This is a genomic window from Marinobacter sp. G5_S1_61_S3 (genome assembly GCF_054968585.1).
On record NZ_JBQKUK010000005.1, the window covers coordinates 1 to 56,931 of the forward strand.

A 56,931-nucleotide genomic window follows, 5' to 3' on the forward strand; every position below is an offset into this window, starting at 1 on the left:
CAGGACACGCTTTTCCCGTATCGGCCACGAAAGCTTGCATTGCCACCATCCCCTGAGGTTATCATTAGCCGTCGCCTTTGCATTAGTTAGGCAACTACTAACACGGTGAAATGATGCCCCGTCGCTCCGAACACACATTCAGCCTGTCTGGCAACCTCGTTGCGTTGCTGGCACTGATATTTGTTGTCTGGACATCGGTTACCGTTGCGCTCCCCACCCTGGATGATCCTGTTGCCACCACTGTCGCGCTGAGCGATTGGCAAGGCAGTTCCGAATCCTCAGAAGGGGCCTCGTCACCCGGCGATGTGTCGTCGCTGTCGCCCACATTCGTTTATCCACCGTCGGCGTTGACGTCCCGCGCCCTTCACCAATTGGCCTTTGACGGCCCCCCCAGAAGAATTCTCAGTTACCCAGGCCAGTCACAGGCACCTCCCTCCCAGCTATAGACATTCGAACTGATTCAGGCGCTGCTGCCCCTGCGTGGGTGCCTCGCGCCTGGAGAAATGGTCTTTAGCCAGGAGAATTGCCATGGGCAATCAATCAAGCGTTCAAGCGTCCCTGTCTGCCGGAGCCAGATACCGGCTTGTTTCACCGGAAGACGAGGACACCCTCACCAATGACGCCGCCGCGTCGGAACTGTTGAAGGACTTCACCAGGCAAGCCCCGGTGATCGTCCGGTCATCGCGAGAGATCCAGGAGGTCAAGAAGACACTGGATGTTTCCGGAGAAACCTTTTGTGTGGTTATCAATCGAAATGATGAGGTGGTCGGAATATTGACCCTGAAGGATCTGATCGGTTCCTGGCCCATGAGTCTCGCCAACCAGCGTGGAAGTACCATCGCCGACATTGTTGCGCGGGACATCATGCGGCCGGTATGGCGCTTGCCAACGATAGAGCTCGGTAAGCTTCAGGACCTGAAAATTGATGAATTAATCACCATTTTCAAGGGGCTTCATTCGGACTATCTTTTGGTAATGGACACTGTCGCCGTTGGGGCAGAGGAGCAGGTCATTTGCGGGCTGCTGTCCGCTGACGAGCTTAGCCGGCGCCTTGGTATTCGAGTGACCCCTGATCCCGGCCCGGGATCTTTTTCCGATATCGTTCATGCGGTGCGGAAAAACCCCGGGTAGAAGAACGCAACGCTGCAGCCTGCCGTTGCGGGTTGCAGCTTTCTTCCGTTAATGACTATTACTTGAAGGAAGCTTCCATGGCCATTAAAAAAGTGCTCATCGCCAATCGCGGCGAAATTGCCGTTCGCATTGCGCGGGCCTGCAAGGAGTTGGGCATTCGCTCTGTCGCTGTTTATTCAGAGGCGGACCAGTACTCCTTGCATGTCAAGAAAGCGGATGAGTCCTATCAGATCAGTAAGGACCCGCTCAGCGGTTACCTGAATCCCCATCATCTCGTGAACCTGGCGGTCGAAACTGGCTGTGATGCTCTGCATCCGGGTTACGGCTTTCTTTCCGAGAATGCCGAGTTAGCAGCCATCTGCCAGCAGCGGGGGGTAACGTTTGTCGGCCCGTCATCCGAGGCGATCAGTGCCATGGGCGACAAGACCCAGGCCCGCAAGACCGCCATTGCCGCAGGTGTCCCCGTTACACCGGGTTCGGAAGGCAACCTGGATGACGTCGAAGATGCCGTACGCCAGGCGGAGGACGTTGGCTACCCGGTTATGCTCAAAGCCACGTCCGGTGGTGGTGGCCGGGGCATTCGTCGTTGCGATAATGAGAAAGAGTTGCGGCAGAACTACGAGCGAGTGATTTCCGAGGCCACCAAGGCCTTTGGCAGTGCCGAGGTTTTCCTGGAGAAGTGCATCATTGAGCCTCGTCATATTGAAGTGCAGGTATTAGCGGATCATCACGGCAATGTGGTGCACCTGTATGAGCGAGACTGCTCCATCCAGCGCCGTAACCAGAAGCTGATCGAAGTGGCACCATCGCCACAGTTAAGTGAGGAGCAGCGAGAAACTATTGGTAACCTGGCCATCCAGGTTACCCGCCAATGCGGTTACGTGAATGCTGGCACGGTAGAGTTCCTGCTCGACCACGACGACAGCTTCTATTTTATGGAGATGAACACGCGGGTGCAGGTGGAGCACACGATCACCGAGGAAATCACCGGCATCGACATCATCAAATCGCAGATCCGAATCGCGGCGGGCGAGCCGCTGGAGTTTTCCCAGGCCGACATCAGTTATCGCGGTTTCGCCGCTCAATTTCGCATTAACGCGGAAGACCCGAAAAACGGGTTTCTGCCCAGCTTTGGTCGCATCAGTCGCTATTATTCCGCCGGCGGCCCGGGTGTGCGCACAGATGCCGCCATGTACACCGGCTACGAGATTCCCCCTTACTACGATTCCATGTGCGCCAAGCTGATTGTCTGGGCGCGGGAATGGCCGGAACTGGTGGCCCGTTCCCGCAGAGCGCTCAGCGACATGGCTATCTACGGGGTACACACCACGATTCCTTACTACCAGCAGATCCTGAACCACCCGGATTTCCAGGCCGGCACGTTTAATACCGGTTTCGTGGAGCGCAATCCGCAGTTGTTGGAGTACAGCGACAAATCCCGACCGGAGTCCATTGCCACGGCCGTTGCTGCCGCCATCGCAGCCCAGGCTGGCCTGTAACACGAATATTGGAGAGCACCATGAGTAAGAGAAAAATTCACATCACCGACGTCATCCTGCGGGATGCCCATCAGTCCCTGATCGCCACGCGTATGCGCACCGAGGACATGCTGCCGGCCTGTGAGTGGCTGGATCAGGCCGGCTACTGGTCACTGGAATGCTGGGGCGGCGCCACGTTTGATGCCTGTGTGCGATTCCTTAAGGAAGACCCATGGGAGCGCCTGCGTACCCTGCGTAAGGCTCTGCCCAACACCCGTCTGCAAATGCTGTTGCGCGGTCAGAATCTGCTCGGGTACCGCCACTACGGCGACGATGTGGTGGAGGCGTTTGTTGAAAAGGCCGCGGAAAACGGCATCGATGTGTTCCGTATTTTTGATGCGCTGAATGACGTGCGCAATCTGGAGACCAGCATTAAAGCCGTGAAGAAGGCCGGCAAGCATGCCCAGGGTACGCTGTGCTACACGGTCAGCCCGGTGCACGACGTGAAAACCTTCCTGGCTCAGGCCGAGACCATGGCAGACATGGGTGCTGACAGTATCGCTATCAAGGATATGGCGGGCCTGCTGACGCCAGCGGTGACCGCCGAGCTGGTCAGCGGCCTGAAGAAGAACCTCAAACTGCCGGTATTCCTGCACTCCCATGCCACGTCGGGCATGGCGCCCATGTGCCAGTGGGCGGCATTGGAGGCCGGTGTGGATCATATCGATACCGCGCTGTCGGCGTTTGCGGGCGGGACCAGCCATCCGCCGACCGAATCGTTGGTGGCTGCGTTGCATGATGCTGGCTGTGAAACCGGCCTCAACCTCGAGTTGCTGGACAAGGCCACCCGCCATTTCCGCGAAGTTCGCAAGAAATACCATCAGTTCGAGAGTGACTACAATGGGGTGGATACTTCCGTACTCCTGTCCCAGGTGCCCGGTGGCATGATGTCCAACCTGGCGAATCAGCTAAAAGAGCAGGGCGCCCTCGACCGGATTCAGGATGTGTTCGAGGAAATCCCCCGGGTGCGTAAAGACCTGGGATACCCTCCGCTGGTGACGCCCACTTCACAGATCGTCGGCACCCAGGCAGTGATCAATGTGCTGGGCGGCAAGCGTTACGACACCATCACCAATGAGGTGAAGAAATACATGCAGGGCTGGTATGGCAAGGCGCCTGCAGAGGTGGACGTACAGCTGCAACGACGTGCTGTGGGCAAGGAAGAGTTGATTGAAGAGCGCCCGGCCAACCTGATTCCCAGGGAGTTTTCCGAACTGCGCAAGGAGCTGGGTGATCTCGCCGAGAGCGAGGAAGACGTACTGACCTACGCCATGTTCCCGGACCAGGCCCGCACGTACCTGGAGCAACGCCGTGACGGCACCCTGCAGCCGGAAGCCCTGGAGCCCATCGCCAACGGTAAGACCGGCGGCAGTGTGTCCACTGAATTCCGGATCACGGTGCACGGTGAAAGTTACGATATTCATGTGACCGGTGCCAATCCGGTGAGCGAGACCGAGCGCCGGTTCTACATGACAGTGGACGGCGTGCCCGAGGAAATTCAGTTGGAATCCCAGGGCGAAGCTTCTGAAAATACCCGCAAGGGTGGTCGTGCCAGAGCCACCGGAGAAGGCCAGGTGACCACCACCATGCCGGGCAACATCGTTGATGTGCTGGTGAGCGAGGGTGACGAGGTATCTGCCGGCGACGCGGTGCTGATCATCGAAGCCATGAAAATGGAAACTGAGGTTAAAGCCACCAAGTCTGGTATCGTCAAGGCGGTGAATATCTCGAAAGGCGACCGGGTAGCGCCTGGTGAGAGCCTGATCGAAATCGAATAACCAAACCCCCGGGACGATCATCCCGGGCACTCCATCGCAGTTGGGAGCACCCCCTCGAATGAAGTCGATCTTGCTGTCGTTAGCGGCCGTGTTATCGCTGGCGCCCGGACCGGTGTGGGCAAATGCCGACCGGGCCGTGGATCTTATTTCCCACCCTGTGGGCTACATCGCCATCGCGATTTTCGTAGTCGCGTATCTGTTGGTCATTCTGGAAGAACGGATTCACCTGGCCAAATCCAAGCCGATGCTGATCGCGGCAGGGTTGATCTGGATACTCGTGGCCCTGGCATACCGCGCCGTAGGCGCCAATGGCGAAGTCGAGGAGGCCATACGGCACAACTTCCTGGAGTACGCGGAGCTGTTCTTCTTCCTCCTGGTGGCGATGACCTACATCAACGCCATGCTGGAACGGGGTGTCTTCGACCAGTTGCGGATATGGCTGCTTGGCAAGGGCTTTGGTTACCGGCGCCTGTTCTGGATCACCGGTACCCTGGCGTTCTGACTGTCACCGGTCGCGGACAACCTGACCACGGCACTGATCATGTGTGCCGTGGTGATGGCCGTAGGTCGCGACAGCGCCAAATTTGTGTCCCTGTCCTGTATCAATATTGTGGTGGGCGCCAACGCGGGCGGGGCGTTCAGCCCGTTCGGCGACATCACCACACTGATGGTCTGGCAGAAAGGCATACTCCCGTTCCAGGACTTCTTCCAGCTGTTGCTGCCTTCCATCGTCAACTTCCTGGTGCCGGCGGCGTTGATGCATCTGGCTTTGCCGAAGGGCCAGCCGTCATCACCCGAGTCATTCGGGAACGTTATTCGCCCGGGCGGACTCGTCATCTGCGCTCTGTTCCTGCTGACCATCGCCACCGCCATCAGTTTTCATCAGTTCCTGCACATTCCACCGGTGTTCGGCATGATGACGGGGCTCGGTTACCTGAAGATTTTTGGGTTTTATCTCAAACGCCATGAGGAATATCACTGGAACGAGGGCTTTGAGTCCCCACCGGGAGATAGCTCGGGTGACCGCACCCAGGGGCGTCGTGCTTTTGACGTCTTTTCCCATATTGCCCGGTCGGAGTGGGACACTCTGTTCTTCTTCTACGGGGTGATCATGGCGGTCGGCGGCCTGGGCTTCATTGGTTATCTCGGCATGATATCGGCCACGCTGTACGGCGATCTGGGGCCCACCGTTGCTAATGTCATGATCGGAGTGATCTCTGCGCTGGTCGACAACATTCCGGTGATGTTTGCGGTGCTGACCATGAACCCGGCCATGCCGGATTATCAATGGCTGCTGGTCACCCTGACTGCTGGCGTTGGTGGCAGCCTCTTGTCCATAGGCTCTGCTGCGGGCGTCGCACTGATGGGACAGGCCAGGGGGCAGTACACGTTCCTCAGTCACCTGAAATGGACACCGGCGATTGCGCTGGGTTACGGGGCCAGTATCTGGGTGCATTTCCTGGTCAATGGCTGAGGTCCGGCGGCTGCTGGAAGCCGGCAAGTCCGCTGGCTTCCAGCAGCTCTGCGAACCGGATCGTCGTCAGGTCCATCCCCGGCGCACCGATGACCTGCACATTGAACGGCAACCCATCCGCTGTTCTTCCAATAGGTACGGAGGTAGCGGGCAGCCCGAGCAAGGTTGCCAGGGCAATCCAGCAGAACTGGTCCATGTACGCCCTGGGCTGACCTGCAACGGTGATCTGCCGCTTGAACACCGGATTGCTGTGATCGTGGCGAATGGCCGTGGTTGGGGTGATCGGCGTTAATAGCACATCGAATTCGTCGAACAGGGTAGTGATTTCGGCCCTCATCTTCTCCCGCATTTCGCTCCAGGCCATCCACTGGTGTACCGGCTGGTTCACGCCGCGGCCGTATTCTCCGATGAAGGCCGTGACAGGGCCAAACAGGTGTAGCCAGCGTTCAAGCCGGGAGATCCACATCATTTGCCGGCGTTGGGCCGGTTTCATGGACGTGCTGAGAAGGCTGCCCAGTAAGTTGAAATAGGCAGGCAGGATGTGTTCCAGGTTGAGCAGTTGATGCCGGGCTTCGGCAACCAGTGCTCCATTGCTTTCCAGTACCCGCCCGAGCTGTTGGTAGCCGTTCAGTAATTCATCGTCGATGGGGCACAGCGGGTCTTTTAGCCAAAGGCCAACGCGAGCCTGTTCCAGCGAATGGATGGTGGCCGGCGCCATGGCCAGTTGCCAGCTGTTGCGTTCCCGTTCTGCGGGGCCGGCAATCACGTTCAGCAGCAGCTCCAGATCCTTTGCCGAGCGCGCCAATGGCCCGCCTTCGGCCAGGTCTGGCCGTGACTCTGTGCCCGGAGGCCCTGGAATGTGTCCACGGAAGGAGACCAGGGCACGGGAAGGCTTGTGCCCGAAAACGCCGCAGAAATGCGCCGGTGTGCGGATGGAGCCCGCGAGATCACTGCCCACTTCCAACGGTGTCATGCCTGCCGCAAGCGCTGCGGCAGCGCCCCCGGATGAGCCGCCGGGGGTATGGGCCAGATTGTGGGGGTTGTTGGTGACACCGAAGAGCTTGTTGTAACTTTGGAGGTCGGTGGCGTAAATGGGGACGTTGGTCTTCCCCAGGATGATCGCACCGGCGTCTTCCAGGCGCTGGACCACGTCGGCGTGTTTTGTCGGGATGTAGTCTTTCAGCGCGGGTGCACCGGCGGTACAGGCCATGCCGGCAACCTCCCAGGTGTCTTTCAGGGTGAGTGGCAGCCCATGCAAAGCGCCCAGCGTCTCACCTTGTGCCCGTACCTCATCGGCTTGCCGGGCTTTTTCCAGGGCTTTCTCTTCATCGAGCGTCACCACGGCATTGATGGTGTCATTGCACTGGCGAATTCTGTTCAGGAAGGCCTGAGTGACGTCCACACTGGTTAGCTCCCCGTTTTTAAGGTCGCTAATCAATTCGGCGGCAGAACGGTAGTGCAGTGGTTCCATGAAAACCTCGATGTTGTTGGCAGGTTCAGCTCAGGTCAGTTCGCTACGCCAGTGTTTGACCCTGACCTGGCTTTTGACGGCATCCAGCACTTCGACAATCAGGTTGATCAGGGCTTCGTTGTGTTCGTCGTTCTCGTCTTCGTTATCGGGCGATGGCAGGAATACGTTGACGATGTCTTCGATGAACGCGTGGTTGGATGCGGAAGCAAGGTCTTCCAGAATCTGGTGAATCACGTTGGCGACGATGTCCCCCACGGCTTCTTCCAGGGTTTCCTGGATGGTTGGGCCGACGACAGGCAGGTACTTCAGCCTCGACAACTCCAGGTTCTGTTTGAGGGCGTTGTCGACGCGGGTTTCCAGGTAGCTTCGCAGGGCGCCGCGATTGGGGATGTACCCTTCCCGGGCTGCTTCCGCAACCCGTTGTGATACCCAGTCGGATAGCATTTCCCGCCTTGGGTAGAGGATGTCGTTCTGAATGCGCTCGAACAAGGGTGAGCCCTTGCGAATCTCGTCTTGAGCACCGGTGAGCACTTTGATGACGATGCGGTCGGAGAGCTCTTCCATGAAGGCTTCGTAGTAGAAGTTGAAGAACTGGAAGGCTCGGGTCTGGGTGACGTCGATCACTTTGTACTGGTGCAGCCGGTAGATGATGGAGATAACCCGCAGTATCCGCAGGAAGCGGAAGCTGCCAACGGGGATGCAGCCGATGATGTCGTACCAGTGGATGAACGGGTAGAAGTACCAGCGGTCGTAGACTTTGGCCTTGATGGCGTAGCCCCAGCGCACGACGAACTCGGTCAGGAAGATGCTGACGAAGATGAGGTCGTAGAACAGGAAGTTTTCGTGGATGGGGTGGTAGAGCTCTTTGACAAGCGGTGCGTGTTCAGCGAGCAGGTTCTGGACGCCGGTGAGGTTGTAGATGGAGTCGAAGATGATGAAGGCCAGGTTGATGATAAGCAGGCCTAGCATCAGGAAGTCTATGATGAACCAGATGAGTTGGTGGCTGGTTTTCAGGTTTTCTCGGTTTATCTTCAGCATTCATCAATCCAGGACTTCGAGTTTGGAGTCTGCAGCGGATGTATCGCTTCTCCCCAGACACGCCGTTAACCCATCCATGGGGGCTCGGCATTGCCATCCTTGGCAATGCACGGTCTGGGGAGAAGCGATACATCCGCTGCGATCAGGCTCTGAGATGCCCGCCCTCCTGTTGAGAAAAACGGGTTGCACCTGCCTGATTTTTCGACGCTTTCGTACAGGTTAGCTTATTTCAGCTCTGCCGACGACTTACCGAGCAGTCTCCTGGCGATGATCAGTAGCTGGATCTGTTGGGTGCCTTCAAAGATGTCGAGAATCTTTGAGTCCCTGGCCCATTTTTCCAGTAGTTCAGTTTCGCCATAGCCAAGGCTGCCGCAGAGTTCGACGCAGCGCAGGGTGACCATGTTGCCCACGCGGCCAGCTTTGGCTTTGGCGATGGAGGCTTCCTTGGAGTTGGGCAGGCCGTTGTCGGCCATCCAGGCGGCGCGGAGGGTTAGGAGCCGGGCCGCTTCGAGTTCGGCTTCCATCAGTTGCAGTTCGCGAGTGACGGCGGGTTGGGTCCAGGTCTGGTGGTGGTATTCCAGGTCGGTGCCGGTTAATGCGATGAGTTCGCGGGTTTTCTGCAGGGCGGCGCTGGCGACGCCTATGGCCATGCCGGCGACGACGGGGCGGGTGTTGTCGAAGGTTTGCATGGCACCGGCGAAGCCTTTTTCGACGCTGACGTCGGGGTCGCCCAGGAGGTTTTCTTTGGGAATGCGGCAGTTGTCGAAGCGGATGGCGGCGGTGTCGGAAGCGCGGATGCCAAGTTTTTTCTCCAGGCGTTCGACGGTCATGCCGGCGGTACCTTTTTCCACCACGAAGGATTTGATGGCGGCGCGGCCTTTATTGCGATCAAGGGTGGCCCAGACCACGACGGCGTCGGCACGTTCTCCGGCGGTGACGTAGATTTTTTCGCCGTTTAGGATGTATCCGTCGCCGTCTTCGGTAGCGGTGGTGCGGATGGCGGCGGAGTCGGAGCCGGCGCTGGGTTCGGTGATGGCCATGGCGGCCCAGGTGTTGCCCAGGCGGGCGAGTTGTTCTTCGTTGGCAACGGCGGCAATGGCTGAGTTGCCGAGGCCCTGTCGGGGGATGGACAGGGCCAGGCCGACGTCGCCCCAGCACAGTTCGGTCAGCCCCAGAACGGTTTTCATGTTGGTGCCGTTACGATTACCACCCCCGCCGTTGCTTTCGGAACGGGCCAGTTTTCCGGCGCCGGTGCCACCGTCGGCCGCGCCGTCGTTCATGCCGTCCATGATGGAGGCAAACAGGTCGAGTTCTTTGGGGTATTCGTGTTCCGCCCGATCGTATTTGCGGGATATTGGGCGAAACACCTCCCGGGCCACTTGTTGTGCCTGATTGATCAGAGGCGAAAATTTCTTCGGTATCTCGAGATTCATCAGAGGTGTCCTTACGTTTTGATCAGGCGTGAAGGCCGCCGCTCAGGGTGGAGATGGAGCGAAGGTCGCGATACCAGCGCTCGACCGGATGTTCCTTGACGAAGCCGTGCCCGCCCAGCAGTTGAACGCCGTTGGTGCCGATCTCCATGGCTTTTTCGTTGCACAGTAACCGGGCCAGGGATGTTTCACGGTGCGTTGATAAGCCTTGCTCCAGTCGGCTGGCGGCGCGCCAGGTGAGCATGCGCATGCTGTCGGTTTCTATGGCGAGGTTGCTGATCATGAACGCCACGGACTGGCGGTGGCTGATGGGTTCTCCGAACGCCTCCCGTTCGTTGCAGTAGGGGATAACATAGTCGAGAACGGCCTGTGATGTGCCGATGGCAAGTCCGCAGCGGAGCAACGAGCCGCAGTCCAGAAACGCCTCGTAGTTGAAATCGTCGTCGCCCAGCAGGGCGTCAGGAGACAGTTCAACGTTGTCGAGCCGCAACTGGACAGGCGCGGAGGCTCTCAGCCCCATGCCCGGGTCGGGCTTGGTCTGGAGGCCTGTCACGCCGGCTTCCACGATGAACAGCCGCGGTCGGCCATGCAGTTCCGCGGCAATCAATAGCAGGTCTGCCCTGGCGCCGAGGACCACGCTGCTTTTCAGGCCGTTGAGGGTGTAGCCGGTTGCGGTTTCGCTGGCGGTGGTCTGCAGCCTGTTCGGGTCAAACAGGGGCATGGGCTCGTCAATGGCAATGGTGGCTATGGGTGGCGCGTCGTCGCAGAACGCTGGCAGGTATCGGCTCTGCTGTTCCCCGGTGCCCCAGCGGGTGATGGCCTGGGCGACACTGAACGGCGACAGGAGTGCGGTTGCGATGCCCATGTCGCCCCAGGCCAGTTGTTCGGCAATCAGCACACTGGTCACGGGAGACTGATGTTCCGCCACGCCGCCAAAGGCTTCCGGTACTGCGTACAGGCCAAGACCAAGCTCGGATGTGGCCGCTGTGACGGTTTCAGATATTTCCCCGGCTTCATCCGCGTCTGAGGCCGCCGGTCTGATCCGATCCTCTGCCAGCCTGCGGAGCATGTCGGTGATCATCTGTTGGTCATCGGTCAGGGAGAGGTCGAACAGATCCCCGGGTATACGATTCGGCAATTGCTTGCGGGGCAGCCAGTTGTTCACGCGCTTGAACTCCCGGCCAGCGTAGGCAAGGGTGCGAAATCCGGCACGGGTGCCGTGATAGGCAGTTCTTTCCAAAGACTGACGCAGTCCCAGCCGGTCCAGCATGGGGTTGGCCGCAAGCCGATTCATCATCGACAGGGCGAGGCCGACGGGGGTGCGTGTCATACGTTCTCTCCTGGCCATACGTTCTCTCCTGGCTGGCGCCGCCCGTTTCCGGTTGTCCGGCGATCCGATGCAGTGGGTGTTACGCGATCATGGGGGCATCGGGCATCCTCGCCATTGGCATAGAGCGCATTACAGACAGGCAAGATGGTCAATTGCCATGGATTAAACGGACCGCTACCCGGTACACTCATACTGTCAACGCGCCTTTTCACCCACTTTCACTGAAGTAATGCTGCTTGATGTGTTCCCACATTAGACCTCTGTTTCTACGCCCTGTCGGGATCGTCTGGCTGATGATGCTGGCAACGCCAGGATTGACCTGGGCGCAGCAGGTGGAGGTCAACGTGGAGGGGGACTATCCGCAGCTTCAGGACAATGCGGAAGCTTTTCTGGGTGAGGTTGAGGGCCGCAGTGCCGGAAGCCTTAGACGATACGCCAGCACCGCCGAAGCACAAGTGGAAGAGGCGCTCCGTGCGCTGGGCTACTACAGCCCGATGATTCAGTGGGAAGTGGTCGAACAGCCCGGCGATGACGAAACACCTGCTCGCCTGGTATTGACCGTGCAGCCCGGCGAACCCATTCGCGTCCGTTCCCGGCAGGTGTCCATCGAAGGCCCGGCCAGTCGGGATCCCGATTTCGTGGGAACCCTACCGGAAAAGCCATCAGAGGGGGATGTGCTGAATCACGGCCAGTACAGCACGTTGCGGCAGACCATCCAGAACCGAGCCACCCGGCTGGGGTATTTTGATGGTGAGTTCACCACCCGCCGGCTGGAAGTCAACCCGGAACAGCACACTGCGGATATTTCCCTGGTCTTTCGCAGTGGCGTGCGATATCGCCTGGGCGAAGTGAGCTTCAAGGAAGGGCATGGCTTCGAGGAGCAGTTGCTTGAGCAATTCGTACGTTTTGAGCCCGGTGAGATCTATCACGCCGACAAGGTTGCGAGGCTAAGCGGCGACCTCTCCAACAGTGGTTATTTTTCCGGTGTGGACATTGACGCATCGCCTGGTAAAGCCGAGGACGGAGTGATACCCGTGTCGGTGGACCTGACCACTCGTCCTCCGCGCTCGGTTGCTGCCGGTGTCGGTTTCTCCACGGATGTGGGACCGCGTTTCAGCGGTAACTGGCGGGAGCACTGGATCAACCCCATGGGCCATCGCCGTGGCGCGCAGACGGAACTTTCGGCGCCGCGTCAAAACGTGGGCGCCTGGTACGAGTTGCCCCTTGATCCTCCCATGACCGATTCCATTCGCCTTTCCGCCGGCTATCAGCGGGAGGATATTGAGGACGTCGAGTCTGAGCTGCTTACCCTTGGCCAGCAGTGGAAACACCAGCTCGATAACGGCTGGTTGCAGGTTGCCTCGATCCGCTGGGAAGGTGAGCGTTTTCGCATCGGCGATGATGACCCCGAGCAGAGCAGTCTGTTGCTGCCGGGGCTTGGGTATTCGAAACTGCAGGCGGACTCGCCGTTGGATCCATCCCGGGGATATCGTATCCAGTTCGATGTGACCGGCTCTCACCGTGCCGTCATCTCCGATGTGGATATTCTCCATGCCAATGTTCTGGTAAAAGGCCTCTACACCCTGGCGGACAACCACCGTTTTCTGTCCCGGTTCCAGTTTGGTGGCGTGGCCACCAATCGCTTCTCGGATGTGCCGCCGTCATTGCGGTTCTTTGCCGGTGGCGACCAGACGGTGCGGGGGTATGGCTATGAGACGCTGTCACCCCGGAACAGCGAGGATGTGGCCATTGGTGGCCGTTACCTGATGGTAGGCAGTGTCGAGTATCAGTACGAGTTTACCGAAAACTGGCGGGTCGCGGCGTTTGTTGACGAAGGCAACGCCATGGATGACCTGTCGGACCCTCTGGCGACGGGTGCCGGCGTGGGCATTCGCTGGATCAGCCCGGTCGGGCCGCTGCGCCTGGACGTCGCCAAGGGCCTGGATCCCGAGTTTGGCGGTGAGTGGCGCGTTCACTTTTCCATGGGGCCGGAGTTATGAGCGACGAAGCGAAAACTCCAACACCAAAACGGTCAAAACGCCTGAGAAACGGGTTGTTGATAGCGCTGGCCGTTATTGTCCTGCTACCGCTGTTACTGCTTGGGGTGTTGGTGCTGGCGCTGCGTTCGGAAACCGGTACAGCCTGGGTGATTGATCAGGTTCCCGGCCTCGAGGTTGAGCAGGGGCAGGGTTCGTTGCTGGGGCAGTGGCAGGCAGCCTCCCTGACATGGCAAGGCTACGGTGTTGGGCTAAAGGTAGAGTCGCCAGTTGTTGACTGGTCGCCCACCTGCCTGTTCAACAAACAGCTCTGTCTGGAGCGACTCCTGGCGGACAGCATTGATCTGACTCTGCAGCCATCCGGCGAGCCCAAAGAAGACAGCGGTGATATCAGTCTACCCAGTGTCGACCTTCCGTTGGGGCTGGTGGTCCGGGACGTGAACCTTGGTCCCTTTACGCTCAACGATGCCAAGGTCTGGGACCGGCTCCAGCTCAAGGCTCAGGGTTCCGGTTCGGACTGGCATCTGCAGAACCTCGCCTTTGTTCGGGACGATATCAGCATTGATGCCTCCGGCAGGCTCCAGACCCGGGGCGACTGGCCGCTGGATCTGGAGGTTGGGCTGATGCTCCCGCCCCCATATGGCGCTGATTGGCAATTGGCACTCAATCTGACCGGGAGTGCTGCTGACCTGAGAGTTCAGGGCCAGAGCAGCGGTTATCTTGCCGCCACGCTGGCTGGCCGGGTGGCGCCGCTGGACAGCGCCCTGCCGGCGGAACTGACCGTTCGTTCCAGCCGGTTCGTCCCGGCGGAGGGGTTACCGAAAACCCTGGTGCTGACAGACACCGTGGTTGCCTTGAAAGGCAGCCTTGAGAACGGTTTCCGCTCGGACTCCCGCACCGTGCTGCCCGGATCGACAGGCGATATACCCTTGTCATTGAAGGGGTTGGTGACTACAGAGGGTCTCGATGGATTGGAGCTCGTGTTGACCGGCCCCGGGAATAATGAGGCTGAGACGGGCCGCCTCCTCGTCACCGGCAACGTGAGCTGGGAGCAGGCGCTTCAGGCAGACGCCAAGGTCAGTCTCGACGCTTTTCCCTGGTACAGCCTGATTCCGGATTTTGAGCAGCCGCCGGTCACATTGCGCCAATTCAACGGCGACGTTCAATACCAGGGGGGAGCCTATCAGGCGAGCATTGACGCCAGTGTCAGCGGCCCCATGGGCGACGCCGATATGGCGGGAGATCTTGAGGGTGACCTGGAGTCTGTTGCGTTGACGAACCTGCGCGTCAATACCGGCGCGGGTTTTCTCGGCGGCCGTGCGGACGTGGCGTTCGCTGATCAGTTGTCCTGGGATGCAAGCCTGACGCTGGACAGTTTTAACCCCGGTTTCTGGCTCCCCGCCCTGGAAGCGAGCTTGAGCGGCGACGTGGATACCAGCGGACGTCTGCAGGAGGAAGGAACGCCTACGCTGCAGGCAAAATGGGACCTTTCCGGGAGTTGGCAGGCCAATGAGGCGCTGATACGAGGTGCGCTGGACAGTGATGCCGGTAACTGGACATTGTCGAACCTGGAGCTTGAGGTAGGGGACAACCGGGTGACCGGCCAGGGCCGATGGGGGCAACAGATTAACGGCAACCTGGAACTGAACCTGCCTGCGCCGGAAACCTTCCTGCCGGGGCTGGCAGGTTCGGTCAACGGTACGGCATCGGTTTCCGGCACCGTGGACCAACCCCGTGGCAAGGTAACACTCACTGGCAGCGACCTGGCATGGCAGGATCAATTGAGTCTGTCCAGCCTGGACCTGACGGCCACGCTACGCGAAGGGTTCAACATCCAGGCGGATCTTCGGGGAAAGGAAGTTCGGTATGGCGAACAGCTACTGGAAGACTTGTCGCTGGCACTGACGGGAACTCGGGATGATCACCAACTCAGGCTAAACGCCCGCCACAAAGAGGCTGAGTTGTCGCTGTTGCTGGCCGGAGACGCCTCGGAAAGCTGGAATGCCTGGGTGGGTGCGCTTGAGCAGGGGCAAATCAGTGTGCCTGCCCAAGGCCAGCAATGGACCCTGTCAGAGTCCGCGGCCCTCGAGTATACCGAAGCGGGCAAGCTCACGTTGGGACAGCACTGCTGGCAGTGGCAACAGGCGTCTGTCTGTGCCGAGGACCAGACTCTGCTCCCGACTCAAGATATCGCCTATCGCATTGAAAATTTCCCGACCACGGCACTCTCCCCGCTGTTGCCGGACACCCTGCGTTGGGACGCAACGCTGAATGCTGACCTGCAAGTGGTCATGACGGAAGATGGGCCGGATGGTGAAGTATCCATCGATGCCGGTTCCGGTAAGTTTGAAGTGCAGGTGAGGGACGAATGGGAGAGCCTGAGCTACAACACCTTCACCACCCGCCTGAGTTTGAAGCCGAATGTGGCGGAGCTGGACCTGCAGTTGCAGGGGCCCGATATTGGTAATCTCTCTGTCGGCATGTCGGTCGACCCGGATAGTGATGCCCGTGAAGTCGATGGGCAATTCAGCATCGAAGGCCTGGATATCGCCATGGTTGGCATATTTGCCGGGCTGGAGGTTGTTGAGGGAGAGCTCAATGGCGAGGGGACACTGTCTGGGCCGCTAATGAAGCCAGCTGTAAACGGCGAGCTTGCGCTCTCTGGCGGTCACATTGCCGATCCACGGTTACCGATTCCGCTTGAGGATCTGGTGGTCAGCCTGGAGTTGAAAGGATATAGCGCGGATTTGTCCGGACGTTGGCGCAGCAATGAACGCGGAAGCGGCAACATAGAAGGGTCGTTGGCCTGGGAGGCGGAACCGTCGGTGGAAGTGCGGCTGACCGGTGACCGTTTGCCCTTCAATTACGAGCCGTACGCCCAAGTGGAGCTGGTGCCGGATATCACTATCGCCTACGAAGGCGGCGATCTGTCGGTTTCCGGTAACCTGAACGTACCCCGGGGCACGATCGAAATTCGCGAGCTGCCCGCCCAGGCCGTGTCCGTATCCGAGGACGAGGTTATCGTCGGTGCTGAGGAGAAGGAAGGCGGGCTCCGCACTCTCAATATGGACGTCACTGTCGTGGTCGGTGAGGACGAGGTCAGCTTTAGTGGTTTCGGTGTCACCGGTAACCTTGAGGGGACACTGCGTATCGGCAACAACCTGGATACCCGAGGTGCCCTGCAGCTTGTTGAAGGCCGGTATGAGGCCTACGGTCAGGAGCTCGACCTGCGCCGGGCCAGGCTGGTGTTTGTGGGGCCACTGTCAGAACCGTACCTGGACATCGAGGCAGTGCGGCGTGTGGACAACGTGGTGGCCGGCATCCGCCTCAGCGGCCCGGTGAGCTCGCCCCGGACCGAAGTGTTTTCTGAACCGGAAATGCCTCAGACCGATGCGCTCTCGTATGTGATCCTCGGCCGGGCACCGCAAAGTCGTGGTGATGAGGGGCAAATGAGCAGGGCAGCCATATCGCTGGGGCTGACTCAGGCTAACAAGGTAACCCAGGGTATTGGCGAGGAATTCGGAATACGCAATCTGACGCTGGAGGCGGAAGGCTCAGGGGATGAATCGGCAGTAGTGGCCAGTGGTTACCTGACGGATGAACTCAGCATCCGCTACGGTGTCGGCATCTTCCAGCCCATCACCACGGTGGCGCTACGTTACGATATCGGACGTTACTTCTATCTGGAGGCTGCCAGTGGCCTGGCAGCCTCCCTGGATATATTCTATACGCGGGACTTCTGAGCGGGTGATTTACTCCAGTTCAAAAGTCGCGCTAACCCGGGCCTCCAGTTCACGGGAACCGACCGCTGAGACAGCGTCCGAGGCGCCTCGCATTTCCGCCATCATTGGCATCGGGGGTTGATGGCCACCATCGACGTTAATGGTCATCACCTCTCCGCACTGTTTGTCCAGTTCCCGGGCAACAAATTCGCAGCGTGATTTCGCATCTGCAATGGCGCCCGCCAGGGCCTGTTTGCGCAAACCGACTTCATCGGAATGAAAAAACTGATGGGGACCGACGTTGTAGTCCATACCCAGTGATTGCGCCTGTGCAAGAATCGGGTTGAGCAGAGAGAGGTCATCGATGGTGAAGCTGACCGTTTGTGAAGCCACGGCCACTCGTCGGGGCTCCTCGTGACGCTCTGGTGATGGAATCGAACGGCTGTAAAGGTTCAACGAGGCGTCGCTGTAGGATTTGAGCCGGTCGCGGAAGTCCTCGATGCTCTCCCGCCACTTCTCCATCTGCTCGTTGACTTCCTCAGTGGCCGTCTCGGGAAGCTTGTGCTCGGCGCGGGCGGTGAACTGCAGCCGTGCGCTGTCTGGCGTATACTTGACTGAGGCCTGACCGCTCAGGCTGACTTCTGCTGCTGATGCGCCCAGGGGAAACAGAATCAGGGCCGTGGAGGCCAGCAGGTATCGATGGACGTTGTGGAACATAGTTGGATCTCCATGTTATTGCACGAGAATCAGGTCAGGTTGACGCCCCGGGAGCGTGATATCCTGTTCAGGCTGACCGGGAGCGACCCCCATTATGTGACCACCCGCGAGCAACTGAAAGAGTGGGCGGCCCGTTATTTGACGGCTCTGCCCGACGACGCTCGGGAAATTCGTGAAATTAAGGCCGTGTTGCAGCGTTATCTGCCAATTTGAGCGGTATTCTCATCATCTTCTCCGGCGGCTTCGACGGGTTCATCCAGCCGAATCAGCTTCCTGTCTTCCGCAGCCTGCACGAAATGGCTGAAAATCCGCCGGTGGCCGCCATGATAAAGCAGGTACTCCGGGTGCCACTGGATGCCCATTAGCCATTGCCCACGTGTATTTTCTATCGCTTGCACAAACGAGTCGTTGTCCACGGCAACAACGCGGAGATGTGTGCCCAGTTTTTTGATGCTCTGGCTGTGGATGCGGTTCGCGCCAATCACCGGGCTGCGCATCACCTCTCCCAGGCGGCTGTCACTGACGACCCGAACAGTCTGTAGCGGTAACAGTAACGGCCGGTGGCGGGTGTTCACCCGCAGAGGTGTCACGTTCTGGCACAAAGATCCGCCGCGAAAAATATTGATAAACTGGGCGCCGCGGCAGATACCCAGTACCGGGATGTTCAATTCTTCAGCACGGGACAGCAGACGAACATCGGTTTCGTCGCGGCGCACGTCATACCGGGCGGTGACCTGGGGAGTCTGGCCGTACCGCGAAGGGTGCACGTGGGTACCACCGGAGAGCACAAGGCCGTCGAGCAACGAGACGTCCACCTTCGAACCCGGGCGGATAAAATGGGTTCGCGCACCGTGGAGGCGCAGCGCGAAGGTGATCAGCCGGTGGGCGAGGCTGCGGCGTGCCGGGCCGCTGATGCCAATCGTAAGGCCCGGATGTTCAGGCTTATCTACCGGGCTTTCAGACATAGTTCCCGGACCGAAGCCACTGGTCAGACGTGTCTAACCAGCTGTGGGTCAGGTTATGGAGGCTCAGTTTGCGACTGTTGCGAAACTCCGTAACCAGTTTCGATAAGTCATCAGCGTTGGCCACCAGTTGTTCCAGCACAATCCAGTCATTCCAAACCGTGGAAAAATGCCAGTCAGGGTTATCAATGTCGCAGTCGGGTAGCCGGTAATGCAGCGTTGGCCGGCTTTTGATGCGCTCATCCTCCACATATTCTGCGAGCAAATCGCTGTTCAGGTGTGCGAACAGCGGGAGCAGGTCCAGGGCCTTGTTGCGGGTTGGATTGTAATGCAGGTAGTCCCGCATTAATTGCTCCATGTCCGGCGCATAATCCTCTGAAATCAGAAGGTCAATGTAGGTGCTGCTCCAGGGCTCAATGTAGCTGGTCAGCTTACGGCTGAAATCGATCTGGTGGCGTGCCTTCAGCCACTCGTAGAGCGCAGCGAAGGCCCGCAGGTAGCGCACCAGCGTTGTGGCTCTGAGGTCCGGTAGCTCCGGGTTCAATTGCAAACCAAAGGCATAGTAGAGCGCCTCCCGGCTGCCGAGTGCGCCTGCTCTTCGCAGCTCATCGCAAAGTGTCTCTATGCGTTCCAGGTTACTGAAAGCCAGCGGAGGGCTGACGATCTCCAGGGGCACGATTTTCTCGGCGGCTGCGTCGATCACGCTCATGGCCTGGCCGCCAAGTTCCCTGACGGACTCGGGAAGACGCTCGTCGGCCAGATCAAGGTCCTTTATCGGGTCCGAATCCAGTTCGATGGTAAAGTCACCGAGTTCCGTTTCAACCTCGGACACATAGCGCGCAACAGACTTTCCGGTACCTCCCAGCAGTTTTGCGGACAGCGAGACGAGATCTTCGTAACCGAGGCCGGACAACTCAATTTCAACGCCAACTCTGCGTTCCTTGCCATCATCCGTCTTGAGGATGTCCGGTAACCTACATCTGTTGCTCATTCAGGCGACTCCCTATCTTGGTTGCGATTACCTTAACACAGTCATACGTCAGGGCGTGGTGGACGGGCCACCCAGTGCGGCTCAAGGAAAAATTGCGTTTACAGGGTTTACACTGGATAAAACACTGTATATAGTCAAATCACTGTATATAAAAACAGGGCGAACCGGGGCAACCTAAATGAAGCTGACAGCTAGGCAGACACAGGTACTGGATATTATTCGTCGCTACCTTGACGAGACTGGGTATCCGCCGACCCGTGCAGAAATCGCGGCGGAACTTGGGTTTCGTTCTGCCAATGCCGCAGAAGAACATCTGCGGGCACTGGCCCGAAAAGGCGCCATCGAGATGGTGCCGGGAGCCAGCCGGGGAATACGTCTTCCCGATGTAGAGGCTGATCTTGGTTTGCCAGTGATCGGTCAGGTGGCGGCCGGTAGCCCCATACTGGCCCAGGAGCATATCGAAGACCATTGCACCCTGCAGCCTGAATTTTTCTCGCCCTCGGCGGATTATTTGCTCAGGGTACGCGGCATGAGCATGAAGGACATTGGCATCCTTGACGGCGACCTGTTGGCGGTGCACCGCACCCACGATGTGCACAACGGACAAGTGGTTGTGGCGAGGGTAGGTGAGGAAGTCACGGTCAAACGGTTCCGTAAGGAAGGCTCGAAAGTGTACTTGATCGCCGAGAACGAGGAATTCGAACCCATAGAAGTGGATCTGACAGAACAGGAACTCTTCATTGAGGGGCTCGGCGTCGGGGTCATACGGCGCTCGGACCTTCACTGACACCCCCAGGGTGTCCGGACATATCCGGCTGTGTTTCGTTGAGTGTTGAACACCGCGGGCGCGGCTTAACGGCAGGTGAGGCTTATCATGGAACAACTCAGCTTTAATCAGAATCTGGCTTATGCTCACAGAGGCGGCAGGTTTGTCGGTTCAGAGGTTGCCGGTATGAGCGACCATGATACCGTCAGGGCGCCTGCTGTCAGGAGTCGCCCAGCCAAACCGGCAGGTAATGTGACCGAAATCATTTTGCCCGAAGGGCAGGTTGAGAACTTCCAGCTATTGCTACCGATGCTTACGCAGTTGAATCAGGAGAAGCGTTGGTTAGCCTGGATTGATCCGCCCCAAAGCCTTGTCAGTAAGTGGCAGACCATGCGTGGCATCGTTGCAGGCGAACTGTTGGTGTTGAGGTCTACTCCTGACTACCCAGCCGGGGAGCTTGCCGAGCGAGCACTGAGCGCAGGCACCTGTCACGCTGTGGTCATGTGGACCCACAAGCTCGGGCGCGAAGCGCTCGCGTCACTGGAGCAGGCTTCGGCTCGGGGTAACAGTCATGGTGTGGTGCTGCGCCAGCGCTGATCGTCAATGAAGTGTGTAGGAGGGCCGGATGTCCTGAGTGTCCGGCTCTTCGTCTTCCCAGTCGATATCATGGGCAACGTTACCGACGGCCTCAATACCGGCTGCAATCATGGCCTTGGCCACGTTCATATCCCGGTCTTCCATCATCTCCCTGGCTTCCGTCGAAAATGATATCTGGACCAGTGGTGCACTGTCGTCGTCGATGCGGCGAAGCGCATAGTCTCCGTTGCTCAGTTGTACAATCTCGAAAAACGATGGTGACATTAAGTTAGCCTTTCAGTTCATTCCTGTTGGGTTCGGCAACGCCGTGGTTCATTACCATTCGCTGTGCCGATCCTCGAGGATATCGATAAAGTGTTTCATCGCGCCCAGAGTGGTTTCCAGAGCCTGCTTTGAGCGATCCGGGCCGGTGTCAACTGCAACCGCAATCACGTTTTCATTGCTGACCGTTTTTCGGGTCACCGGGGGATTGCCCTGATGACGCTCAAGCTGCTCGAGATGACTCCACCAACTCCGCCCGTCACTGGCCAGCTGCTCCAGTTCTGTCATTTCCGGGCTGTGGGTTCCGATCAGCTCATCCAGTGCCTCAAGGTCATCAGGCTGGCTATGTTTGTGCTGATACACCCTGGCGATCATTACCAGCGTCAGTTTTCGAGCCCTCAGCCCTAGCTCTATGCTGCCTTGCAGCAGCGCTTCTTGCGTTGGAACGCTGTCGCTGTGCTCCAGCTGCCCCAACAGGTTGCGAGCCAGGAATATTTTCTGGGAAACCAATGAATGCCACTGCGAAGCCATGGTAGTACCTGAGAGCGGTTCACTGCTGTGCGATGAATTAATCGCCAACTATAACATTTTTCATTGTGAATTTCTCCTCCCACCGTTGGTTTGGTGGTTTTGACAAGAAACTACAAAGATTCACTTGAAACGGTCGTTTGAATTTGGCAAAAAGGCGCCCCGATTGAATAACATTTGATCGCCTGTTGTTGTTTCCGGCGTAGGCATGCCAAACCGCGAATGATACATGGGTTGATCGGTTACCTTGGAGGTAGAAGGGAATGCGGAACCAATGGGTCACGGGTTTTACAGTGGCATTGTTTGGGTTGTCAGGCGTTGCGTTGGCAAAGGTCAGTGAATCCGAAGCTCAGCGGCTGGCTAGCGAGCTGACTCCAGTTGGAGCTGAGCGGCAGGGCAATGCCTCTGGCAGCATTCCGGCGTGGACAGGTGGGCTAACCAAGCCGCCCGCTAGTTGGAAACCGGGGCAGGTGGAAACCAACCCGTTTCCCGAGGATGAGCCTCTGTTTGTTATTACCGGCGCGAATGTGGATCTATATCGCGACAAGCTGACCGACGGACACATCCGTATGCTTGAGCAGTATGGCCCGGAATTTGTGATGCCGGTGTACCAGACCCGTCGTACCGCGGCCTTCCCGGAAGATGTGTACGAAAAGTCCCGGGAGAATGCCCGCAGCGCGGAACTTCTGGCGAACGGAAACGGTGTGCGTGACACCATCATGACCAGCCCCTTCCCGATTCCAAAGAATGGCCTGGAGGTGATCTGGAACCACATCCTGCGTTATCGCGGAGAGGAACTGTCGTTCCGTAGCGCTTCAGCGACGCCCCAGGTGAACGGTTCCTACAACCAGGTTGTTAACCAGTACGACTATTACTTTGCCTACAGCCGCCGCGGCGCGAACCTCGCCGATATCGATAACAAGATTTTTTACCTGAAAACCGACACCATCGCGCCATCCAGTCTCGCGGGCACCATCACTCTGGTTCATGAAACCCTGGATCAGATTCGCTCACCCCGGCTCGCGTGGCGATACGATGCCGGCTCAAGGCGGCTGCGCCGGTCACCGAACCTGGCCTATGAAACCGATCTGCCGAACTCTTCATCCCTCCGCTCGGTTGATCAGAAAGACATGTACAATGGCGCCCCTAACCAGTACGACTGGGAGCTGAAAGGCAAGCGTGAGATCTTCGTGCCCTACAATGCCTACAAGCTTCACGACGCGGATGTCCAGCCGGACGATGTCATTCGGCCACAGCACATCAACCAGGAGTTGGCCCGATACGAGCTACATCGGGTATGGGTTGTCGAAGCGAAACTGCGGACCGGTATCAGTCATATCTATTCCCGCAGGGTGTTCTACGTCGACGAAGATAGCTGGCAGATTCTTGCCACGGAGGAGTACGACAGCAATGATGAACTCTGGCGGGTGTCCGAAGCTCACAACATCAGCTACTACAGTGAGCCGGTATTCTGGACTACCATGGAGATGACTTACGATCTGAACGCCCAGCGGTATTACATCGATGGTCTGGATAACGGCTTCCCCGCCTATGATTTCGAGCCAGGCTTCCGTGGTAATCAGTTTTCTGCCTCGGCAGCCCGGAGAGCAGCCCGCCGCTGATGACTGGCAGCCCCGGGCCGGTTGAGGCACGGGGCGCTACCGGACCGTTTTCAAGGAGATGCAATTATGTCGGTACCGGAACAGCTAGAGGCAGTGGATACCCTGGTTGAACACCTGAAGACCGCGCTTGCGGAGAAGAACTGGGACGAACTGTCCCGTCTGAATGAGCTGGTCAAACCGACGATCGAGCCAGTTATGGCGGCCCTTGAGGCCGGCGAGCTGAGCCCTGAGCCAGTCAGGGAAAGGCTGGCAGCCCTGCAGACATTCTGTGATCGTGCCAATATTTCGGCAAATGAAGCCAAGGCGGAAGCCCAGAAAGCGCTGAAAGGGGTGAACCAGAACCGCAGCGCGGCAAAAGCCTATCAAAACGTCTCGTTAAATCGGCCAAAATAGCGTCATAAAATTGACTCAGGCCCACTTACAGTCTTAAATACCGCACAAATCCCCGCAAGAGATTCGTTTGGATGTCGAAGAATAACAAGGTGCTGGTGCTCAGCGAGGACGATGCGAAAAGACGTGACATTTCTACCATTCTTGAGTTTATCGGCGAAGAGGGCATTGTCGTTGGGGCCGATGCCCATTCACTGCTGAGCAGCGGTGACGCTGAGGATCTGGAGTCAATTTCCGTTGCCGTTGTTAACGGCGAGGACGATGGCGTGACCGCAGTGATTTCAACCGTGTGCGAGGTCGCTCAGGGGGTGCCTTTGCTGTTGGTTGGCGACCCTGATCTGGCGGGCCTCTCCGACGACGAGACAAGCCGGGTAATTGCCCGCATGGAATGGCCGCTTAACTACACCAAATTCGTGGACTCGCTCTACCGTGCACAGATCTACCGGGATCAGTTTGCACGTTCCCGTGAACGGGGACAGCAACGTGGTCTACAGCTTTTCCGTAGCCTTGTTGGTACGAGTCGAAAAGTGCAATCGGTACGCCAATTAATGGAGCAGGTGGCCGACAAGGATGTGAGTGTGCTGATTACTGGCGAGTCGGGAACGGGCAAGGAAGTGGTGGCGCGAAACCTCCATTACCATTCCTCTCGTCGCGACAAGCCCTTCGTGCCGGTCAACTGCGGTGCCATTCCAGCGGAATTACTGGAAAGCGAATTGTTCGGGCACGAGAAGGGCGCGTTCACCGGCGCGATCACGTCGCGGGTAGGTCGGTTTGAAATGGCCGAGGGGGGCACCCTGTTTCTAGACGAGATCGGCGACATGCCGTTGAACATGCAGGTCAAGATTCTGCGGGTTCTGCAGGAACGCACTTATGAGCGTGTTGGCAGTAACCGGACTCAGTCAGCCGACGTCAGGGTCATTGCCGCGACTCATAAACATCTCGAAGACATGATTGAAACGGGCGATTTCCGTGAAGATCTCTATTACCGCCTGAACGTTTTCCCCATTGAAATGCCCGCTTTACGTGACCGGGTGGAAGACATTCCGCTGTTGATCAATGAATTGATTTCGCGGATGGAGAAAGAAAAGCGGGGCTCCCTCAGGCTGAACTCGGCTGCGATCATGAGTCTTTGCCGCCACGACTGGCCCGGGAATGTTCGCGAACTGGCGAATCTGGTGGAGCGGTTGGCGATTATGCACCCCTACGGTGTCATTGGGGTTCAGGAGTTGCCCAAGAAGTTCCGTTACGTGGACGATTACGACGAGAACCGGCCAGTGGAAGACTCCGGTATGCCCTCTGGCATTCCCGGGCTGGTGGGGCTGGATGCGCCGGCTCTGCTGCCGGTGAACGGCATCGACCTGAAGGACTACCTGTCCAATCTTGAAAGGCAGTTGATTCAGCAGGCGCTGGATGAAGCCGGAGGAGTAGTGGCCCGGGCAGCCGAAAAGCTTCGGATTCGTCGAACGACGCTGGTTGAGAAGGTCCGGAAGTATGGACTTCGGGATGAGGAGTCCGAGGAGAGCTGATCAATCCCCCAAAGAATCGGTTTCTGATGGCGTCAAAGGTTTGTAACCTTCGGCGCCATCGCTGTTTTTAGGCGACGGAAACCCGTCGTATGCCTTTCCTCTGTTTTTCCTTCCTGTTGAAAAATAAACAAAATTTAAAGTTGGCACAGTGCTGGCTTAGTCTCGTCCAAACGATCCATCCGATTGGTACGGGCCGGGGGTTAGTCCGGTCAGAGGGCGAGTTTATGAGTCAGTTACAGTTTGTGGGTTTGTCGTCAGCAAAGGCGTCTGCCAATGCGGCTGCCGATGTCAATGACAAGGTGACGGCGTTGTTCCCGGAGCAGGACGATGAGGCTGTGGGGACAGCGTTGGAGCTGTTTAATCAGATGTCCCGACAGATCACTGATTCCTACCGCACTCTTGAGTCCCGTGTTAATCAGTTGTCCGGGGAGCTGTCCGCGGAATCCCAGCAGCGCCAGGCGGAGCTGGAGCAGAAAGAGGAGCTGGCAGACCGGCTCTCGACGCTTCTGCATGCGCTACCGGCCGGGGTTGTGGTGCTCGACAGCCAGGGGGTGGTGACGCAGACCAATCCGGCGGCGATCACGTTGTTGGGGGAGCCTCTTGGTGGAGAGCGGTGGGTGGATGTTATCCGCCGCTGTTTTGCGCCCCGCCGCGACGATGGCCACGAAGTGTCACTCAAGGATGGCCGTCGTGTCAGTATTGAAATTCGTACCATGGAAAACCAGCCGGGGCAGTTGATCCTGCTGACGGACCTGACTGAAACCCGTCATTTGCAGTCTCAGCTCGCCCATGCCCAGCGGCTTTCCGCCATGGGCAAGATGGTGGCCTCCCTGGCTCATCAAATTCGTACACCGCTGTCGGCTGCCATTCTGTATGGCGGGCACCTCAGCCAGGAAGACCTGGACGAGGAGATGCGTCAGCGTTGTGCCTCACGGTTGATGTCCCGCTTGACGCACCTGGAGCAGCAGGTGCGTGACATGCTTATTTTCGCCCGGGGCGAGACGCGGTTGGCAGAGGAATTGTCTGCCGACACCCTGGTTCAGGCGCTGGCTTCCGCGCTGGAAGGATTGAAGCTCCCTGCCGGTGTGTCGGTGGGGTTGAGTGACCAGGTCAATAGCGCCGCGCTGATGTGCAATCGTGATGCTCTGGTGGGTGCCTGTACCAACCTAGTGAACAACAGCGTGGAGGCCGGGGCGACGAACGTTGAAGTTGCCGTTGTGTCCGTTGACGAGGAACTGGTGGTGCGCGTGAGTGATAACGGTCCTGGGTTTACCACGGAGCAGGCAAGTCAATTGCTGGAAGCGTTCTATACCACCAAATCCCACGGCACCGGCTTGGGCCTCGCCGTGGTCCAGGCGGTGGTGAAAACGCACCAGGGTCGTTTCTCGATTGATGCGCCTGCCGCCGGAGGTGCTGTTGCCATCATTTCCCTGCCATTGATGCGTTCGTTGTCGACGGGTGACCGTCGGCAGCAGCCATCAAAGAATGACTGATCGGAGGCTATTATGGCCAAAGCCCAAATTCTGATTGTTGAGGATGACCAGGATCTTCGAGAAGCGCTGGTTACCACCCTTGAGCTGGCAAAGTTTCGCGTGCGTGAAGCCGCCAATGCGGAGCAGGCCCTGGCGAAGCTGGCTGAGTCGCCGGTGGATATGGTTGTCAGTGATGTGAACATGCCTGGAATGTCCGGTCACGATTTGCTGCATGAAATACAAAGACGGTACCCCGGCCTGCCGACCATGCTGATCACCGCCTATGGTCAGATCAGCCATGCGGTGTCCGCGATGCAGTCCGGTGCCATCGACTACCTGGTCAAACCGTTCGAGCCATCAGTGCTTGTGGATGCGGTGACCAGAGTGGTCGGCGGCGGCCGCCAGAAAAGTGTCGACCAGCCCGTTGCGGAAGATCCGATCAGCAAACGGATGTTCCAACTGGCGGCGAAGGTGGCAGCCAGTGACTCGACGGTGATGATTTCCGGGGAAAGTGGAACCGGTAAAGAGGTGTTGGCGCGCTATATTCACCAGCAGTCTCCCAGGTCAGACCAGGCGTTCGTGGCGATCAACTGCGCGGCAATTCCCGAGAATATGCTGGAGGCCATCCTGTTTGGCCACGAGAAGGGTGCCTTTACCGGTGCGGTTGCATCCTCCCCGGGCAAGTTCGAGCAGGCCAACGGTGGCACCATCCTGCTGGATGAGATTTCGGAAATGGATCCTGGCCTGCAATCCAAGCTGTTGCGGGTGCTGCAGGAGCGCGAGGTTGAGCGGGTCGGTGGTCGCAAGACCATCGCCCTGGATGTACGGGTTATTGCCACCACCAACCGGGATCTGTCCGATTACGTGCGGGAAAACAAATTTCGTGAAGACCTGTACTACCGGCTGACGGTCTTCCCCATGCACTGGCAGCCACTGCGCGAACGTACACTGGATATCATGCCGCTGGCGAATGCATTGCTGAAAAATCATTGCCGCAAGATGAAATTGACCGGCGTGACCTTCGCGCCCGACGCCAGAGATGCGCTGATGGGTCATCAATGGCCGGGCAACGTTCGCGAGCTGGACAACGCGATACAGCGGGCGCTGGTCTTGCACCAGGGGAATGTCATCCATGCTGGTGACCTTTGCCTGGAACTCGGAATTACCGGGCGTATGGAAAGTGGCCCCGCCGGCACGACATCTCCGGCCTCTCCACACCCAGTCGTTTCCGAATCCGGGGCTGAGTCACCTGATCGGGACGCTCAGGATACCTATGCTGAGGAAAGCCTGTCGGGTCTCGGAGCGCTATCTTCCACGTCACTGGGTGATGAAGTCCGACAGCGTGAATTCCGGATTATCATCCAAACGTTGAAAAAAGAGCGTGGTCGACGCAACCGGGCGGCGGAGCAGTTGGGTATCAGCCCGCGCACGCTCCGATACAAACTGGCCCAGATGCGCGATGCCGGCATCGATCTGGATGCAGAGCTGGCCGCCGCCTGACCACAGCCAACAGGCTCCTTCGTTCGGCACCCAAGGGTGCCGTTTTTTGTGCCCACGTCAAAAGACCGTCGCTGTCTTTCGCCTTTCTCTCCGATTGTTAATTAACATTATGAAAATTAACAAATTAATTATGTTGGCCTGCGGTTTGCTTTGACCTGTTCAGATATGTCCAGGTCAATGGCTTGCCCATTTATACGGCGGGCCGGGAGAGTGAATCATGGTTCAGCGTGCTGACATCAACAGTGTCCTTTCAGAAATTCGCAATATGCGCTCGCAGATGATGGAGAATCAGCGGGTTGAACAGGACAACAACATTCGCGGACGGATGGACGGGCCGTCCAAGGTCCAGGAAACCTCCGACACTCCCAAATTCAGCGACATGCTCAGCCAGGCTGTGGGTTCTGTGAACGAACTCCAGCAAACATCCAGTGATATGAAGACGGCGTATGAAATGGGCGATCCGAACATGGATATCTCCCGCGTCATGATCGCGTCTGAAAAAGCATCCATCTCCTTCGAGGCATTGACCCAGGTCCGTAACCGGGTGGTGAAGGCCTACGAAGACATCATGAATATGCCGGTTTGATAGCGGAGCGGACCCATGGCCAGCGTACCTGCTGAAACCTCATCCTCGAATATGCCCGCGGCGCGGGGAGACGATACCGGCGAGAGCCGTAGCGACCTGATTTTCGGCTTCAACCGGTTGAACCTGCTGCGACAGGTGGGCCTGATGGTGGGGCTTGCCGCCAGTGTTGCCCTTGGCGTTGCCGTGGTTCTCTGGGCCCAGGAGCCCAATTACCAGCCTGTGGTGGGGGATATGTCCGGCTACAACCCACAGGATGTCACGACCATTCTTGATGCCAACAACATCGACTACCGTATGGATCCACGCACAGGCGCATTGCTGGTGCCCTCCGATGAGGTCTATAACGCCCGCCTGAAACTTGCAGCAGAGGGCGTGACGGACGAGCAGACCATGGGCTACGAACTGCTGGACCAGGACCGTGGCCTTGGAACCTCTCAGTTTATGGAAACCATCAGTTTCCGCCGTGGCCTGGAAGGCGAGCTGGCACGAACGATTGGCAGCATGCGCACGGTTCGTGCCGCTCGGGTTCATCTGGCGATTCCGGAGCGCTCGGTGTTTGTCCGCGACGCGCGCACGCCGACAGCGTCCGTGTTCCTTGAAGTAATTGCCGGTCGTCGCCTGGAGCAGGAGCAGATTGCCTCGATCGTGAACCTGGTTGCCGGCAGCATTCCGGAAATGAGCAAGGACAATGTGACCGTGGTCGACCAGAGTGGAAACCTGCTCACCGGTCGTGAGGACGGCGGTGACAGCCAGCAGATTGAAGACCAGTACGATTACACCTCCCGCGTTGAGGATCGCCTGGCTCGTCGGGTTGCCTCCATGGTCAGGCCGGTGGTGGGCGACGGTCGTTTCCGTGCGGAAGTGACGGCGGATCTCGATTTCTCCTCGGTGGAACAGGCTGAGGAGCTGTTCAATCCCGAACAGCAAGCTGTGCGCAGCGAGCGCCAGATGTCCGAGCGGCGTGCCGGTGGCGGCGCCAGTGGAATCCCCGGCGCCCTGTCCAACCAGCCGCCCGCTCAGCCGACAGTTCCGGAACAGGCAACCGCCGATGACGAGGGCAACGTCCAGGCGCCGCCGGTGAACGTGCGTGAAGAGTCGACCCGAAACTACGAAATGGACCGCACCGTCAGCTATATCCGCCAGGAACTTGGCCGCATAAAACGTTTGTCGGTAGCCTTGGCGGTTGATGACATGAAAGTGGTGGATCCCCAGACCGGCGAAGTCAGCTATGAACCCTGGCCGGAACAGGAACTGCAGCGCCTGACCATGCTGGTACGCGATGCCGTGGGGTATTCGGCCGCCCGGGGTGACAGTGTTACGGTGATGAACACTGCGTTCGCCGCCGAAGAGCAGATCGAGTTTGAAGCACCGGCGTTCTGGGAGCAGCCGTGGTTCTGGGAGCTGATGAAGCAGGTGCTCGCAGGCCTGGTCATTCTGGTTCTGGTTCTGGGCCTGTTGCGACCCACCTTGAAAAGTCTGTCCGGCGGTGGCCGCAGCGAACGCAGGGGCGACTCCGACGACGGCTATGACGGCCTTGATGGCATCGAAGGCGGCGACGCTCTGCGCGAAGCCATGCATTCACAGGACGATCTGCTTTTGCCCGGCGCGACAGACAGCTATGATAGACAATTGAATGCACTGAAAGGCCTGATTGCGGAAGACCCCGCAAGGGTCTCCCAGGTGATGCGCCAGTGGGTGAATGTCGATGACTGATGAGAACAACCGCCAGCCTGATGCGGCGCAAAAGCCCCAGCGCAAGATTCCGCGGGTGGAGCAGGCGGCAATCCTGCTGATGTCACTGGGCGAAAACGACGCTGCCGAAGTGCTCAAGCACATGGGGCCGAAAGAGGTCCAGCGGGTTGGCGTGGCCATGGCCCAGATGAAAGACGTCAGCAAGGACGACGTTACCTATGTCCTGAACCAGTTTGTCGAGGCTGTTGGCGGCCAGACCGGGCTGGGGGTTGGCAATGATGATTACATTCGCACCATGCTCACCCAGGCCTTGGGGGACGACAAGGCCTCCAGCCTGATCGACCGTATCCTTATTGGTGGCAACACCACCGGCCTGGATACCCTGAAGTGGATGGAACCCCGTGCGGTGGGCGATATTATCCGTTACGAGCACCCCCAGATTCAGGCCATCGTTATTTCCTACCTCGATCCGGACCAGGCCGCGGAGATCCTCGGCACTCTGGACGACAAGGTGCGCCTGGATGTAATGATGCGGGTGGCTTCGCTGGAAAGTATCCAGCCGCAGGCACTGCAGGAACTCAACGATATCCTCGAGAAGCAGTTCTCCGGTGGCTCAGCGGCCCAGACCAGCCGCATCGGCGGGGTCAAACGGGCGGCTGACATCATGAACTTCATGGACCGCAGCGTTGAAGGCGGCCTGATGGATTCCATCAAGGACATGGACCCGGACCTGGCGTCCACAATCGAGGACTTGATGTTTGTCTTCGATAACCTCAAGGACATTGACGACCGTGGTATTCAGGCGTTGCTGCGGGAAGTGTCTTCCGAGGTGCTGGTCGTCGCGCTCAAGGGCGCCGATGACGCCGTTCAGGAGAAAATCTTCAAGAACATGTCCAAGCGGGCCGCAGAACTTCTGCAGGATGACCTGGAGGCCAAGGGGCCGGTACGGGTCAGTGAAGTGGAGTCTGCCCAGAAGGACATTATTACCATTGCCCGTCGTATGGCTGAAGCTGGTGAGATCACCCTTGGCGGTGCTGGGGAAGAAATGATGTGATGAAAGATCCCCGTCGCAACCTCGATCGCATTCCCAAGGAAAACCTCACGGCCTACGAGCGTTGGGAGCTTCCGCTGTTGGATGCGCGCGGCAATGAAATCGCGCAGGAAGAAGACCGCGACGTAAAGCCGTTGACCGCCGCCGATATTGAGGAGATCCGCCAGGCGGCCCGTGAAGACGGTCATGCGGAAGGCCGTGACGCAGGGTATCAGGCGGGGCTGAGTGAAGGTCGTGAGCAGGGGCACCGGGAAGGCTTTGAAGCAGGGCTTGCCGAGGGCCGCGAGCAGGGCGCGGAGGAAGGCCTGGCGGACACCCGCAAGGAGGTGGATGCCAAGCTGGACCGGCTGGAGCATTTGCTTGGCGAATTACTGGAACCAATCAAACGCCATGAAGACGAGGTGGAAACGGCGTTGGTCAATCTGACGACCGTTCTTGCGCGCTCCGTGGTGTTCCGGGAGCTGTCGTTGGATTCTTCCCACATTACCGACGTGGTCCGCAAGGCGATGACGGCGCTACCATCTACAACGGAAAACGTGCGCATCCATATTCATCCGGATGACTATCAATGGGTCAGTGAGGTTGCCGACAGGTTCGAGGCGGCGACCTCCATTGTCGAAGATGCTTCTGTTCTCCGGGGCGGTTGCAAGCTGGAAACCCGCCACAGCCTGGTGGACTTCACGGTGGAAAAACGCTTCCAGAAGGCCGTTCAGGGCATGCTGGACCGCCAACTGGACACCGAATCCGCCGGTGAGGGGGAAGAGCTTGATGCCATGATGGGCGATCTGACCGACTTCCGGCACGATGTGCTTGACTCCGACGAGGATGAAGGCCATGACAGCACACCTGGCTGAACGCCTGACACGACTGCAGGATTACTTTACCGAAGACCCCCAGCCGGAACTGTCCGGGCGGCTGACGCGCATGGTAGGCCTTACCCTGGAATGTGTGGGTTGCCCCATGGTGGTCGGCGACCGCTGCGTGATTACCGGGCAGGGCGCCGGCACCGTGGAAGCGGAAGTGGTGGGTTTTGAGGATGACCGTGTCTATCTGATGCCGCTTACGGCCATAGAGGGGTTGCGCCCTGGAGCCAGGGTGGTGCCGTTGTCGGTGGCCAGCCGGGTGCCGGTCGGCCCGGAGTTGCTGGGGCGGGTGGTCAACGGCAACGGCGAGCCACTGGACGGCAAGGGCCCGCTGCAGGCGGAAGCCCGCGTGTCTCTCAGTGGCGATATCATCAACCCGCTGGACCGTGCGCCGGTGCGTCAGTCCATGGATGTGGGTATCCGGGCTATCAATTCACTGATGACCGTCGGCCAGGGGCAGCGCCTGGGCCTCTTTGCCGGCAGCGGCGTTGGCAAGAGTGTTCTCTTGGGTATGATGACCCGCTTCACCAACGCGGATATCACGGTGGTTGGCCTGATCGGCGAACGGGGCCGTGAGGTTAAAGAGTTCATTGAGGATATCCTTGGGGACGAAGGGCTTGCCCGCTCTGTTGTGGTTGCCTCCCCCGCCGATGACTCACCACTGATGCGCCTGCGTGCTGCCATGCTGACCACCCGAATTGCGGAATACTACCGGGATCAGGGCAAGCGGGTATTGCTGTTGATGGATTCATTGACCCGCTATGCACAGGCCCAGCGGGAAATTGCCCTGGCCGTCGGCGAGCCTCCAGCCACCAAGGGCTATCCGCCTTCGGTCTTCGCCAAATTGCCGCAACTGGTTGAGCGTACCGGCAATGGCAGGCCTGGTGGTGGCTCTATTACTGCATTCTATACCGTACTGACGGAAGGCGATGACCAGCAGGATCCTATCGCGGACGCCGCGCGGGCGATCCTGGATGGCCACATTGTGCTGTCCCGGCGATTGGCGGAAGAAGGCCATTACCCCGCCATCGATGTGGAGGCGTCCATCAGCCGGGTAATGCCGCAGGTGACCGAGACCGAACATTTTGCCCGCGCCCAGCGCTTCAAACAGGTCTACTCCCGCTATCAGCAGGCCAGGGACCTGATCAGTGTCGGGGCCTATGTAAAAGGATCAGATCCTGAAACCGATTTTGCCATCACCCATATCGGCAACATGGGACAGTTCCTCCAGCAGGGGTTGAACGAAAGCGCTCCGTTGGAGGACAGCATCCAGCAGTTGCTTGCGGTGGTGCCGGAAAGACGCTCTCCCGATCGCCCCAAGACCCCGCCACAGGCCGATGGAGGTGGTAGGTGATGCTCAGGTCCCAGCGCCTTTCGGTCGTGCTCACTCTGGAAGAACGTAAAGAAAAGGCCGCCCTGGAAAAAATGGCGGAAGCACAGCAGCATCATGAAGCCCAGCGCCAGCAGATAGAAAACCTTGAGCGGTATCAGCGGGAATACCGGGAACAGATCCGCAGTAGCCAGAAAGGTGTGGTGTCTGTTGCTCGCCTCCAGGGCTGGCAGGCGTTTATAGCCCAGTTGGATCAGGTGATTGTGCAACAGCAGAAACTGCTGACACAGGCGGCAGAACGGCTCCAGGCATGCCGGGAAGAATGGCAGAGGGCCTGGGAGCGGCGCCGGGGAATGGAAAAGTACATTGAAACCTGTCGCCGGCACGAGCAGCGGGAGCAGGATGTCAGGGAACAGAAGCAAATGGACGAAGCCGCCGGGCGGATACTGGCGAGGCGGCGCTGATCGGGTTGCCAAATGGCAAACGGCGGATGCAAATTCGGTGTTGTAAGCTATCCTTTATGACAGGGTGCCCTGGGCACACCTGTCATTTCCCGTTACCCGGCACGCATACCATGGAGGCTCCGGAATGCCGATTCATACGCATCGCAGTGACGATGGCCAGACCCTGACCATAAAAATTGAAGGGCGTTTCGATTTCAGCACCCATCAGGCGTTTCGTGATGCGTACGAACATGGCGACGAAAAGGTGAGCTGCTTTGTCGTCGATCTTTCGGACACCACCTACCTCGACAGTTCCGCCCTTGGCATGTTGCTGTTGCTGCGTGACTACGCGGGGGGTGACCGTGCCCGGATTCGCATCGAAAACTGCAACAGCGATGTGCGTCGTATTCTGTCAATCTCCAACTTTGAACAATTGTTCGCGATTCGCTGAATCACCCGGGGAAGACGTCACGGAGGCCCGATGTGGATGATCCACTCCCAGAAAACCGGCCACTCCGGATTCTCATTGCCGATGACAGCCACAGTGATCGTCTGATACTCAAAACCCTGTTGCGCCGCCTTGGTCACGAGGTTGAAGACGCCGAAAACGGACTGGAAGCCGTCAATATTTTCCGCAAGTCCGCGCCAGACATCGTCCTGCTGGATGCATTGATGCCGGTTATGGATGGAATGGAGGCCGCCCGCCAGATCAAGGTGCTGGCGGGAGAGCAGTTGGTTCCCCTGATTTTCCTGACATCACTGTCGGACGCCGGCGCCCTGGCTCGTTGCCTGGAGGCTGGCGGCGACGATTTTCTGACCAAACCCTACAATCGCATCATCATTGAAGCCAAGATTAACGCCTTCAATCGCATGCGGTTGATGCACCGCACCCTGAGCCATCACCGGGATCTGATTCGCGAACGCAACAGCACGCTATTGGAAGAGCAGAAGGTTGCGAAGCGGGTGTTTGACAACGTTGCCCATACCGGTTGTCTGGACGCGCCCAATATCCGCTTTCATGCGTCGCCAATGTCAATTTTCAACGGCGACGTGCTGTTCGCCTGTCCACGCCCGGCTGGCGGCATGCAAATACTGATTGGGGATTTCACTGGTCATGGCCTGCCGGCCGCCATCGGCGCCATGCCCGTGGCGGAAATTTTCTACGGCATGACCAGCAAGGGATTCAGTGGCAGCGATGTACTCCGGGAGATCAACCAGAAACTGGGCCGGATACTGCCCACCGGAATGTTCTGTTGTGCAGCCATGATCCAGGCGGATTTTCACCTGAACCAGCTGCAGATCTGGAATGGAGGGCTCCCTGACGGAGTGTTACTGAGAAAGGATGGAGCGCGTGAAACCATTGTTTCACGGCACCTGCCCTTGGGGGTGCTCGGCAGTGCACGGTTTGATGCGGGTATGGATGTGTTCCATACCGAGCCGGGTGATACCTTGCTGATGATGACAGACGGTGTGATGGAGGCTGAGAACCATCAGGGTGAGATGTATGGAGAGCAGCGCCTTGCCCGCTCTCTCGACGAAATGAGCCGACAGGGGTCACCGTTTGAAACCATTATGGCCGGCATTCGTACCTTTACCGGAAATCAGCCTGAACAGGACGACCTGACGTTGATCAGCCTGCGAATGGCGGAAGACGCGGAACTGGTTGGTATTTCCGATCGACTGCCCCAGTCCGCACTGGAGGGGCCGTCGGAGTGGCGCTGTGTGTACGAGGTTCAGGATCGAACCCTGGGGCAGTTCAGCCCCCTGCCTTTGCTGCTGCATATCTGCATGGAGGTGCCGGGGCTGCGCCGGAAGAGTGGCGAGATATATACGCTGTTGTCTGAGCTGTACAGCAACGCACTGGAACACGGTGTGCTTGGCTTGTGCTCGGACTGGAAGGCGACACCCGACGGATTCGGGCACTACTACGCTGAACGTGAGCGGAGGCTGGCCGATGTGGCGGGCCACTTTATACGCTTTACGTTGACCCATACCATGACAGACAGGGGCGGGCAGCTGGTTATTGTCTGCGAAGACAGTGGCAGTGGCTTTGATTTCAGCAGTGTGCGTCCGGAGGCCGAAGATGAGCGCCGCTATTCAGGCAGAGGTTTGCTGTTGTTACAAAAAATTGGGCGTTCCCTGAATTACCGGGAACATGGCACCAAGGCTGAAATTGTATATGATTGGTATTTTTCTGAGGTTACTGGCCGTGAGGGCAGTATCACCCAACAACCAGGGGGTTGGTCATGACGGACAAACCACACCTTGATGAAGAAGCGTTGGCCGAGTTGCAGGAAGTCATGGAGAATGAGTTCGACATTCTGATCAATACTTACCTCCATGATTCCTCTGACCGTATTGCGCATCTGCGGTCGGCACTGGAAAAATCGGATGCTGACGCGTTCGCAAAATCCGCTCACAGCTTCAAAGGCAGTTGCATCAATATTGGTGCCCCTCGACTGGGCGAACTTTGTTTCGAGGCGGAGAAGGCGGGCCGCGACAATCAATTGTCACAGGCCGGAGCAATGCTCGACGACATCGAGAATGAATTCCGACAGGTTGAGGGCACACTCAAGCGTTTTATTGCGTGACGTGAACGAATGGCATCGCTTTTGCTTTGATATCGTACAGGTGCGCTGAAAAGCAGGATTAGCGCACTGAAAGGGCGTCTGCAGCGTTCAGATTCCACCGTCATCCAGTAAAAGCGGCAAGAGGTTGCCATGTCCCAAATGGTTCTTCCCCAGGCTTCCCCACAGGGTCCACAGGCCGATAACGGTTCGAAAAGCGTCTCAGGCAATCGGGAAAAAAACGGCGATAGTCCTTTTGATTCCGTGTCTCGTGAGGAGCAGCAACGAATCGATCGAAAACAGGCTGAAAAGCGTGATCAGGCTCGGGCCGAGGATACTGGCCGTGCCGACCAGGCCGGCCGGGACAAAAGCGAAAGCAAACCCGCCGATGACCCTGAGGAACCGCGAACCAATGCCCAGGCTGACAACTCGGAGGTTCAGGGCAAGGAAGGGGCTCCGGAAAAACCGACTGCAGAAAAAGAGGAGGCCGCTCCATCTGGGGAAGCTGAGTCTCCATCGTTAGCGGATCAGGAGGCGCCGAAGGAGGTTGTTCCCCTGACATTCGCTGAACTTCAGGCTCTGCTGATGCCGGCGGGGGGGAACACCACGGCAGTGTCGGGCGGCAACCCGGGTGCCGGTAGTGGCGCACTGCCGGGTGTGCAAGCATTTGCCGGAATGATTGCAGGCCTGCCTGGCAATACCGCAGGCAAACAGGCCCTGTCGACAGTGCAGGGAAGTGGTTCAGGCGCTGCGCCGGGCCTGGCATTGACCGACGCTTTGTTGTCGGGTGTGGCGGCAGACGCATCGCGTCCTCAGGAAACCCCATCGCTGCAAGGCGCGGTGCGCTTCCAGGCCGCTGCAGAGTTGGCTAACCAGCAGCTGGCCAATCCGAATACGGCAAAGCTGCCTGCAGAGGTCGCCAACTTGCGAGGGTATACCACCTCTATTGATGTACCGGTCAGTCACGCGGAGTGGGGGGACAAGCTCGTCGGAAAGCTGACCTGGCTGACAGCACGAAATATGTCTGTCGCCGAAATACATCTCACACCGCCTGATATGGGGCCCATGGAAGTCAGGGTTCAGGTTCAGCAGGAGCAGGCACACATTACCGTTCATTCCGCCAACCCGGCCGTGCGGGACCAGCTTGAACTGCACAGCCACCGTCTCAGGGACATGCTGAGTGAGCAGGGACTGTCACTGGACCAGTTTGACGTCAGTGATTCATCGCAGCAGCAAGCCGGCGAGGACAATGCCGGGGAGGGCAGCAAGGATGAGAGGGCAGTACTTGCCGATGGCGGACTGGACGAACAGGATCTTCCATCTGAATCCCTTGATCTGACCTGGAAAGGCGAAGTTGATATCTTCGCCTGACCTCGGCACCCCTTCACCTGATGATTCTGCATCACTCTCCCTTTGCCCATCCTCCCCAGCAACGCTAAACTGCTGTTCTGATAGGGAGGATGGGGTTATCTGGCCCGTCCTTTGCTTAAACCTCTTTATAACCGTTCCGGTTGACGGATTTCTGGCAGACCTACGTTATGGCTGAAAACAATGCGCCCCCTGAGGCGCCGGCAAAGAAAGGCAAGCTCAAACTGATACTGATGCTGACCGTGGTGATTGTTCTGGCGGTCGGGTTGTCAGTCGTTGGTACCATGTGGTTTCTGGGCGGTGGCATCCCGGGCATGGCTGATGCAGAACAGGAAGACAGCTCGGAGCAGGTTGAAGTGTTTGTGCCCAGCACCTACACGGTGCTGGAGAAGGCTCTGGTCACGACAGTGCAGGCCGAAGGGCGGCAACGCTATGCCCAGGTATATCTGGCTTTCGAGGCTCAGGACCCGGCAGCACTGGCTGCGGCTAACCAGCATATGCCGTTGCTTCGCAGCAAACTGATCGGCGTACTCGGTGGCAGGGACTTTAACGAGTTACAGACGCCGGAAGGCCGGAAGGCGCTGGCCGATGATATGCTGGCGACCGTTAACAGCGCGCTAGAACAGGAAGGGGAGCCGCCCTTGCTGGCCGTGCTGTTCAGGAACTTTGTCGTTCAGTAGAGAATGCGTTAGAAATGCATTAGCAATGTACTAGAGACAATCTAGGGCAAGCTAAAGAATGCAACAGCGCCCGGTAGGGCGGACATCACAGGCAGAGAAACGTATGCAGGACTTACTGTCACAGGACGAAATTGACGCGCTCCTCCATGGTGTGGATGACGGCGACATTGATACCTATGATGAAACCGACGAAGCCGGTATCAAGTCCTACGACCTTGCCAGCCAGGACCGCATTGTCCGTGGCAGGATGCCCACACTGGAAATGATCAACGAGCGTTTCGCCCGCTATACCCGGATCAGCCTGTTCAATCTGTTGCGCCGCAACGCCGATGTGTCCACCGGTGGTGTTCAGATCATGAAGTTCGGCGAGTACATCCACACCCTGTACGTGCCCACCAGCCTCAACCTCTGCAAGGTTCGCCCGCTTCGGGGGACTTCGCTGTTTGTGCTGGACGCCAAGCTGGTCTTCAAGCTGGTGGACAACTTCTTCGGCGGGGAAGGCCGACACGCCAAAATCGAGGGCCGCGAATTTACCCCGACGGAAACCCGTATCGTACAGATGGTGCTTGACCAGGTGTTTCATGACATGCGGGAAGCCTGGCATGCGGTGTTGAAGGTGGATTTCGAGTACCTCAGTTCCGAAGTCAACCCGGCCATGGCCAACATCGTCAGCCCCAGTGAGGTGGTGGTTGTGAGCACCTTCCACATTGAGCTTGATGGTGGTGGTGGCGAGCTGCACATGGCGCTGCCGTACTCCATGATTGAACCCATAAGGGATGTGCTGGACGCTGGCGTCCAGAGCGACATTGACGACGTGGATGAACGCTGGGTCAGTGCGCTTCAGGAAGATATCAAGGACGTGAATGTTCCCATTAACACCACGGTTTGCCGCCGACGCATTTCTCTTCGCGATATTGCCAAACTGAAGGAAGGTGACATCATCCCCGTGGAAATCCCCGAGTTACTGACCCTGACTGCCAATGGCATTCCGGTCTACAAAGCCACGATGGGAACCCGTGATGGCAAGCTGGCGCTAAGGATTCATGACCGGGCGACGGTGCCCAAAGTGAAAAAACAACTGAAGGTGGGACGCAATGGCTGACGACGATAAGAAAGACGAGCAGGAACTCAGCGAAGACGAGAAGCTTGCCGCCGAGTGGGAATCCGCCATGGAAGAGTCGGGGGATGCCGACGAAGATGGCCGCGAGGACGAGTGGGCTGCGGCCATGGCAGAGGCTGGAGAAACCGACGACGATGACGGCAGCGACGACGCCAAAGATAATGTCCGTGCGGCACCTATGGAAGAGTTTCCGGAGGGATCGAACTTCAGCCAGGGCACTGGTCCCGCACCGGACCTGGATGTCATCCTCGATATTCCCGTGACCATTTCCATGGAAGTGGGTAACACCCAGATTCCGATTCGCAACCTGTTGCAGTTGAATCAGGGCTCGGTCATTGAACTGGACCGGCTGGCGGGTGAGCCGCTGGACGTGCTGGTCAATGGCACCCTGATTGCCCACGGCGAAGTGGTCATGGTGAACGAGAAGTTCGGCATCCGCCTGACGGACGTCATCAGCCCCGGCGAACGCATTAAGCGGTTGCAGAAATAGGATGGTGCGGGTGCATCGTTTTGCTGTCCGTTATGGCGTTCCCGGCGTGTTACTGGCGGCCTTTATGCCTGCCTTGACGCGCGCTCAGGAGCAGGAAGGGCCGGCCCGGGAAGTTGCCAGCGCACCGGATACCGTGGCCACCATGCTGACGCTGGGCGTGGGCCTGCTGGCGGTGATTGCCATTATCTTTGGTTGTGCCTGGATTGTGCGTCGCATGAGCGGGATGACGGGCGGCAACACCCGGGCTATCAAGGTGGTTTCGGTGATGCCCATGGGCACGCGTGAGCGGATTGCCCTGGTCGAAGTCGGTGGCAAACAGATTCTGATTGGTGTTACGCCTTCAGCCATTCGCACTTTGCATGTGTTTGATGAACCGGTCGTCAGTGCCGGTGATCCTGTGTCCAGTGATTTCGCCCGTAAACTCCAGGGCATGATCGGGAAATCCTGGGGCTCCGGTTCTTCATCGAAGGAAGGTTCCTGACATGGCGGTACATGTGTCCGGGCGCATCCTGGCGTTACTGACCCTTTTCATTCTTACGGCCTGGGCGCCCACTGCGCTGGCGGATATACCCGGTATTCCAGCCTTTACGGTAACGCCGGGCGAGGAAGAGGGCGTTCAGGAATACTCCGTATCCCTGCAAATCCTGGCGCTGATGACGGCGCTGACGTTCCTGCCTGCCATGCTGATGATGATGACATCGTTCACCCGCATCATCGTGGTGTTCGCAATCCTGCGTCAGGCTCTTGGGCTGCAGTCCACGCCTTCCAACCAAATCCTTCTCGGCCTGACACTGTTCCTGACCATCTTCATCATGAAGCCGGTCCTGGAAGAGGTGAACGAAGTGGCTCTGCAGCCGTACATGCAGGAAGAACTCAGCTCGTTGGAGGCGGTTGAGCAGGCCAGTCAGCCCTTCCGGAAGTTCATGCTGGCACAAACCCGGGAGAGCGACCTGGGCCTGTTCATGCGTATCGCCGACGAAGAATACGACACCGCTGAAGACGTCTCTTTTTGGGTGCTGCTGCCGGCCTTCGTGACCAGCGAACTGAAAACCGCGTTCCAGATCGGATTCATCCTGTTTATTCCGTTTCTGATTATCGACATGGTGGTCGCCAGCGTACTGATGGCGATGGGTATGATGATGTTGTCTCCGATCATCATTTCACTACCGTTCAAAATCATGCTGTTTGTGCTGGTGGACGGCTGGGCCCTGATCATGGGCACGCTGGCCGCCAGTTACGGGATATAGGGGAGAGCCGACCATGACACCCGAAACCGTTATCGACATTCTGCGTGAAGCTCTGTGGATGATCGTGCTGTTGGCAAGCCTGATTATTGGGCCAGGCTTGGTGATTGGTCTTGTGGTCAGTACCTTCCAGGCCGCCACCCAGATCAACGAACAGACCCTCAGCTTCCTGCCCCGGCTGCTGGTGACACTGATCACCATTATCGTTGCTGGTCCGTGGATGCTGACCCAGCTCCTTGATCATGCAAACCGGCTGATCACCAGCATTCCTTACCTGATCGGCTGACCCGGCATGCCCACGGAGATATCAGCCGACCTGATCAACCAGTGGGTAGGTCAACACCTGTGGCCGCTGTTCCGGCTGGCCAGCTTCATGATGGTCATTCCCTTTATCGGCACCCAGCTTGTCCCGGCACGGGTTCGTTTAGGGCTCGCTCTTATTATCACTATCCTGGTAGTGCCCATGATCCCGCCCGTGCCCCAGGTGGATGCATTCAGTGCTGACGGGGTTGTGATCACCTTGCAGCAGATCCTCATCGGTGTGGGTATGGGGTTTGCCCTGACGGCCCTGTTCCAGCTGTTTGTTGTGGCCGGCCAGATGATCGCCATGCAAATGGGGCTTGGTTTTGCCTCCATGGTTGATCCGGCCAACGGCGTGAGTGTGCCGGTGCTGGCGCAGATCTACACCATCACCATTACTTTGCTGTATCTGGCGATGAACGGGCACCTGGTGGCGTTCGAAGTTTTCATAGAGAGCTTCCGTACCATCCCCATTGGCCTGGAAGGTTTGGGGCAGACTGGTGTGTGGCAGCTTGCCCATCGCATCAGCTGGATATTTGTGTCCGCTATATTGCTGGCCCTTCCTGCTGTCACTGCCGTGTTTATCGTGAATATTTCCTTTGGGGTTATGACACGTGCTGCTCCCCAGATGAACATTTTTGCCCTGGGTTTTCCGATTGGCCTGATTTTTGGATTATTTGCCATATGGGTGCTGCACGCCAATTTTCTGCCACATTTCGAGCAGTACACCCGGGAGACGTTTGAGTTCATGCGCAACCTGCAAGGGCAGCCTTAGTAGCGACGGAAAACCATGGCCGAAGAAAACGACAACAGCCAGGAAAAAACCGAAGAGGCCACCCCCCGAAGGCTTGAGAAAGCCAGGGAGGACGGCCAGACTGCGCGTTCCAAGGAACTGGCGACCATGGCTGTTCTGTTGGCTGGTGCCGGCGGCCTGCTGATGTTTGGCGCGTCAATGGGCGCTTCCCTGGAAAGTATCATGCGCGACAGCTTCGTGTTGGAGCGCTCCGCCATCTTCGACACCCGGCATATGAGCGTCCAGCTGATTGCCTCCACCAAGGAGGCCGCCCTGTCCCTGGCGCCCTTGCTGATCCTCTTGCTCGTCGCTGCAGTCGCGGGCTCGATTGGTATTGGTGGTCTGCTGGTCAGCGGAAAAGCCATCGCCCCCAAGCTCAATAGAATGGACCCTCTCAAAGGTCTCAAGCGCATGTTCTCCATGCGTTCGCTGATTGAACTGGTCAAAGCCATCCTGAAAGTCGGCCTGGTGATGGCGGTAGCGATCCTGATATTGAACCTGCGTACGGATGACCTGCTTAGCATCGCTGAAGAGCCTGCGAGATCGGCCATGGAGCATGTTGTGTGGACCATGGCCTGGAGCTTTTTCATCCTTGCCTGTGCCACCATCGTCATTGCCGCGATCGACGTGCCGTTCCAGATCTTTGATCACCAGAAAAAGCTGCGCATGACCAAGCAGGAGGTGAAAGACGAATACAAGGATACGGAAGGCAAGCCGGAAGTGAAGGGCAAGATCCGTCAGTTGCAGCGTGAGATGGCTCAACGTCGGATGATGCAGGATGTGCCGGGCGCGGATGTGGTGATCACTAACCCGACGCATTATGCGGTGGCGTTGAAGTACGATCAAAAGAAGATGGCGGCGCCGATTGTGGTGGCGAAAGGGTCGGACGAAACGGCCTTCAAGATCATGGAGATTGCCCGCGAGAACAAGGTGGAGATTCTCCGCACGCCACCCTTGGCGCGGGCGGTTTACCACAACACTGACATCGGGGGTGAAATCCCGGATGGTCTGTACATGGCGATCGCCCAGGTGCTTGCCTATGTGTTCCAGCTTCGTCAGTTCCGCAAGGGACGGGGCGAGAAGCCCCAGATGCCGAAGTTTCCGATTCCTTCGGATTTGCGGCGCGACGTTTGAGTTGGGTGCTGGCGTGTTGGTACCTAGCCTGTTGGTTTGGGGGAGGTGGTTCTGCGGGCGGGCTGCCCAAAACACGCTCCTTCCCCACATCCGCCGCCACCAAAAAGACAGGCTACAGCGAGGGCTAAGCCGAAGCTTCAACAATCCGACCCATTGGATCGTGACGGCTCTCAGGAATCGGAAGTCGGCCGTAGAACTTAACAGGGTTATGGACGGCAGCCGTGGGAAAGCCGCAGCCCCGGAAGTGCTCAGCAGCTTGCTGGTCGTGCAGGAAGTGGAAGCTGACATCACTGCGGGTAACCGTGCTGAGCAGTCCAACGAGAGATTTCAGGGCACCGCGTAACAGCGGTTGGTTCGGCATCAGGTAGCTTTCGGACAGATAGACCGAATCCGGGCGCTGTTGCAGCAGTGCCGCCAGGCGTTTCCAGAATTCGGAAATAACCGGCAAGGAAAAATAACTGGTCAGTCCTTCGGTGACGACAACCACCGGTTCTTTGCTGTCGAACGCTCTCGCGAAAACCGCCTCCAGTGTCTGTTCACCGGATTCCGCCAGGATATCGATGGGCATTACCTGATGGTGATCGCCCAGGCGGCCGGAGGCCAGGAGTCGTGCGGCTTTTTTGGTGGCCATGTCGGGGAGGTCGGCTTCCACCATATGGAGGTGTGGGTGTTTTTCCCGCAAGCGGATGCCCCTTGGAGACATTCCGCAGGCAATTTCCAGAACCTGGGTGACGCCACGCTCGAGGGCCTGTTCGATCAGGTGATCGATGATCAGGTGGCGCTGCAGCAGGAAGGTGCGGATGTTGCCGCCGATGAGTGTTTTGCTGCCGACCTCGAAGGGCGTCATCAGGTGATACAGGCAGCGCCCCTGATCCGTTGCAAGCACGTCGTCGGAAAGGCCGTACCGGTGCCATACGGCACCGGTATAGAGGGCGGTAAAGCTGATGCCGGAGCTGTCAGCCATTTTCATGGGTCGGCCGTCAGTGGGTGTCTTTCTCATGAATCCTTGCGCCCCATGCTTCGCCTTTGCCTGGCAGGATCAGGTTGAGGGCTATGGCAACCACCGCGCAAAGGGCGATGCCCTCCAGGTTACCAATCGCCATGCCACCAATCCCGAAGACCAGAGTGACGGCAACGATGACCAGGTTGCGTGCCTGCGACAGGTCGACCTGGTGACGAATCAGGGTATTCAGACCGACAACGGCAATAGAGCCGAACAGCAGGCACAGGATGCCGCCCATCACCGGCGCCGGGATGGTTTGCAGTGCTGCGCCGAACTTGCCGATGAACGCCAGCACGATGGCAATGCACGCCGCCCAGATCATGACTTTGGGATTAAAGTTCTTGGTCAGCACCACCGCGCCCGTAACCTCTGAATAGGTGGTGTTGGGTGGGCCACCAAGGGCTGAGGCAGCACTGGTGGCAAGGCCATCGCCCAGCAGGGTGCGGTGCAGGCCGGGCTTCTCCAGATAGTTTTTGCGGGTAACGGTACCGATGGCGAGGATGTCGCCAATGTGTTCAATGGCCGGTGCGATGGCCACGGGAATCATGAACAGGATGGCTGCCCAGCTGAACTCCGGCGCCACAAAGTTGGGGATGGCGAACCAGGGCGCGTTGGTGATGGGTGACAGGTCCACGATGCCGGCAAAGGCCGACAGAATGTACCCGACAATAATGCCGAACATGATCGGGATCAGGCGGAAGATGCCGCTGGACCAGACAGCCATAATCACGGTCACGGCCAGGGAGATCATCGCAATCCAGATAGCGGTGTCGTAGGGCACCAGTTGTTGCGCGCCATCACCGGTGCGGCCAGAAGCCATGTGGACAGCCACCGGCGCCAGGCCAAGGCCGATGACCATGATCACCGGACCGATGACCACCGGGGGCAGCAGGCGGGTGATGAAACCGGTACCGCGCAGACGTACCGCGCCACTCAAAATGATATAGAGGATGCCCGCAGCCATCAGGCCACCGAGTGTCTCCTCAAGGCCGAAGCGCCCCTTGGCGGCAATGATCGGGGCGATAAAGGCGAAGGATGAAGCCAGGAAAATGGGAATCTGGCCGCCGGTGACGATGTGGAAAATCAGCGTGCCAATACCGGCAGTGAACAACGCAACGTTGGGGTCGAGGCCGGTAATCAGAGGCATCAGTACCAGTGCGCCAAAAGCCACCAGCAGCATCTGTGAGCCGGCAATGGCCTGTTTCCAGACCGGGTCGGTGCTATGGTCCTGCATGATTAAACGTCCTTCTGCTTGGTGCCGAAGATTTTGTCGCCGGCGTCGCCAAGCCCCGGAAGGATGTAGCCTTTTTCATTCAGCCTGTCATCGATTGATGCGGTGTAGATCGACACATCTGGATGTTTCTCCAGCACCTTTTCCACGCCTTCCGGCGCTGCAACCAGAACCAGGGCGCGGATCTCGTTGCTACCGGCTTTCTTCAGCAGGTCGATGGTAGAGATCATGGAACCGCCGGTGGCCAGCATGGGGTCGATGATCATCGCCATGCGCTCATCCAGTTCGCCTACCAGCTTTTCAAGATAGGTGCTGGCTTCCAGGGTTTCCTCGTTGCGTACCTGGCCCACGACGCTTACCCGGGCACCAGGAATCAGGGTGAGCACGCCGTCCAGCATACCGAGGCCGGCCCGCAGGATTGGCACGATGGTGATTTTCTTGCCCTGGATCTGTTCAATTTCCACCGGGCCCGCCCAGCCTTCAATAGTTTTCTTCTGCAGCGAGAAGTCTTTGGTGGCCTCGTACGTCAACAGGGCACCGACTTCCTGAGCCAGCTCCCGGAAATTCTTGGTGCTGATGTCTGAGCGGCGCATCAGGCCGAGTTTATGGCGGATAAGGGGGTGCTTGACCTCGTGAATTGGCATGGGCTCACCTTTGCGTCTGGGTCGATGATGTGGTTGTGGGCGCAGTAAAGACGCCAGCAAATGGCGCAAGGATACCGTATCTTGCCGAGTCCGTCAGGCGCGGTGACAAGAAAAGCCGTAAGGGGTGGTACGGATCTTGCGAATACCCCGTCAAACGATGCGTCTGCGTCAAAAAAACGACCCGCACACCCCTGCGGTTAACCGCCAATCGGAGAGTTTCCCGGCATGGACCGAGCGCTAGTCCTCAATAATGTCAAATCCCTGACGCGGGGTAATATCGGCATTCCCGTGATGTTGATGGGATTGCTGGGCATGATGATTCTGCCCATGCCGGCGTTCATGCTGGACGTTTTCTTTACCTTCAACATCACCTTGTCGATCGTGATCCTGTTGGTGTGTGTCTACGCCTTGCGGCCGATGGAGTTTGCCTCCTTCCCGACCGTTTTGTTGGTGGCAACACTGTTGAGGCTGGCGCTCAACGTTGCCTCCACGCGGATTGTTCTGCTCAACGGCCATGAGGGCGGTGATGCGGCCGGTAAGGTGATCGAATCGTTCGGCGCGGTCCTCATCGGCGGTAACTACGCGGTTGGCCTGGTGGTCTTCGCCATTCTCATGATCATCAACTTCCTGGTGGTCACCAAAGGTGCCGGCCGGGTGTCGGAAGTTAGCGCGCGTTTCACCCTGGATGCCATGCCGGGTAAGCAGATGGCTATCGATGCCGACCTTAATGCCGGTCTTATCAACCAGGAAGAAGCCAAGCATCGCCGGGCTGAAATCGCCCAGGAGGCCGATTTCTACGGCTCCATGGACGGCGCCAGTAAATTTGTCAAGGGCGACGCCATTGCCGGCCTGTTGATCCTGGCCATCAACCTGATCGGTGGCATTGCCATCGGTATGCTTCAGCACAGTCTCGATTTTGGTACCGCTACACAGAACTATGCACTACTGACCATTGGTGACGGCCTAGTGGCACAGATTCCGTCACTGCTGCTGTCGACGTCTGCAGCGATCATGGTTACCCGGGTAACGTCCAGCCAGGACATGGGCGGGCAGATACTGCAACAAATGTTCAACGCTCCCAAGGCGCTGGGTATCGCTGCTGTTATCCTCATCATCCTTGGCCTGATTCCTGGCATGCCGCACGTGGCATTCCTTGGTCTGGGCGCGATTGCCGGTGGTATTGCCTGGTACATATGGCAACAGGAGCGCCAGACCGTTGAGGAAGATGGTGTGTTCCCGGTCCGGGGCGGTGGTGCCCGTCCGGCAGGCCCGGGGCGCGACCTGCCGCCCGGTGGTGAGGGCGGTGAACACAGTGCCCAGCTGCCGCCGCCGGGGGAAACCCGGGAACTCGGTTGGGACGATGTGGCCACCGTGGATGTCGTGGGCCTGGAGGTGGGCTATCGCCTGATTCCCCTGGTGGATAAGTCCCAGGGTGGTCAGCTTCTCAGCCGCATCAAGGGCGTTCGCAAAAAGCTCTCACAGGATCTGGGCTTCCTGATGCCTTCGGTCCATATTCGCGACAACCTCGACCTGATGCCCAATGTTTATCGCATCACCCTGATGGGGGTGACCATTGCCGAGGCAGAAATCCATCCGGACCGTGAACTGGCGATAGACCCAGGTCAGGTGTTCGGCAAGATCGAGGGGATAGAGGGCAAAGACCCCGCCTTTGGCCTGGACGCCAGTTGGATCGAACCGGACAAGAAAGACCAGGCACAGACCCTCGGTTATACCGTCGTGGACGCCAGTACCGTAGTGGCAACACACCTCAACCAGATCCTCCAGAAACACGCCCACGAACTGCTTGGCCATGAGGAAGTCCAGAAGTGGCTGGAACAGCTCGAGAAAGTATCTCCAAAGCTGGCGGAAGAACTGGTACCCACCACCATTTCCATCAGCCTGCTGCTGAAGGTGCTGCAGAACCTGCTGAAAGAGGAAGTGCCGATCCGTGACATGCGCTCTATTGCCGAAGCGATCGTGAACGTTCATCCGAAGAGCCAGGACCCGAAGCTGCTGACCACGGTTGCCCGCCAGTCACTGCGCCGGATGATTGTCCAGAGTATCTGTGGCAACGACACAGAGATCCCGGTGATCACTCTGGATCCAGACTTGGAACAGTTATTGCTGAAGTCCATGCAGCAGAGTCAACAATCCGGCGGTCAGGAAGACATCGGGCTGGTGCTGGAGCCAAATATGGTTGAGAAGCTTCAGAGGTCGCTCCAGGACAGCGTTCAGCGCCAGGAGATGTTGGGCAAGCCGGCGATTCTATTGGTTTCAGGGCCCTTGCGCCCGGTACTGGCGAAGTTTGCCAGCTACGGAGTAGAGCGTCTGCATGTACTGTCGTACCAGGAAATTCCGGATAACAAACAGATCACTATTGTCGCATCCGTCGGTCAGTAAAGGCCGCGGCTGGAAAGGCGGAAGGCGCTGGAAAGCGCTGACCGGGGAGGAAGCATCATTATGAAAGTTAAGCGGTTTTTTGCCCAAAGCATGGCAGAGGCACTGCGTCAGGTGCGGGATCAGATGGGTCCCGATGCCGTAATCCTTTCCAATCGTCGTGTGGATGGTGGCGTCGAAATTGTGACAGCGCTCGATTATGACGAAAATATGGCGCGCCAACGCCTCGGTGACGCTGCGCGGGAAGCCACCAATGGCTCACGGCTAGCCGAAATGCAGGCGGAACAGCATCGCCGCCTGGAGGACGAACTCGGCCGCTCTCGCGATCGTATTCGGGAAGTGCGGGAAAAGCGCGCGACCTATGGTAATGCGGTTGCGGTTGCGGGTGGGGACTTCGGTCACGCTGGCTTGTCGAAAGAATCGCTGGCCGACGATGACATGGTGGTTGAAGAGCCTACCGCTGCCAGCGCTGCCTATTCCGGAGAACTGGCGCAAATGCGTGCGGAGATCAGTTCCCTTCGTGACCTGGTCAGTGCCCGGAATGGCGGTGAACCCGAACAAACAGCGGTGAACGCAGTACAGCAGAGGCTGTCTGAGAGGTTGCAGGAGTTTGGTCTCGGGCTGGAGCTCGCCAACTCTCTGTCCCGGCGCCACCGCGCAGGCCGGCTTGAGGATGGCTGGAAGCAGTCTCTGAAAATGCTGGCCGCCGGTGTGAAGACCGCGCGTACTGAATGGGCGGATGAGGGCGGTGTCTACGCCCTGGTGGGCCCAACCGGGTCCGGCAAGACGACGACCATCGGCAAGCTGGCCGCGCACTATGTGCTGCGCCACGGTGCCGACTCTCTGGCGCTGGTCACCACCGATCGCTATCGGGTCGCGGCCCATGAGCAACTATTTGTATTCGGGCGCATACTGAACGTTCCAGTTCGGGTTGTGGACGAAACCCATTCCCTGGACGACATACTGGACGAACTGTCGGACCGGCACCTGGTGTTGATTGATACCGCTGGCCTGACCAGCACCGACAAGGGCTACGAGGAGCAGCTTATGGAGCTGGCTCGCAGTCACCATCGGATTCGAACCCATCTGGTGGTTTCGGCAACCAGTCAGCCGCGCATCATGAAATCCGTTTGGCATTGCTATAAGATGGCAAATCTTACGGGTTGTGTGATGACCAAAATCGATGAAGCACTGACCCTGGGTGAATCGCTGGGATTCGTCATGGAAACGGGATTGCCGGTGGCGTATTACACCGACGGGCAGAAAATCCCGGAAGACCTGCACCACGCTGAGTCCATTCCGCTGGTGCGGTTGGCCGTGGAGAGGCTGAAGAAACTCCAGCAGCAACAGGCAGTCGCTGTTTAAAAACAACACAGCCTGCGGTTAAACGCGGCAAGAGATCAGAGTCAGTATGAGCAAACCACATCCGGTACAGGTGATTGCCGTTTCCGGCGGGAAAGGGGGCGTTGGCAAGAGCAACGTATCAGTGAACCTTGGCATCGCCCTAGCACAAATGGGACGGCGGGTGGTGCTGCTCGATGCCGACCTGGGCCTTGCCAACATTGACGTTCTGCTTGGCATTACCGCCAATCGTAATATCCAGGACGTCATCGCCGGGGAATGTGACCTTCGGGATGTGTTGGTCAACGGCCCCGGTGGCATCAAAATCGTGCCCGCGTCCTCAGGTACCCAACGCATGACCCAGCTTTCCAATCTGGAGCACGCTGGCCTGATCAACGCGTTCAGCGAACTGGGTGACCAGATCGATGTGCTGATCGTTGATACCGCTGCGGGTATTTCCGAATCGGTGGTCAGTTTCCTCCGAGCCTCACAGGAACTATTACTGGTTGTCTGTGATGAACCTACCTCTATCACCGATGCCTACGCCCTTATAAAGCTTATGAACCGGGATTACGGCACCAACCGCTTCCGTATACTGGCCAATCAGGTCAGGAATGAGCAGGAAGGTCGCCATCTGTTTGAAAAACTGACCCGGGTTACCGAGCGCTTTCTTGATGTGGCACTACAATATGTGGGTATGGTGCCGTATGACGAGGCCGTAAAAAAAGCGGTACAGCGCCAGCGTGCCGTGCTGGACGCCTATCCGCGGGCAAAAGCATCGTTGGCGATCAAGAGCCTCGCGGAGAAAGTGGATAGCTGGCCGCTGCCATCATCGCCCCGGGGACATCTGGAATTCTTTGTGGAGCGGCTCGTCGAAGTCTGATTTTGATCCTGTCACTGAATAGCCGGATACATGACATTGGCGAAAGAACTTGGAACCTACAACCGGACGGGTACACGAGGACCTTCCCAGCTCGTTGAGGAGCAGGCCCCGCTGGTCAAAAAAATAGCGCTTCACCTCATGGCGCGGCTGCCGGCATCTGTCCAACTGGATGACCTTATGCAGGCAGGCATGATTGGCTTGTTGGAAGCTGCACAGCGATACAGTTCCGACAAGGGGGCTACCTTTGAGACATACGCCGGGATCCGGATTCGCGGAGCCATGGTAGATGAAATTCGCAAAGGTGACTGGGTACCCCGATCCGTCCACAGGAACTCCCGCCGCATTGCCAAAGCCATCAAGGCTGTCGAGGACCGCCTGGGTCGGGAAGCTCAAGACTCGGAAGTAGCCGAGGAGCTGGGGCTGGACCTCGACGAATACTATTCCTCCCTGAGCGATGCTAACAGTGGCCGACTTTTTAGCCTGGATGAGCTCAATGAATCCGGCGAGCTGCCGATAGAAGAAACAGAGGACAGTGATAACCCGTTGGATGGCTTGGCGTCCGACAACTTCCGGAAGAGCCTGGCAGCTGCGATTGGTGACCTGCCCGAGCGAGAAAAGCTGGTGCTCAGCCTTTACTATCAGGAAGAATTGAACCTGAAGGAAATTGGTGCTGTGTTGGGTGTCAGTGAAAGCCGGGTCAGCCAGATTCACAGCCAGGCCGCGCTCCGTCTGCGGGGGCGTCTTACTGGTTGGCAGAGCTGAACAGGCCGCCAGTCCCATTGAACAGCGTTACCAGGCATTCTTTACTGTAGCCTTTTGGTAACCGGTGCTTTACAACCGGCTCAAAGGCCACACAATAAGCGGTTAAACTACCGGCCTGCTAGACTGTGAGCCGGAAGCCAAAAACGAATTCCGGGCGTTTTTAACTGGAGGTCCCATTGGACAAGAACATGAAAATCCTGATTGTGGATGACTTCTCCACAATGCGACGGATCATTAAGAACCTGCTTCGCGATCTCGGTTTTACAAACACTGACGAAGCAGACGACGGCAATACAGCACTGCCTATGCTCAGGAGCGGCAAATACGATTTTCTGGTAACCGACTGGAATATGCCAGGGATGTCCGGACTCGATCTGCTCAAGGAAGTCCGTGCCGATGACAGCCTGAAAACCCTGCCTGTGCTCATGGTGACCGCCGAGGCGAAGCGCGACCAGATTGTCGCTGCTGCGCAGGCCGGTGTGAACGGCTACGTGGTCAAGCCCTTCACGGCAGCCGTACTCAAGGAGAAGATTGAGAAGATCTTCGAACGCATCCAGTAATTCAGAGGTCGGACGGCTCCCATGAGCAATAGAAAAAAAGACCCACAGGGGCTCGACCCGGAGGTCACGGAGAAACTCCGCAGCCAGGCGGCCGAGTTGGTTGAACAGGTCAACGCCGGGGACTATGGCCGCGCGATGACGCTGATCAATGAATTGAGCGAGGTGAGGGACCAGAGCCTGTATCGGGAAGTCGGCCGCTTGACCCGCAGCCTCCACGAGGCGATCCGCAATTTCCAGATCGATCCCCGTAACGCCGAACAGTCAGAAGCTCTGTCGAAGATGACCGATGCGTCGGATCGCCTTGAGTACGTGGTTCAGATGACCGGTAAAGCGGCCAATCGGACCATGGATCTGGTTGAGGAGGCTATGCCCAAGGCCAGCGCCCTCCGCGACGAGGCCGCCGAGCTGAGAGACCAGTGGCAGAAACTGCGTCGCCGCGAGATGGCGCCGGCTGAATTTCGTGAGCTCTATGCCCGTATCGACACGTTTTTCGTGACCCTGAATACCGATGCCGGGGCGATGTACGACAACTTGTCGGAAATTCTTCTGGCCCAGGATTTCCAGGACCTCACTGGGCAGGTGATCCAAAAGGTCACCACTCTGGTTAAAGAGGTGGAAGAGCATCTGTTGAGCCTGGTAGTGATGGCGAGTCATGTGGACCAGATGACCGGCACCGTGCATGAACTGGAAGAGCGGGAAAAGATATCGGCGGAACAGGGTGTTGGTCCACAGATCAAGGCCGAAGAACGCGAAGACGTAGTATCGGGACAGGACGATGTTGATGATCTTCTGTCCAGTCTCGGTTTCTGAGTAAGAGAGGGTAACGCATGGCGCTTGATGCCGATGAAGAGATCCTGCAGGACTTCCTTGTTGAGGCAGGCGAGATACTCGAAAAGCTGTCGGAGCAACTGGTCGACCTGGAACAAAACCCGGACGACAGCGATCTGCTCAACGCCATCTTCCGAGGCTTTCACACCGTAAAAGGCGGCGCTGGGTTTCTGCAACTCGATGCCCTGGTGAACTGCTGTCATTCCGCGGAGAACGTCTTCGATATACTGCGCAACCATAAGCGCAAGGTAGACTCGGAACTGATGGACGTGGTGCTGGAAGCCCTGGATCACGTCAATGCCATGTTTGAACAGGTTCGCCACCACGAGGAACCGACGCCAGCTCCCGAGGAACTGATTGCCGCTCTGGACGCATTGGCGCAGCCGGCAGGGGAGTCGTCGCCAGCAAACGCAGCGGTCGCTCGCGAAGAACAGAACGAGAGCAATGAAGCCAGTTCTGGAGACGATGGCGGTGATATTACCGACGACGAATTCGAGCGGTTGCTGGATGCCCTGGAAGAGGAAAAGACCAGCGCTCCGGTTTCCAGTGACGACGGCAATGAATTTTCAGGCGGTGACGGAGGGAGCGGAGACGACATCTCCGATGATGAATTCGAGGCCCTGCTGGACCAATTGCATGGCAAGGGACAGTTCTCAGGCCCGCCTGAAACCGGCAAGACAGCCCCTGACAGCCAGGATGCCTCGGGCGACAAGGTTACCAGTGATGAGGCCAGTGACAGCAAGGGTGGCGACGACCTGATTTCGGACGACGAGTTCGAAAAGTTGCTGGATGACCTGCACGGCAAGGGTGGTAGCCCTACGGCAGAAACTGCCAAGCCGGCCCCTGGGCCTGCTGCAAAGCAGCCGTCGGCCACGTCTCCCAGTGCCAAGGCTGACAAGCCCGCGCAACCGACTGGTAAGCCCGAAAAAGCGCCTGCGGATAATGGCAAGGCAGGCGTAACGCCCGCGATGCCGGCACGGGATGCGAATGCACCAGTGGCTGAAACTTCGGTGCGGGTGGATACCAAGCGCCTGGACGACATCATGAACATGGTGGGTGAACTGGTGTTGGTGCGTAACCGGTTGCAGCGTCTGGGCGCCCAGAGTGAAGACGAGCATATGCACAAAGCCGTCTCCAACCTGGACGTGGTGACCACCGATCTTCAGTCAGCGGTGATGGCAACGCGGATGCAGCCCATCAAGAAAGTATTTGGCCGCTTCCCGCGGGTGGTTCGCGACCTGGCACGCAGCCTGAAGAAAGAAATCAACCTTGAGATGCACGGCGAAGAGACCGACCTGGACAAAAACCTGGTCGAGGCGCTGTCCGATCCTCTGGTCCATCTTGTTCGCAACTCGGTTGATCACGGTATAGAGGCACCCGATATTCGTGAAAAGGCGGGCAAGCCTCGTCAGGGTCGTGTGACGCTGTCGGCTGAGCAGGAAGGCGACCACATCCTGTTGTCCATCGAAGACGACGGTGCTGGTATGGATCCGGATGTACTGCGCCGAAAAGCGGTCGAAAAGGGCATCTACGAACAGGATGCCGCTGACCGACTGACCAACACCGAGTGCTACAACCTGATTTTCTCCGCCGGGTTCTCCACCAAGGATCAAATATCGGATGTGTCCGGTCGTGGCGTTGGCATGGACGTGGTGAAAACCAAGATCAGTCAGCTCAACGGGCAGCTGAGCGTCGAGTCGGAGCTGGGCAAAGGGTCTCGCATCGTCATCAAGGTGCCGCTGACCCTGGCCATCATGCCTACCCTGATGATCATGCTTGGCGACCAATCCTTCGCGCTGCCACTGGTGAACGTGGTCGAGATTTTCCATCTGGACCTCAGCAAGAAGAACATTGTGGATGGCCGTGAATGCATCGTGGTTCGAGACAAAGTCTTCCCGTTGTTCCACATCAAGCGATGGCTGGTCAAAGGCGCCGCTGGGCAGCCGGAACCAGAAAACGCCCACGTGGTTATCGTGGCGATGGGAACGCGGCGCGTCGGTTTTGTGGTGGATCAGCTGATCGGGCAGGAAGAGGTGGTGATCAAGCCCCTGGGCCGGGCCCTTCAGGGAACGCCGGGTATGGCGGGTGCGACCATCACTGGCGACGGTCGTATTGCACTCATTATTGATGTTCCGAGCCTGCTGCAAAACTACGGCAAATAACGTTGCGGCGGGCCCAGGTTTAGGAGAAATGGATGACGGTTTCTGTCCTGGTCGTTGATGATTCAGGTTTTTTCCGCAAGCGACTGACGGAAATCCTGACCGCTTCCGGTCAGATCAAGGTGGTTGGTGTGGCCACCAATGGGCGCGAAGGTGTCGAGCTGGCTGAAAAGCTGAGGCCTGACGTCATCACCATGGACTACGAGATGCCCGTCATGGACGGTATCAGCGCCGTCCGTGAGATCATGAAGCGACAGCCGGCGCCGGTATTGATGTTCTCCTCTCTCACCTACGAGGGTGCCCGGGTGACCCTGGATGCCCTTGAGGCAGGTGCCGTTGATTTCCTGCCCAAGAATTTTGAGGAAATTGCCCGGGATTCCAGTCAGCTTCAAAAAATACTCATTGAGCGTGTACTGGATGTCGCTGGCAGTCGCCCTGGTGCGAAACCGTCGGCGCCGCCTCCCACCGCTCCGCCGCCTTCGCCCCGTAGCCCTGGACCGGCAAGGCGCAGCGTGCCCGAGCGGCCGGCGGTATCGGACAGGTCCTCTCGCCCCAGCGCCCCAGAGCCTGAAGCACCGGCCCGTCGTTCGATTCGCCGCGGGCCTGCGAAACACTACAGTGTGGTTGCCATCGGCACGTCCACCGGCGGCCCGGTGGCCTTGCAACGTGTACTAATGGCGTTACCGGCCGGGTTTCCCGCGCCTGTGGTGCTCGTTCAGCATATGCCGGCCAGTTTTACCCCGGCGTTTGCCGAGCGCCTGAACAAGCTGTGCCAGATTCAGGTACGCCAGGCTGAAGACGGCGAAATGCTGAAGCCGGGCGTTGCGTTGCTTGCCCCCGGGGGCAAGCAGATGATGATTGAAAACCGGGGTGGCCAGGGCAGGGTCAGGATTCTTCCCGGAGATGACCGGCTTAACTACAAGCCCTGTGTGGATGTGACGTTCGGCTCCCTGGCCAGGAGTTTTCCCGGCAAGACCCTGGGCCTGATCCTGACGGGTATGGGCTCGGATGGAAAGGAAGGCTGTCGCCTGATGAAGCAGTCAGGCTCCGATATCTGGTCCCAGGACGAAAAAACCTCGGTGATCTACGGTATGCCCATGGCCGTGGCCAAGGCCGGGTTGTCTGACGAAATCCTTGCGCTCGATGACATTGGTCCCCGCCTGGCGGATGGGGTGAGCTGATGGATATTCTCAGCCTGCTGGGCGTCATTCTTGCCTTTGT

General features: G+C 58.2%; 53 protein-coding genes and 1 pseudogene (1 of these 54 only partly in view). 42 read left to right on the forward strand and 12 right to left on the reverse strand.

From position 1 onward, the window contains the following. Window positions 1-113: 113 nt before the first annotated feature. From ACTRWH_RS05670 to nhaD, 5 genes and pseudogenes are all read left to right on the forward strand, one after another. Complete coding sequence (locus ACTRWH_RS05670; RefSeq protein ID WP_126812161.1) at window positions 114-446, forward strand: hypothetical protein; 333 nt, start codon at window positions 114-116, stop codon at window positions 444-446. Between the two features lie 82 nt (window positions 447-528). Beyond that, the gene (locus ACTRWH_RS05675; RefSeq protein ID WP_151982570.1) at window positions 529-1,131 is read left to right on the forward strand and encodes a CBS domain-containing protein; all 603 of its coding nucleotides are present in this window, start codon (window positions 529-531) and stop codon (window positions 1,129-1,131) included. Between the two features lie 77 nt (window positions 1,132-1,208). Beyond that, complete coding sequence (locus ACTRWH_RS05680) at window positions 1,209-2,630, forward strand: acetyl-CoA carboxylase biotin carboxylase subunit (RefSeq protein WP_036204758.1); 1,422 nt, start codon at window positions 1,209-1,211, stop codon at window positions 2,628-2,630. A gap of 20 nt (window positions 2,631-2,650) precedes the next feature. Further along, on the forward strand, window positions 2,651-4,447 hold the full coding sequence (oadA, locus tag ACTRWH_RS05685; protein ID WP_462826069.1) for a sodium-extruding oxaloacetate decarboxylase subunit alpha: 1,797 nt from the start codon (window positions 2,651-2,653) through the stop codon (window positions 4,445-4,447). A gap of 58 nt (window positions 4,448-4,505) precedes the next feature. Then, window positions 4,506-5,921 (forward strand): annotated as a pseudogene (nhaD, locus tag ACTRWH_RS05690) (sodium:proton antiporter NhaD). On the opposite strand, the gene ACTRWH_RS05695 reads toward nhaD, so the two are convergent. From ACTRWH_RS05695 to ACTRWH_RS05710, 4 genes are all read right to left on the reverse strand, one after another. After that, window positions 5,911-7,392, reverse strand: a complete 1,482-nt coding sequence (locus ACTRWH_RS05695; protein WP_462826070.1) for an amidase — start codon at window positions 7,390-7,392, stop codon at window positions 5,911-5,913. The pseudogene nhaD and the gene ACTRWH_RS05695 sit on opposite strands and share 11 nt — an antisense overlap. A 30-nt stretch (window positions 7,393-7,422) precedes the next feature. After that, window positions 7,423-8,430 carry a hypothetical protein gene (locus tag ACTRWH_RS05700; RefSeq protein WP_350035687.1) on the reverse strand — a complete coding sequence of 336 codons (1,008 nt, stop codon included), beginning with the start codon at window positions 8,428-8,430 and terminating at the stop codon, window positions 7,423-7,425. 224 nt (window positions 8,431-8,654) lie between these two features. Further along, on the reverse strand, window positions 8,655-9,863 hold the full coding sequence (locus ACTRWH_RS05705) for an acyl-CoA dehydrogenase family protein (RefSeq protein ID WP_082040600.1): 1,209 nt from the start codon (window positions 9,861-9,863) through the stop codon (window positions 8,655-8,657). Between the two features lie 22 nt (window positions 9,864-9,885). Next, a complete protein-coding gene (locus tag ACTRWH_RS05710) occupies window positions 9,886-11,190 on the reverse strand; it encodes an acyl-CoA dehydrogenase family protein (protein ID WP_462826071.1) in 1,305 nt (434 codons plus the stop codon). Between the two features lie 293 nt (window positions 11,191-11,483). On the opposite strand from ACTRWH_RS05710, the gene ACTRWH_RS05715 reads away from it, so the two are divergent. Together ACTRWH_RS05715 and ACTRWH_RS05720 are read left to right on the forward strand one after the other, a co-directional pair. Beyond that, on the forward strand, window positions 11,484-13,190 hold the full coding sequence (locus ACTRWH_RS05715) for an autotransporter assembly complex protein TamA (protein ID WP_197061290.1): 1,707 nt from the start codon (window positions 11,484-11,486) through the stop codon (window positions 13,188-13,190). Beyond that, complete coding sequence (locus tag ACTRWH_RS05720) at window positions 13,187-16,930, forward strand: translocation/assembly module TamB domain-containing protein (RefSeq protein WP_462826072.1); 3,744 nt, start codon at window positions 13,187-13,189, stop codon at window positions 16,928-16,930. Before ACTRWH_RS05715 ends, ACTRWH_RS05720 begins: the two co-directional genes overlap by 4 nt. 9 nt (window positions 16,931-16,939) lie before the next feature. Here the strand turns inward: ACTRWH_RS05720 and ACTRWH_RS05725 are convergent, their stop codons facing one another. Beyond that, window positions 16,940-17,626 carry an SIMPL domain-containing protein gene (locus ACTRWH_RS05725; RefSeq protein ID WP_036204779.1) on the reverse strand — a complete coding sequence of 229 codons (687 nt, stop codon included), beginning with the start codon at window positions 17,624-17,626 and terminating at the stop codon, window positions 16,940-16,942. Here ACTRWH_RS05725 and ACTRWH_RS05730 point away from each other — a divergent pair. Then, a complete protein-coding gene (locus ACTRWH_RS05730) occupies window positions 17,609-17,839 on the forward strand; it encodes a hypothetical protein (protein ID WP_151982562.1) in 231 nt (76 codons plus the stop codon). The two genes, ACTRWH_RS05725 and ACTRWH_RS05730, sit on opposite strands and share 18 nt — an antisense overlap. On the opposite strand, the gene ACTRWH_RS05735 is transcribed toward ACTRWH_RS05730, so the two are convergent. Continuing rightward, a complete protein-coding gene (locus tag ACTRWH_RS05735; protein ID WP_151982559.1) occupies window positions 17,824-18,591 on the reverse strand; it encodes a gamma-glutamyl-gamma-aminobutyrate hydrolase family protein in 768 nt (255 codons plus the stop codon). The genes ACTRWH_RS05730 and ACTRWH_RS05735 overlap by 16 nt on opposite strands. Next, window positions 18,584-19,579 carry an amidoligase family protein gene (locus ACTRWH_RS05740; RefSeq protein WP_462826073.1) on the reverse strand — a complete coding sequence of 332 codons (996 nt, stop codon included), beginning with the start codon at window positions 19,577-19,579 and terminating at the stop codon, window positions 18,584-18,586. The genes ACTRWH_RS05735 and ACTRWH_RS05740 overlap by 8 nt, the downstream gene beginning before the upstream one ends. 178 nt (window positions 19,580-19,757) lie before the next feature. On the opposite strand from ACTRWH_RS05740, the gene lexA reads away from it, so the two are divergent. Together lexA and ACTRWH_RS05750 are read left to right on the forward strand one after the other, a co-directional pair. Further along, window positions 19,758-20,366: a transcriptional repressor LexA gene (lexA, locus tag ACTRWH_RS05745; protein ID WP_036204787.1), complete on the forward strand. Its 609-nt coding sequence runs from the start codon at window positions 19,758-19,760 to the stop codon at window positions 20,364-20,366. Window positions 20,367-20,531: 165 nt separating this feature from the next. Next, a complete protein-coding gene (locus tag ACTRWH_RS05750; protein WP_371915653.1) occupies window positions 20,532-20,942 on the forward strand; it encodes a cell division inhibitor SulA in 411 nt (136 codons plus the stop codon). Window positions 20,943-20,945: 3 nt separating this feature from the next. Here the strand turns inward: ACTRWH_RS05750 and ACTRWH_RS05755 are convergent, their stop codons facing one another. Both ACTRWH_RS05755 and ACTRWH_RS05760 read right to left on the reverse strand, forming a co-directional pair. Next, complete coding sequence (locus tag ACTRWH_RS05755; protein WP_007155189.1) at window positions 20,946-21,206, reverse strand: hypothetical protein; 261 nt, start codon at window positions 21,204-21,206, stop codon at window positions 20,946-20,948. Between the two features lie 51 nt (window positions 21,207-21,257). Next, window positions 21,258-21,734 (reverse strand): DUF6586 family protein, encoded by a 477-nt coding sequence (locus tag ACTRWH_RS05760; RefSeq protein ID WP_462826074.1) that lies wholly within the window; start codon window positions 21,732-21,734, stop codon window positions 21,258-21,260. Between the two features lie 260 nt (window positions 21,735-21,994). On the opposite strand from ACTRWH_RS05760, the gene ACTRWH_RS05765 reads away from it, so the two are divergent. From ACTRWH_RS05765 to flhB, 23 genes are all read left to right on the forward strand, one after another. Continuing rightward, window positions 21,995-23,353, forward strand: a complete 1,359-nt coding sequence (locus ACTRWH_RS05765; protein WP_036204795.1) for a DUF1329 domain-containing protein — start codon at window positions 21,995-21,997, stop codon at window positions 23,351-23,353. A gap of 66 nt (window positions 23,354-23,419) precedes the next feature. Continuing rightward, a complete protein-coding gene (locus ACTRWH_RS05770) occupies window positions 23,420-23,746 on the forward strand; it encodes a hypothetical protein (protein WP_036204810.1) in 327 nt (108 codons plus the stop codon). Between the two features lie 71 nt (window positions 23,747-23,817). Continuing rightward, entirely contained in the window at window positions 23,818-25,269 is a 1,452-nt protein-coding gene (locus ACTRWH_RS05775) for a sigma-54 dependent transcriptional regulator (RefSeq protein ID WP_036204813.1), read from the forward strand. A 224-nt stretch (window positions 25,270-25,493) separates the two neighbouring features. After that, window positions 25,494-26,762, forward strand: a complete 1,269-nt coding sequence (locus tag ACTRWH_RS05780) for an ATP-binding protein (RefSeq protein ID WP_462826075.1) — start codon at window positions 25,494-25,496, stop codon at window positions 26,760-26,762. Window positions 26,763-26,774: 12 nt separating this feature from the next. Then, window positions 26,775-28,241, forward strand: coding sequence for a sigma-54-dependent transcriptional regulator (locus ACTRWH_RS05785; protein WP_041335984.1), 1,467 nt, complete (start codon window positions 26,775-26,777; stop codon window positions 28,239-28,241). Between the two features lie 217 nt (window positions 28,242-28,458). Continuing rightward, entirely contained in the window at window positions 28,459-28,827 is a 369-nt protein-coding gene (fliE, locus tag ACTRWH_RS05790) for a flagellar hook-basal body complex protein FliE (protein WP_036204822.1), read from the forward strand. A 15-nt stretch (window positions 28,828-28,842) separates the two neighbouring features. Continuing rightward, window positions 28,843-30,540: a flagellar basal-body MS-ring/collar protein FliF gene (fliF, locus tag ACTRWH_RS05795; RefSeq protein WP_462826077.1), complete on the forward strand. Its 1,698-nt coding sequence runs from the start codon at window positions 28,843-28,845 to the stop codon at window positions 30,538-30,540. Next, on the forward strand, window positions 30,533-31,573 hold the full coding sequence (gene fliG, locus ACTRWH_RS05800; protein WP_041333672.1) for a flagellar motor switch protein FliG: 1,041 nt from the start codon (window positions 30,533-30,535) through the stop codon (window positions 31,571-31,573). The genes fliF and fliG overlap by 8 nt, the downstream gene beginning before the upstream one ends. Further along, window positions 31,573-32,424: a flagellar assembly protein FliH gene (locus tag ACTRWH_RS05805; RefSeq protein WP_036204831.1), complete on the forward strand. Its 852-nt coding sequence runs from the start codon at window positions 31,573-31,575 to the stop codon at window positions 32,422-32,424. The genes fliG and ACTRWH_RS05805 overlap by 1 nt, the downstream gene beginning before the upstream one ends. Then, the gene (gene fliI, locus ACTRWH_RS05810) at window positions 32,396-33,787 is read left to right on the forward strand and encodes a flagellar protein export ATPase FliI (RefSeq protein WP_227517887.1); all 1,392 of its coding nucleotides are present in this window, start codon (window positions 32,396-32,398) and stop codon (window positions 33,785-33,787) included. Before ACTRWH_RS05805 ends, fliI begins: the two co-directional genes overlap by 29 nt. Then, on the forward strand, window positions 33,787-34,227 hold the full coding sequence (gene fliJ, locus ACTRWH_RS05815; RefSeq protein WP_036204835.1) for a flagellar export protein FliJ: 441 nt from the start codon (window positions 33,787-33,789) through the stop codon (window positions 34,225-34,227). Before fliI ends, fliJ begins: the two co-directional genes overlap by 1 nt. A 124-nt stretch (window positions 34,228-34,351) precedes the next feature. Continuing rightward, on the forward strand, window positions 34,352-34,657 hold the full coding sequence (locus ACTRWH_RS05820; RefSeq protein WP_036204837.1) for an STAS domain-containing protein: 306 nt from the start codon (window positions 34,352-34,354) through the stop codon (window positions 34,655-34,657). Window positions 34,658-34,689: 32 nt separating this feature from the next. Then, window positions 34,690-36,456 carry an ATP-binding SpoIIE family protein phosphatase gene (locus tag ACTRWH_RS05825; RefSeq protein WP_036204839.1) on the forward strand — a complete coding sequence of 589 codons (1,767 nt, stop codon included), beginning with the start codon at window positions 34,690-34,692 and terminating at the stop codon, window positions 36,454-36,456. Further along, window positions 36,453-36,797 (forward strand): Hpt domain-containing protein, encoded by a 345-nt coding sequence (locus ACTRWH_RS05830; RefSeq protein ID WP_036204841.1) that lies wholly within the window; start codon window positions 36,453-36,455, stop codon window positions 36,795-36,797. The genes ACTRWH_RS05825 and ACTRWH_RS05830 overlap by 4 nt, the downstream gene beginning before the upstream one ends. Window positions 36,798-36,926: 129 nt before the next feature. Further along, window positions 36,927-38,144, forward strand: a complete 1,218-nt coding sequence (locus ACTRWH_RS05835) for a flagellar hook-length control protein FliK (RefSeq protein WP_036204843.1) — start codon at window positions 36,927-36,929, stop codon at window positions 38,142-38,144. Window positions 38,145-38,311: 167 nt separating this feature from the next. Then, window positions 38,312-38,821: a flagellar basal body-associated FliL family protein gene (locus ACTRWH_RS05840; protein ID WP_036204845.1), complete on the forward strand. Its 510-nt coding sequence runs from the start codon at window positions 38,312-38,314 to the stop codon at window positions 38,819-38,821. A gap of 103 nt (window positions 38,822-38,924) precedes the next feature. Continuing rightward, window positions 38,925-39,923: a flagellar motor switch protein FliM gene (gene fliM, locus ACTRWH_RS05845; protein ID WP_007155171.1), complete on the forward strand. Its 999-nt coding sequence runs from the start codon at window positions 38,925-38,927 to the stop codon at window positions 39,921-39,923. Continuing rightward, window positions 39,916-40,431, forward strand: a complete 516-nt coding sequence (gene fliN / locus ACTRWH_RS05850) for a flagellar motor switch protein FliN (protein WP_036204846.1) — start codon at window positions 39,916-39,918, stop codon at window positions 40,429-40,431. The genes fliM and fliN overlap by 8 nt, the downstream gene beginning before the upstream one ends. A 64-nt stretch (window positions 40,432-40,495) precedes the next feature. Further along, window positions 40,496-40,912 (forward strand): flagellar biosynthetic protein FliO, encoded by a 417-nt coding sequence (fliO, locus tag ACTRWH_RS05855; RefSeq protein ID WP_051946792.1) that lies wholly within the window; start codon window positions 40,496-40,498, stop codon window positions 40,910-40,912. Between the two features lies 1 nt (window position 40,913). Then, the gene (gene fliP / locus ACTRWH_RS05860; protein WP_085680032.1) at window positions 40,914-41,678 is read left to right on the forward strand and encodes a flagellar type III secretion system pore protein FliP; all 765 of its coding nucleotides are present in this window, start codon (window positions 40,914-40,916) and stop codon (window positions 41,676-41,678) included. 13 nt (window positions 41,679-41,691) lie between these two features. Further along, the gene (gene fliQ, locus ACTRWH_RS05865) at window positions 41,692-41,961 is read left to right on the forward strand and encodes a flagellar biosynthesis protein FliQ (RefSeq protein ID WP_007155167.1); all 270 of its coding nucleotides are present in this window, start codon (window positions 41,692-41,694) and stop codon (window positions 41,959-41,961) included. 6 nt (window positions 41,962-41,967) lie between these two features. Next, the gene (fliR, locus tag ACTRWH_RS05870; RefSeq protein ID WP_036204848.1) at window positions 41,968-42,750 is read left to right on the forward strand and encodes a flagellar biosynthetic protein FliR; all 783 of its coding nucleotides are present in this window, start codon (window positions 41,968-41,970) and stop codon (window positions 42,748-42,750) included. Window positions 42,751-42,765: 15 nt separating this feature from the next. Further along, the gene (gene flhB / locus ACTRWH_RS05875) at window positions 42,766-43,902 is read left to right on the forward strand and encodes a flagellar biosynthesis protein FlhB (RefSeq protein WP_036204851.1); all 1,137 of its coding nucleotides are present in this window, start codon (window positions 42,766-42,768) and stop codon (window positions 43,900-43,902) included. A 124-nt stretch (window positions 43,903-44,026) separates the two neighbouring features. Here flhB and ACTRWH_RS05880 read toward each other — a convergent pair whose 3' ends face one another. From ACTRWH_RS05880 to upp, 3 genes are read right to left on the reverse strand one after another with little or no spacing between them, the layout of a single operon-like run. Further along, complete coding sequence (locus ACTRWH_RS05880; RefSeq protein ID WP_462826078.1) at window positions 44,027-44,902, reverse strand: class I SAM-dependent methyltransferase; 876 nt, start codon at window positions 44,900-44,902, stop codon at window positions 44,027-44,029. Further along, window positions 44,883-46,139 (reverse strand): uracil-xanthine permease family protein, encoded by a 1,257-nt coding sequence (locus ACTRWH_RS05885; RefSeq protein ID WP_007153962.1) that lies wholly within the window; start codon window positions 46,137-46,139, stop codon window positions 44,883-44,885. The genes ACTRWH_RS05880 and ACTRWH_RS05885 overlap by 20 nt, the downstream gene beginning before the upstream one ends. A gap of 2 nt (window positions 46,140-46,141) precedes the next feature. Beyond that, window positions 46,142-46,780: a uracil phosphoribosyltransferase gene (gene upp / locus ACTRWH_RS05890; protein WP_036204856.1), complete on the reverse strand. Its 639-nt coding sequence runs from the start codon at window positions 46,778-46,780 to the stop codon at window positions 46,142-46,144. A gap of 225 nt (window positions 46,781-47,005) precedes the next feature. On the opposite strand from upp, the gene flhA reads away from it, so the two are divergent. The 9 genes from flhA to ACTRWH_RS05935 form a co-directional block, all read left to right on the forward strand. Next, window positions 47,006-49,180: a flagellar biosynthesis protein FlhA gene (flhA, locus tag ACTRWH_RS05895; protein WP_036204858.1), complete on the forward strand. Its 2,175-nt coding sequence runs from the start codon at window positions 47,006-47,008 to the stop codon at window positions 49,178-49,180. 60 nt (window positions 49,181-49,240) lie between these two features. Beyond that, window positions 49,241-50,542: a flagellar biosynthesis protein FlhF gene (flhF, locus tag ACTRWH_RS05900; RefSeq protein WP_041333680.1), complete on the forward strand. Its 1,302-nt coding sequence runs from the start codon at window positions 49,241-49,243 to the stop codon at window positions 50,540-50,542. Between the two features lie 46 nt (window positions 50,543-50,588). After that, entirely contained in the window at window positions 50,589-51,401 is an 813-nt protein-coding gene (locus ACTRWH_RS05905) for a MinD/ParA family protein (protein ID WP_036204860.1), read from the forward strand. Between the two features lie 30 nt (window positions 51,402-51,431). Beyond that, window positions 51,432-52,163 carry an RNA polymerase sigma factor FliA gene (locus tag ACTRWH_RS05910; RefSeq protein WP_036204862.1) on the forward strand — a complete coding sequence of 244 codons (732 nt, stop codon included), beginning with the start codon at window positions 51,432-51,434 and terminating at the stop codon, window positions 52,161-52,163. A gap of 176 nt (window positions 52,164-52,339) precedes the next feature. Then, the gene (gene cheY, locus ACTRWH_RS05915) at window positions 52,340-52,723 is read left to right on the forward strand and encodes a chemotaxis response regulator CheY (protein WP_036204864.1); all 384 of its coding nucleotides are present in this window, start codon (window positions 52,340-52,342) and stop codon (window positions 52,721-52,723) included. 21 nt (window positions 52,724-52,744) lie between these two features. Continuing rightward, on the forward strand, window positions 52,745-53,533 hold the full coding sequence (locus ACTRWH_RS05920; protein ID WP_036204866.1) for a protein phosphatase CheZ: 789 nt from the start codon (window positions 52,745-52,747) through the stop codon (window positions 53,531-53,533). A 17-nt stretch (window positions 53,534-53,550) separates the two neighbouring features. After that, window positions 53,551-55,713, forward strand: a complete 2,163-nt coding sequence (locus ACTRWH_RS05925) for a chemotaxis protein CheA (protein WP_085680038.1) — start codon at window positions 53,551-53,553, stop codon at window positions 55,711-55,713. A 32-nt stretch (window positions 55,714-55,745) separates the two neighbouring features. Further along, window positions 55,746-56,891 (forward strand): chemotaxis-specific protein-glutamate methyltransferase CheB, encoded by a 1,146-nt coding sequence (locus ACTRWH_RS05930; RefSeq protein WP_462826079.1) that lies wholly within the window; start codon window positions 55,746-55,748, stop codon window positions 56,889-56,891. Next, window positions 56,891-56,931, forward strand: the beginning of a protein-coding gene (locus ACTRWH_RS05935) for a flagellar motor protein (RefSeq protein WP_007153952.1). The gene runs 697 nt beyond the window's last position; the window shows 41 of its 738 coding nt (coding positions 1-41); its start codon is at window positions 56,891-56,893; the stop codon falls past the right edge of the window. Before ACTRWH_RS05930 ends, ACTRWH_RS05935 begins: the two co-directional genes overlap by 1 nt.

Bases quoted from the DNA above. Each gene is read 5' to 3' on its own strand.
- upp (WP_036204856.1), bottom strand. From the start codon at position 46,780: ATGCCAATTCACGAGGTCAAGCACCCCCTTATCCGCCATAAACTCGGC.
- fliR (WP_036204848.1), top strand. From the start codon at position 41,968: ATGCCCACGGAGATATCAGCCGACCTGATCAACCAGTGGGTAGGTCAA.
- ACTRWH_RS05710 (WP_462826071.1), bottom strand. From the start codon at position 11,190: ATGACACGCACCCCCGTCGGCCTCGCCCTGTCGATGATGAATCGGCTT.
- ACTRWH_RS05760 (WP_462826074.1), bottom strand. From the start codon at position 21,734: ATGGCTTCGCAGTGGCATTCATTGGTTTCCCAGAAAATATTCCTGGCT.
- oadA (WP_462826069.1), top strand. From the start codon at position 2,651: ATGAGTAAGAGAAAAATTCACATCACCGACGTCATCCTGCGGGATGCC.
- fliQ (WP_007155167.1), top strand. From the start codon at position 41,692: ATGACACCCGAAACCGTTATCGACATTCTGCGTGAAGCTCTGTGGATG.
- ACTRWH_RS05775 (WP_036204813.1), top strand. From the start codon at position 23,818: ATGTCGAAGAATAACAAGGTGCTGGTGCTCAGCGAGGACGATGCGAAA.
- ACTRWH_RS05805 (WP_036204831.1), top strand. From the start codon at position 31,573: ATGAAAGATCCCCGTCGCAACCTCGATCGCATTCCCAAGGAAAACCTC.
- ACTRWH_RS05920 (WP_036204866.1), top strand. From the start codon at position 52,745: ATGAGCAATAGAAAAAAAGACCCACAGGGGCTCGACCCGGAGGTCACG.
- fliJ (WP_036204835.1), top strand. From the start codon at position 33,787: ATGCTCAGGTCCCAGCGCCTTTCGGTCGTGCTCACTCTGGAAGAACGT.
- ACTRWH_RS05720 (WP_462826072.1), top strand. From the start codon at position 13,187: ATGAGCGACGAAGCGAAAACTCCAACACCAAAACGGTCAAAACGCCTG.
- ACTRWH_RS05830 (WP_036204841.1), top strand. From the start codon at position 36,453: ATGACGGACAAACCACACCTTGATGAAGAAGCGTTGGCCGAGTTGCAG.
- fliE (WP_036204822.1), top strand. From the start codon at position 28,459: ATGGTTCAGCGTGCTGACATCAACAGTGTCCTTTCAGAAATTCGCAAT.
- ACTRWH_RS05910 (WP_036204862.1), top strand. From the start codon at position 51,432: ATGACATTGGCGAAAGAACTTGGAACCTACAACCGGACGGGTACACGA.
- flhB (WP_036204851.1), top strand. From the start codon at position 42,766: ATGGCCGAAGAAAACGACAACAGCCAGGAAAAAACCGAAGAGGCCACC.
- ACTRWH_RS05675 (WP_151982570.1), top strand. From the start codon at position 529: ATGGGCAATCAATCAAGCGTTCAAGCGTCCCTGTCTGCCGGAGCCAGA.
- ACTRWH_RS05715 (WP_197061290.1), top strand. From the start codon at position 11,484: ATGATGCTGGCAACGCCAGGATTGACCTGGGCGCAGCAGGTGGAGGTC.
- fliF (WP_462826077.1), top strand. From the start codon at position 28,843: ATGGCCAGCGTACCTGCTGAAACCTCATCCTCGAATATGCCCGCGGCG.
- ACTRWH_RS05820 (WP_036204837.1), top strand. From the start codon at position 34,352: ATGCCGATTCATACGCATCGCAGTGACGATGGCCAGACCCTGACCATA.
- fliN (WP_036204846.1), top strand. From the start codon at position 39,916: ATGGCTGACGACGATAAGAAAGACGAGCAGGAACTCAGCGAAGACGAG.
- ACTRWH_RS05670 (WP_126812161.1), top strand. From the start codon at position 114: ATGCCCCGTCGCTCCGAACACACATTCAGCCTGTCTGGCAACCTCGTT.
- ACTRWH_RS05880 (WP_462826078.1), bottom strand. From the start codon at position 44,902: ATGAGAAAGACACCCACTGACGGCCGACCCATGAAAATGGCTGACAGC.
- flhA (WP_036204858.1), top strand. From the start codon at position 47,006: ATGGACCGAGCGCTAGTCCTCAATAATGTCAAATCCCTGACGCGGGGT.
- lexA (WP_036204787.1), top strand. From the start codon at position 19,758: ATGAAGCTGACAGCTAGGCAGACACAGGTACTGGATATTATTCGTCGC.
- flhF (WP_041333680.1), top strand. From the start codon at position 49,241: ATGAAAGTTAAGCGGTTTTTTGCCCAAAGCATGGCAGAGGCACTGCGT.
- ACTRWH_RS05755 (WP_007155189.1), bottom strand. From the start codon at position 21,206: ATGTCACCATCGTTTTTCGAGATTGTACAACTGAGCAACGGAGACTAT.
- ACTRWH_RS05735 (WP_151982559.1), bottom strand. From the start codon at position 18,591: ATGTCTGAAAGCCCGGTAGATAAGCCTGAACATCCGGGCCTTACGATT.
- fliO (WP_051946792.1), top strand. From the start codon at position 40,496: ATGCCTGCCTTGACGCGCGCTCAGGAGCAGGAAGGGCCGGCCCGGGAA.
- ACTRWH_RS05785 (WP_041335984.1), top strand. From the start codon at position 26,775: ATGGCCAAAGCCCAAATTCTGATTGTTGAGGATGACCAGGATCTTCGA.
- ACTRWH_RS05725 (WP_036204779.1), bottom strand. From the start codon at position 17,626: ATGTTCCACAACGTCCATCGATACCTGCTGGCCTCCACGGCCCTGATT.
- ACTRWH_RS05885 (WP_007153962.1), bottom strand. From the start codon at position 46,139: ATGCAGGACCATAGCACCGACCCGGTCTGGAAACAGGCCATTGCCGGC.
- ACTRWH_RS05730 (WP_151982562.1), top strand. From the start codon at position 17,609: ATGGACGTTGTGGAACATAGTTGGATCTCCATGTTATTGCACGAGAAT.
- ACTRWH_RS05680 (WP_036204758.1), top strand. From the start codon at position 1,209: ATGGCCATTAAAAAAGTGCTCATCGCCAATCGCGGCGAAATTGCCGTT.
- ACTRWH_RS05925 (WP_085680038.1), top strand. From the start codon at position 53,551: ATGGCGCTTGATGCCGATGAAGAGATCCTGCAGGACTTCCTTGTTGAG.
- fliI (WP_227517887.1), top strand. From the start codon at position 32,396: ATGAAGGCCATGACAGCACACCTGGCTGAACGCCTGACACGACTGCAG.
- ACTRWH_RS05740 (WP_462826073.1), bottom strand. From the start codon at position 19,579: ATGAGCAACAGATGTAGGTTACCGGACATCCTCAAGACGGATGATGGC.
- fliP (WP_085680032.1), top strand. From the start codon at position 40,914: ATGGCGGTACATGTGTCCGGGCGCATCCTGGCGTTACTGACCCTTTTC.
- fliG (WP_041333672.1), top strand. From the start codon at position 30,533: ATGACTGATGAGAACAACCGCCAGCCTGATGCGGCGCAAAAGCCCCAG.
- ACTRWH_RS05750 (WP_371915653.1), top strand. From the start codon at position 20,532: ATGAGCGACCATGATACCGTCAGGGCGCCTGCTGTCAGGAGTCGCCCA.
- ACTRWH_RS05840 (WP_036204845.1), top strand. From the start codon at position 38,312: ATGGCTGAAAACAATGCGCCCCCTGAGGCGCCGGCAAAGAAAGGCAAG.
- ACTRWH_RS05770 (WP_036204810.1), top strand. From the start codon at position 23,420: ATGTCGGTACCGGAACAGCTAGAGGCAGTGGATACCCTGGTTGAACAC.
- ACTRWH_RS05780 (WP_462826075.1), top strand. From the start codon at position 25,494: ATGAGTCAGTTACAGTTTGTGGGTTTGTCGTCAGCAAAGGCGTCTGCC.
- ACTRWH_RS05930 (WP_462826079.1), top strand. From the start codon at position 55,746: ATGACGGTTTCTGTCCTGGTCGTTGATGATTCAGGTTTTTTCCGCAAG.
- ACTRWH_RS05835 (WP_036204843.1), top strand. From the start codon at position 36,927: ATGTCCCAAATGGTTCTTCCCCAGGCTTCCCCACAGGGTCCACAGGCC.
- ACTRWH_RS05905 (WP_036204860.1), top strand. From the start codon at position 50,589: ATGAGCAAACCACATCCGGTACAGGTGATTGCCGTTTCCGGCGGGAAA.
- ACTRWH_RS05765 (WP_036204795.1), top strand. From the start codon at position 21,995: ATGCGGAACCAATGGGTCACGGGTTTTACAGTGGCATTGTTTGGGTTG.
- ACTRWH_RS05705 (WP_082040600.1), bottom strand. From the start codon at position 9,863: ATGAATCTCGAGATACCGAAGAAATTTTCGCCTCTGATCAATCAGGCA.
- ACTRWH_RS05695 (WP_462826070.1), bottom strand. From the start codon at position 7,392: ATGGAACCACTGCACTACCGTTCTGCCGCCGAATTGATTAGCGACCTT.
- fliM (WP_007155171.1), top strand. From the start codon at position 38,925: ATGCAGGACTTACTGTCACAGGACGAAATTGACGCGCTCCTCCATGGT.
- ACTRWH_RS05700 (WP_350035687.1), bottom strand. From the start codon at position 8,430: ATGCTGAAGATAAACCGAGAAAACCTGAAAACCAGCCACCAACTCATC.